Below are 57,242 nucleotides of genomic sequence, written 5' to 3' on the forward strand. Positions count from 1 at the left end.
GGGGCCGACGCTCGGAAGCGGGAGCGCGGCGAGACCGAACAGCCCGGCGAGAGCCAGGTTGCGGCCTACGAGGCCCCAGGCGATGGGTTTGGCGCGGCCCGCAGGGTTGCAGCCGCAATCCAGATCAATTCGCCCCCGCTTCAGGTTTATCGCCATGGCGGCTGCGTAGAGCAGCATGAGTGCGGCGCCCGCTGCAGGTCCTGCCGGCCGTGCGCCGGTCATGAGCGAGACGGCTGCTGCGGCTTCGGTTGCCGGTATGACAAAGGCGGCGACGGGAAAGATGGCTCCTGGAACCAGACGGTAGGCGGCCAGCGCCGACTGCCAGGCCGGCCAGGCGAGAAGCTTCTCCGCGGCGGCGACCAAAAGCATCAGAGCGAGAACGTAGCTCAAGGCCGACAGGAGAAGGGCGAAAATCTCGGCGGAACTATTCATTTCAGAAGCCCGGGACGAGCATCATGCCGGCCCTGCCCATTTCGGGCATTTGGCGGACGATCTTTCCCGTGTCCGGGTCCATGATCCACAACCAGCCGCCGTCGCCCGAGACGTAGAGAAGCGGATCGTCGTCCTGACTGACCGCAATGGCGCGGCCCGACGTTGGCAGGTCGAAGCGCCCCTTCAGGTCCTTCGTATGGGTATCGATCGCCCAGACTTCGATCCCGTGCTCCTTCTGCGTCCAGTGCGTGCCCGTATGCATCAGGACGAAGAGCATGCCGCTGTCCCGGTGAACGGCGAAAGGCCGGCGCCCGCCCGGCCGCCATGTCTCCTGCTCCACATCGGCTTCTGCGGCGGATAGTCCGGCAGCGCGCTGAATGCTCCACGGCTCCGCGAACTGAGGCTCGGCGCCGAGCATGACCGGGTTCACCTGGCCGGAATAGGTAATGAACAGCGCCTCGCCGGTTCGGCGATCGACCGGGCTCTCTTCGAAAACCGGGTCGTTCTCCGCATCGAAGAAGGGAGCGGATGTCACCATGCTGCCCGCGCCTGCGTCGTCGAGCATCACCGTGGCGAGCGCTCCGTCGGCGCATAGCGAGGCAAACCCGTCGTCTCCGAACGGGAAAATCAGCCCGCAGCCGGGAATTTCGACCGTGTTCAGGAAGCGCTTGCCGTCCAGATCGACGACTTGGACCGACGAGGCTGGCTCGAGGTTGAAGACATAGCCAAGGCTGCCATCAGCGCTCGTCGAGAAGAAGGGAATGCGCCCGGAGGCGATCAACCGTCCGGGCAGCTCGATCTCCTCGGTCAGTTCCAGGGTGCGCGCGTCGTAGACCGTGACCATGTCGAACCGCTCGCCGCGGTTCTCCTTCGCCCAGTAGCTTTCCGAGACATAATATTCCTCGTCGTCAGGCGAGAGCGCGAGCACTGGAGCCCGGCCGCCATGAATCGTACCGAGGACCTTTCCCTCATCCGTGTCGACGATGGTGAAACTGCCGCGATTTCCGGCGATATAAAGCCAGTGATCCGTACGGTCCGGAAGGGTAAGTGTACCGCTCGTCTCCGCTTCGAGAACAGGAGGCGGCGCATTCTGGAAGGCTGCGCTTGCAAGTCCGGCCGCCAGTACGGCCGTCAGGCGTGGAATTGATCGAGCCCCCAAAGCACTTCCCCCTGTCCGCCCAAGTCTGCCCGTGTCCGCCCATGTCCGCCCATGTCCGCTCTGCGTTCGCGCACCACGAATAGCCCGGAACCCTGTTACCGAACGATAGCCGGGGAGGGGGCGGCGACACTGGGGCGTTTGACGTAAACTGACGTCCGCGCACCGGCGCCTCGCGCTACGTCGTTCGCCCCATGGCCGGCTGCGGCCTGCCGCTCCAGCACGGGGAGGCTCAGGGAGCGAAGGGGGATCACATGTTTCTATCGCGCGCGGCCGGGCTGCTTCTCGGGGCCGGAATCGTCGGGGCGACCTTTGGCGCTGTTGCGCAGGTCGATGCCCTGCCGGACTGGCTGGAAAGCCGCTCTTCGGAGCTGACGGCGGAACAGCGCGAGTTCCTTGTTAAGCGCCTCGACGGTGGAGACAACAAGGGCCTTGTCCGGCGTTTGAGGACAAAGAATGCCGAGCAGATCGCTGCCTATGTCGAAGGCATGATGACGATCGCGGAAGAGTCGAAATTCGACCCCGAAACGGACATGGCGTCGATTCCGCTGAACACGGAGTCCGACCGGTTCAATTCGTGGAAGGTCCGCCGTCCCAAAGGAATGGATCCCTACCGCGAACCGGGGCCGATCAACCTCAGCTACTATGCAGGCGGGCGCGGCGGCATAAACACCTTCGCCGGGGCACCCGTCGCCGTCTATCCCGAAGACCTGGTGGCCGGCGAGATCGACGTCGCGATTGTCGGAGCGCCGCTCGACATGGGCTCCGGGATGCGCGGGGCGAAGCACGCTCCGTCACGCATGCGGGAGGTCTTCGGCATGGGCGGCGTCGACATGTACACGATGGTCGATCCCAGCGAAGTGCTGAACATCGTCGACTATGGCGACATCGCCATCGACAACATGTCGACCGAACTGAGCATGCATCATGTCAGGGAGCGGGTGGCGGAGATCGCGGAAACCGGGGCGATTCCGTTCATCGTCGGCGGCGATCACAGTCTGGAATATTCCGACATTGCCGGACTGGCCGACGTGCACGGCAAGAAGAGCTTCGGCGTCGTTCACTTCGATTCCCACTATGACGCGGGCAAGGGCGGGAAGCACTACATTACGCACGGCCAGCCGGTGTACCGCGCTGTGAAGGAGGGGCATGTCGATCCGCGCAACTATATCCAGGTCGGCCTTCGCGGGCCTTGGCCGGGAGCCGAAGGCTTCGAATGGATGCGCAACAACGGCATGCGCTACCACACCATGCCGGAGGTCGAGAAAAAGGGCTGGGAGACCGTAATGGAGGACGCGCTTCGCGAAGCGCGCGACAGCGGCAAGGCCATTTATATTTCCTTCGACGTCGATGTGCTCGACCCGGCTTTTGTCCCGGGAACCGGAACGCCCGTCCCCGGCGGCCTGACGATGCGGGAAGCCATTCCCATCGTTCGCCGCCTGTGCGCGGAAAACGAACTCGTCGGCTTCGAGATCGTCGAGGTCGCACCGCTTCTGGATCCCACCTACCGCACAGCGATGAATGCCAATTTCATCGTTCACGCCTGTCTGACGGGCGTGGCCATGCGAAAAGAGGGGATCACGCAGGTTGGCTTCCTCAGCGACCTGACGACCGAGCATATGCAGCCAGGCGCCGGGGAAGCCAGCGCAGACGAGGATCGCGAGGCTGTCGATCCCAGCTATGCCACCGACCGCAAGGGCGCGATCCTCGAACCCTGAGCCGACGCGGCAGCGTCACGTGGTCACGGGTCATTACGTCAAACGCCCCATGGGCCGGCGCGGGGCGAATTGCCCACAGCATAGTGTATGGGGACGGCGACGATCCAGGGGAACGAGCTACTTCCGGCGCAAGCGGTGTCGGCATGCAGGACTTTCGCGCATCAGCGAGTCGATGGTCACTCCCGCGTTCGTTTCGGGAAAGAGGGCGTCAGCGGTCTCTATCAGAGAGCACCCTGCCGCCTGTTGTTTCCTCGCACCGCAGACAGCGCCTGGCCGGAGGCCGTATCGATCACCACAAGCGGCGGTCTGACCGGCGGCGACCGCGTACGGTTCGATATCGACGTCGATGCCGGGGCGGCGGGCACCGTGACGACCCAGGCAGCCGAGAAGCTGTACCGCGTGCTTCCCGACGATGCCGATATCCGCATCGAAACCAATATCAGAATCGCGGCAGGCGGCCGCGCGGAATGGCTGGCGCAGGAAGCTATTGCCTTCGACCGGACAAGGTTCCGGCGACGGGTGACCGCGGACCTGGCCGGCGATGCACGGCTCCTTGCAGCGGAGTCCCTGGTGCTGGGACGCGGCGCGATGGGGGAGACTTTCACTCGCGGTCTGGTCCATGACGCATGGAGAATTCGCCGCGACGGGCGCCTCGTCTGGGCCGATGCTCTTCATCTGGAAGGGGCGGGACTGGCAGACCGGCAAGCACGGTTCCTGTGCGGCTCCGGACAAGCGCTGGCGACCCTTCTCTACGCGGGACCCGACGCCGACTCCCAGCTTTCGGTCGTGCGGGATACCCTCCCGGACGGCCGCGGCGGCGCCACGATCGTGAACGGGCTGCTGATCGCGCGGCTGCTGGACGAGAAGCCGGTACGGATGAAAGCGGACCTGATGCGCGCGGCGAGCGCCCTTCGCGCGGCGGCCTTCGACCGGCCTGCGCGGATGCCTGCAGTGTGGACATGCTGACATGCAACTGACCCCGCGCGAGAAGGACAAGCTGCTCGTGGCGATGGCGGCTAGCGTCGCACGGCGGCGGCTGGAACGCGGCGTGAAGCTGAACCATCCGGAAGCGGTTGCGCTGATCGCCGATCATGTCGTCGAGGGGGCGCGGGACGGGCGAAACGTGGCCGATCTGATGGAAAGCGGCGGCGCCGTCTTGACGCGCGACCAGGTCATGGACGGCATTCCCGAGATGATCGACGAGATCCAGGTGGAGGCGACGTTCCCGGACGGGACGAAACTGGTCACCGTACACAGGCCGATCCGTTGATTCCCGGCGAACTCTTTCCCGCTGATGGCGATATCGAGCTGAACAGAGGCCGCGAGGCCGTCCGCCTGACCGTAGCGAACAGCGGCGACCGGCCGGTACAGGTCGGCAGCCACTATCATTTCGCGGAAACGAACCCCGCCCTGAAGTTTGATCGCCAGGCCGCTCGCGGGATGCGGCTCGACATACCTGCGGGCACCGCCATTCGTTTCGAACCCGGGCAGGAGCGCGAGGTGGCGCTCGTTCCCTATGCGGGCGCCCGGCGGGTCATCGGCTTTCGCGGCGACGTGATGGGGGAGGTCTAGCAGATGCCTGTGAGACTCGACCGCGCCGCCTATGCGGACATGTACGGGCCGACCACGGGCGACCGGGTGCGGCTTGGTGATTCAAGTCTGGTCATCCGTGTCGAGGACGATCGTACGACTTATGGCGAAGAGGTGAAATTCGGCGGCGGAAAGGTGATCCGAGACGGGATGGGCCAGTCGCAGTTGTCGAATGCGGAGGGCGCCGCGGACACGGTGATCACGAATGCCCTGATCGTCGATCATTGGGGCATCGTAAAGGCCGATGTCGCGATTTCGAACGGCCGCATCTCCGGTATTGGCAAGGCCGGCAATCCGGATACGCAGCCGGGCGTCGATATCGTCATTGGCCCGGGCACGGAAATCATCGGCGGCGAAGGCAGCATTCTGACGGCCGGAGGCGTCGACGCCCATATCCATGCAATCTGTCCGCAGCAGGTCGAGGAGGCGCTGACGGCGGGCTTCACGACGCTTCTGGGTGGCGGCACCGGTCCGGCGCATGGCTCGCTTGCCACGACCTGCACGCCCGGTCCCTGGCATATCGGGCGCATGTTGCAGGCGGTGGAAAGCCTGCCCGTCAATTTCGGTCTCTACGGCAAGGGCAACGCCAGCAGCCCGGAGCCCCTGCGGGAAATGGCACGTGCCGGTGTGTGCGGAATGAAACTGCACGAGGACTGGGGCACAACCCCGTCGAGCATCCGCACCTGCCTCGATGTCTGCGACGAAATGGACATTCAGGCCACCATCCATACCGACACGCTGAACGAGAGCGGCTTTGTCGAGAGCACGATCGAGGCGATCGGCGGTCGGACCATTCACGCTTTTCATACGGAGGGTGCGGGCGGCGGCCACGCGCCCGACATCATTCGCGTCGCCGGGCTTCCCAATATCCTGCCGTCATCGACGAACCCGACCCGGCCCTACACCGTGAACACGCTGGAAGAGCATCTCGACATGCTCATGGTGTGCCATCACCTCGATCCGAAAATTCCAGAAGACGTGGCTTTTGCGGAAAGCCGCATCCGCAAGGAGACGATCGCGGCCGAGGACATCCTCCACGACCTCGGTGCCTTTTCCATGATGGCGTCGGATAGCCAGGCAATGGGCCGCGTCGGCGAGACGATCCTTCGCTGCTGGCAGACCGCGGACAAGATGAAGCGGCAGCGCGGCGCTCTCGCCGGCGACGATGCGGAGGCCGACAATGAGCGCGTGAAGCGGTACATCGCGAAGTACACGATCAACCCCGCGATCGCGCATGGCTTTTCTCAGCATGTAGGGTCCGTGGAAGTCGGTAAGCTTGCCGACTTGGTGCTGTGGAAGCCGGCCTTCTTCGCCGTGAAACCGTCGCTGATCCTTAAGGGGGGGAGCATCTCGGCAGCGCCGATGGGCGACCCGAATGCCAGTATCCCCACACCGCAACCGGTTCACTACCGTCCTATGTTCGGACAGTTCGGCCGGGCGGGCGTGGAAAGCGCGGTCCATTTCGTCTCGCAGGCCGGCGTCAAGGCGGATGTTTCGGACATGTTCCACCTTGAACGCGATCTTGTTGCGGTGCACAATGTTCGTTCGGGAGTGGGGAAATCATCGATGATACGCAATGATGCGATGCCGCACATTGAGGTTGATCCGGAAACCTACGAGGTCCGGGCAGACGGCGAACTGCTGACCTGCGAACCTGCCGAGGAGCTGCCCTTTGCGCAGCGCTACTTCCTGTTCTGACATGGCTTCGGACATGACGGGAGCACGTGCGATAGAGGTAAGGAAAGTGTCAAACTGGAGCGGTACGCCAGCAGACGTCGTCGAACTGGAGTTCGATGATCGGCACCGTCGGCGTATTCGCCTGCAAGGACGAGACGGGCTCAGCTTCCTGCTTGATCTGCCAAAAGCGGCCATACTGGAACATGGCGACGCGTTGCTTCTAAACGATGGTCGCCTGGTCGCGGTGGCTGCTGCGGCGGAACGAGTCATGGATGCGCGGGCGGGCTCGCCGCGTGAACTCGCGCGGCTGGCCTGGCATGTCGGCAACAGGCATTTGCCTGCAGAAATTCACGCCGACCGTATCCGGCTGCGCTACGATCACGTCATCGCCGCGATGCTGCGCGGCCTTGGTGCAGCCGTCGATGAGCTGGATGGACCCTTTGCGCCGGAGCCCGGTGCCTATGCCGGGCACGGCGGCTCCCATTCGCATGGCCACCACGGTCACGGAGAGGCGGCCCATGCGCACTGACGCTGCTCTTCACCGCCTGCTTGCGTGGACGTCTCCGGCTTATCCGGTCGGCGCCTTTACCTACAGTCACGGCCTCGAAACGGCTGTCGAAACTGGCGAAATAGCGTCTGCGGAGGACGCGGCGAGCTACATCAGGGCGGTCATCGAACATGGCAGCGGCTGGGTGGATGCGGTGCTGTTTGCCCATAGCTGGCGCAGTGTGGACGACGAGGACGCCGTCGATGAGCTCGCCGAACTGGCAGCGGCCTTTCGGGGGAGCAGGGAGACCGCTTTGGAATGCCATCAGCAGGGCCGCGCCTTTCTTGCGGTCACGCGGAAGGCTTGGCCGCATACGCTGCTGGACAGCTTCGCTGAGCGACATGCCGACCGTCCGATGGCTCAGCCCGTAATTATGGGGCTTGCCGCTGCAGTTCATGGCGTGCCCCTGGTGCCTGCACTTGCCGCATTTCTTCACGGCACGGCGGCAAACCTCGTGTCTGCGGCTGTCAGGCTGGTCCCGCTTGGCCAGACCGACGGGCAGATCGTTACGGCGGACCTCGCACCGGTCATAGACCGCATCTGCACCCGCGCTCAGGCGACGGATCTCGACGATCTGGGGACGGCGGCGCCGCGCGTCGAGCTGGCCTCCCTACACCACGAAACACTCTATACGAGGCTCTTTCGATCATGAATGACCTTGCCCCCGATCGGCATCCCCGGACTTCCGAAGCCGGACCGCTCCGCGTGGGGATCGGCGGTCCCGTTGGGTCCGGGAAGACGGCGCTGACGGACCGCCTTTGCAAGGCGATGCGAACGCGCTTCAATGTCGCTGCCATCACCAACGACATCTACACGCGCGAGGATGCCGAATTCCTGACGCGTTCGGGCGCTCTCGACCCCGCCCGGATCATGGGCGTCGAGACCGGGGGCTGCCCCCACACGGCGATCCGGGAAGATGCCAGCATCAACCTCGCCGCGGTCGAGGACATGGCGTCGCGCTTTCCCGGGCTGGAACTGGTTTTCATAGAAAGCGGCGGCGACAATCTCGCGGCGACGTTCAGTCCTGAACTCGCCGACCTGACGATCTATGTCATCGACGTGTCCGCAGGGGACAAGATCCCGCGAAAGGGAGGTCCGGGGATCACGCGGTCGGATCTCCTCATCATAAACAAGACGGACCTTGCACCCCTCGTGGGAGCCTCCCTCGACGTCATGGACCGCGACGCACGTAAGATGCGCGGAGAGAGGCCCTTCCTGTTCACCAATCTGAAGGCCGGGGAGGGCACGGAGGAGATCGTCGCCTTCATCGAACGTATGGGCGGCCTGGATACGGTGCCGGCACGGGAATGACGGTCCGCGCAGCGATCTTTCCGGAAAAACGGTCCTACAACAAATGGGCCGCGAGCGAGACGCTCGAGGACTATGCGCTGCGCTACACTGCGGATTCCGCGCGCCGTTGGAGCATTGCACGGGTCGCCAATACAGCGATCGGGGCCACCGCCTTCCTGGCTTGCGAAGCGCTGGGGGCCAGCATCACGCTGAGCTTCGGGTTTGCCAACAGCGTCACGGCTATCCTGGCCGCCAGCCTGATCATGTTCGTGATCGGCCTTCCCATCGCCTACTATGCGGCCCGCGAGGGTCTGGATATCGACTTGCTGACCCGCGGGGCGGGCTTCGGCTATCTCGGATCGACGATCACCTCGCTGATCTACGCCACCTTCACTTTCCTGTTGTTCGCCATAGAGGCCAGCATCATGTCGGTGGCGCTGGTCGCCCTGACGGCGATGCCGCTTTCGCTGGCCTATCTCCTAAGCGCCCTCGTGATTTTGCCCATTGCCTTCTACGGAATGAGGGCGATCACGCGCTTCCAGGCCTATTCGCAGCCGATCTGGATCGTGGTCCAGCTGCTGCCGATCATCTATCTGCTGACGCTGGACACTTCCGACCTCGATCAGTGGTTCGCGTTCGACCCGGGCGGGGAGGGGGAGATCTCCCTGGTCTATGTCGGCCTTGCCATGTCGACGCTGCTATCCCTCCTGCCGCAGATCGGAGAGCAAGCCGATTATCTGCGCTTCCTTCCGCAGCGGCGGCCGGGAAATGGCGTGCGCTGGTGGACGGCGCTGCTTCTGGCGGGCCCCGGCTGGACGCTGATCGGCGCGCTGAAGCTGCTCGTCGGTTCATGCCTCGCCGTACTCGCGCTGCAAATGGGCGTGATGGCGCCCGGCGCCGAGGACCCTACGGGGATGTTCCTCGCCTTCTTCGAGCGGATCGGCACCGACAGCAGGGCAGCGCTGCTCGTGACCGCTCTCTTCGTCATCGTCTGCCAGATGAAGATCAACGTCACCAATGCCTATGCAGGGTCCATTGCCTGGTCGAACTTCTTCTCCCGGCTGACACATAGCCACCCCGGGCGGGTCGTGTGGCTCGTGTTCAACGTGCTCCTGGCGCTTCTGCTGATGCTGATCGGCATTTTCGATGTGATCCACGGAGTGCTGGTGTTCTTCGCCAATCTCGCGGCCGGGTGGCTTGGCGCGCTCGCTGCGGACCTGATGGTGTCCAAGCCCCTCGGCCTGTCGCCGCGCCGCGTCGAATTCAAGCGGGCGCACCTTTACGACATAAATCCGGTGGGTATCGGCGCCATGACGCTGTCGATCGCGGTATCGAGCGCCGCCCTGGGCGGCATGTTCGGGGAAGTCGTCCGCGCCTTTGCACCGGCCATCGGACTAGCCACGGCATTCGTCGCCGCGCCGGCCATCGCTCTGATCACTCACGGCCGATATTATATCGCGCGCCAGTCCACGCTGTCCGAGGACGCGGAGAATGCCGTCTGCGTCATCTGCGAGAACAGGTTTCAGGCGGCGGACATGGCAGGCTGCCCCCTATATAGCGGTCCGATCTGCTCGCTCTGCTGCACGCTGGAAGCAAAGTGTCACGACGTCTGCAAGGACGGTAGCAGGCTGGACGAGCAGGTCGTCCGCCTGAGCGAACATGTGCTGCCAGGCTGGGCGTCGAAATATGTGCACACGAACATAGGCCATTTCGCCCTTCTGCATGGCTTCTTTTGCGCCGTCGTCGGGGCGGTTCTCTATGCGATTTATCTCTGGTGGACCCGCGAGGCCGCCGCGGCTGCGCCCTATCTCGGCGGTGCGCTGGCTGCGGTCTTCACCGTGTTCGTCCTGCTGTCGGGGGTAGCCGCCTGGCTGATCGTGCTCGCTCATGACAGCCGACGCTCTGCAGAGCGGGAAACGGGTCTCCACCTCGAAAGCCTGAGCGAGGAGATCGCCGCGCATGAGGCGACAGATGTCGAACTGCAAAGGGCGAAGGGCGCGGCGGAAGCGGCGAACGAAGCGAAGAGCCGTTACCTGACCAGCGTCAGCCATGAGATCCGCTCGCCGCTGAATTCAATCTACGGTTACGCCCAGCTGCTGGAGCGCGACCGAGAGTTGCCTCCTCAGGAGGCCGCCCAGGTCATTCGCCGCAGCTGCGAGCATCTGACCAACATGGTCGATGGCCTGCTGGACATTTCGCAGGTGGAAAGCGGAGTGCTCCGCCTTAGCCGCGACCTGGTAAACCTGCCCCTTCTTGCCGACGAAATCGCGGACATGTTCGCGCCTCAGGCCGAAGCGAAGGGGGTGACATTCCTTCGTGATATTCCTGCCGCGCTGCCAGATCAGGTGCATACCGACCGCAAGCGCCTCCGGCAGATTCTGATCAACCTGTGCTCGAATGCAGTGAAGTTCACCGAACGGGGAAGCGTTTCTCTGCGCGTGACTCACCGCAGCGAGATCGCGACGTTCGAGATATCGGACACGGGCCTCGGTATCGGCAGCGAGGATTTGAAACGCATTTTCGAACCGTTCGACCGCGGCGGCAATCCCGCGACGCTGGAGTTTCAGGGTATCGGGCTCGGTCTCGCGATCACGCAGGCTCTCGTCCAGATCATGGGCGGCGAAATGACGGTGCGCAGCGAGCCCGGCGCGGGGACGACATTCACCGTGAAGCTGATGCTCTCGAAAGCCGAAGGCGGCGAACCTGTTCGCAGCCGCAGCCGCGCCACAGGCTATTCAGGACCGCGAAAGCGGGTTCTGATCGCCGACGACAGCAGGGCGCAGCTGCGGGTTCTTGCCTCCCTGCTTCGGCCGCTGGGTTTCGAGGTTTCCACCTTCGATGCGCCGTTGGCAGCGCTCGAGGCCGCCCGGCGAGAGCCGCCCGACCTGGCACTGCTGGACATATCGATGCCCGGTCTCGATGGCTGGCAGCTTGCGTCGGGCCTTCGGGCGCAGCTCTCGGACCAGGTGAAGATCGTTATGGTCTCCGCAAACGCGCACGAACTGGGCAGTTTCGGCAGCAATCCTGCCGTGCACGACGCGTTCCTCGCAAAACCGGTGGATCTCGATCTGCTCCTCGATCTCATCGGAAGGCAACTCGGGGTGTCCTGGACCTATGCCTCCGGGATTCAGGCAGCGGCCACCGACGAGAAGGCGCTGGACCTGTCAGTTCCAAGCGCATGCGCCGGAGCCGAGGAAGACGAGTTGCCACCTCGGGCGGGCGCCTATCTGCAGGAAATCCTCGAGCTCAGCCGGATCGGTCATGTGCGGCGCGTAGAGGCCGCGATCGCGACCATGGAGGCGGCGTTACCGGAAAGCGCGAAAATGACCGCCCGCTTGCGCACCCACCTGGAGCAATTCGACTTCACCGGCCTGGCGAAAACCCTCGAAGCGGAGCTTTCAAATGCTTGATACCGCCCGGCGAAACCGCGTCCTCATCGTTGACGACAGCGCCGATGCACTCCGCTTCCTGACCGCCACAATCGAGCGCACGGGTGCCGAAGTCTTGCTGGCGAAAAGCGGCAATGCAGCATTGCAGGTTCTTGAGCGGATCCAGCCGGACCTCATTCTGATGGATGCTCTGATGCCCGGCCTCGACGGCTTCGAAACGACCGAAAGAATCAAGGCCAACCCGGTAAACGAGAATATTCCCGTAATCTTCATGACCGGACTTACCGATCCCAAGCACGCGGTGCGTGCACTGGGCGCGGGCGGGGTCGACTACGTCCGAAAGCCCATCGACGTGGAGGAGCTGCTCGCGCGGGTCGAGGTTCACCTTGGAAACGCCCGCAACGTGCAGAGGAATGCCCACGCCCTCAACGCGCTGGGCCGACTTCTCATCGCCGTCGATGCGGACGGAAACCTGAAATGGACCACGTCCCACGCCGATGAGCTGCTTGATGAACTCGGTCGTCAGGACAGGGAAAGCCTGCCGCAGCCCGTGTGGCAGGCGGTTACGAGACTTGTCGAAGGAGGAACGCCAAGCCCTCGCAAATCGATGCGCGTCGAATTGGCGGGAGGCGCCATTGAACTGCAATATGTGGATCGCGGACAGGACGGCGAGCTGCTGATCCGCCTGTCCGATCTGCGGGAAGATGCGGTTACGGCGCTGTTGCAGGGGCGGCATGCGCTCACTCACCGCGAAGCCGAAGTGCTCTTGTGGATCAGCTATGGAAAGCCGAACCGGGTGATTAGCGAAATTCTCGAGATCAGCCCGCGTACGGTGAACAAGCATCTGGAGCAGGTGTTCGCGAAACTGGGCGTAGAGACACGCTCCGCTGCCGCCGCCATCGCCGTGAAGACGATCTCCGAATAGGCTCCCTACGCGCTGACGGTCCGGGGCTGATAAACGAAAGGGGGGAGCGGCCATGGCCGCTCCCCCCTGTCGTCTCCAGCTCAGCCGAAGCGCTATTCCGCCCTACATGCTCCAGCGGGCTCCCAGGAAGAAGAAGCGACCAAGAGCACTCACAGGATAGGACCGCTCGGTGATGAACGGGTCTTCGTCGGTCAGATTGTTGATGCCGCCATAGATGGAGAACTGATCCTCGACGATGTCTACCGAAGCGGCGATGTCGTGCACGAAGAATTCGTCGACCAGTCCAGCCTCTCCGAACTGCGCCCGGTACGTGTCGATTTCCACGTCGCCAAGCGCCTGTTCGCCGAAATATTTCAGTGTGTAGGACAGCTTGAACGGACCGTAGCCGAGGCTCGCCGTGCCGCGGCCCGACCACTCAGGCCGCTGGATCTCGCCCAGCTCGTTGTCGATGGCCGTGTCGTCGGTGGGATCGAAGAAGAAGTCGAGCTTGTCGACCCAGGAGGCGGTTGCGCTCAGGCCGATGTCGAACTCGCCCACCATCAGGTTGTAGGAGGCTGAGGCGTCGATGCCCGCCGTCTCGATGCTGACGAAGTTGATCGACTGCAGCGTCAGCGACGTGAACCCGAGATATTGCGGCGAACTCGGATCCTGGTTGCGGGTGAAGGAGTCGCAGAAGTCGTTCGGGAATTCAGCGCTGTCGTAACAGTTGTCGACGACGTCCTGGGAATCGAGCGTCGAAATCGCGTCGTCGATCTTGATGTCGTAATAGTCGACCGTCAGAGCAAGGCCGGGTACGAAGCGGGGCTGCAAAACCGCGCCGACCGTGAACGTGTCGGCGGTCTCTTCGCGCAGATCCGGGTTGCCCGAAATCGTTCCCGCAAAACGCGCCGACAGCGGATCGACGAAGTCTGAAGGAATGCCGGCAGCGGCACAGTTCGCGATCCGGTTGTCGATATTCTCATAACCATCGGCCTGCAGGCGCGCGATTTCGGTGGCGTCGCAGGGGTCGAAAGGCCGGAAGAAGGCCGCCTGCGGCGGCGCATACAGTTCGGCAATGTTCGGGGCGCGGACCGCTCGCGAATATGTTCCGCGGAACCGCACGTCCTCCACCGGCGCCCAGAAGCCGTTCACGGCCCAAGTAAACACCCCGCCGACAGTCGTGTAATCCGAATAGCGCGCTGCGCCCTCGACGCGAAGCTCGTGGAAGAAGGGCTCGTCCTCGATGATCGTCGTGCCTAGCTCGCCGAACAGTTCGAACACGCTGTAGCCGCCGCCGGAGTTCTGCAGGAACTGGTCAGGCGGAGTCGCGAGCGACGTTTGCGAAAAGCCCAGGTCTCCGACGAAGTCGCCGGCATTGCCGTCCACGGTCGTCACCGGAAGAATGCCGCGAACAAGCGGGTCGAACTCGGAACGGCTTGCCTCGTCGCGGAATTCGAAGCCAAGCGCGAAGTCGAGCCCGTCATAGGGCAGCATCAGGAAATCGTCCGTATCGCCGACCACGATGCCGAAGATGTCGAGCTGTTCGGTCGTGTAATTGTTGCGGGTGGTGGTAGTGATGAAATCGACGGCCTCCTGGCTGATCGACTGCGGCCCGCCAAGGATGTTGGCCGGAACGCATTCACCCGAACCGGGAACGAAAGTCAGATAGCCGAACTCGCCCGTCGGAATTCCGAAGATGGTGCTTGGCGAGCGCACAGTGGGATCGATCTCACTGCGACACACCGGGTTTCCGTTGGCGTCCGTCGTTACATCGATCGCAGCAAAGAAGCGGTCGAGGAGAACGTTATTCCTGTTGATCGTCTCCAGCTCGTAGCGGCCGTAATTCGCCGACAGTTCGTAGGAGAACCCGTTTGGAAATTCACCCTCGATTCCACCGACGAAGCGGTAGGTTTCCGAGATATTCGTATCCTTGTTAGGCCCGAGATCGGTCGGGTCGCGCGTGATGTAGAGACCGTCATGCGTATCGGCGACGTCCTGAAGAACCGCCGGGATGAACGGATTGTCGGCCGAAACCCTCAACAGATCGTAGTAGCTGTTCTGTGTCGTGCCGAAATAGGTTTCCTGGCGAACATATTTCGCTTCGAAGAACAGCTCGGCCTGACGCGAGAACTCGTAGCGCGACAGCAGGTTGAAACTGATCCGGTCGATCTGCGGGGTCAGGAAGCCGTCATTGTCGAAAATCACGCCGTCGCCGCCGAAAGCGTTGAAGTTGCCGGCGATCAGACCATCGTTGATCGGTTGCGGCCCATCGTCCGTCAGGATGTAGCAGCCGCCGGCCAGTCCAAAGGCCTGCGAATAGTCGAACAGGCCATTGTAGCCCACGAAGGACTGCAGGCAGTCGCTTTGCCCGTTATTGTCGATGTCCGTCATCGGATCGAGGAAATCGCCCGGGATCACCAAGCCGCCATTCGAGGTGATGTTGAACTGATATTGCGGAGCAATGTAGCGGGTCGGTGCATTCGCCGCCTGATCGATCAGTGCCTGCTCCGCGGCGGTCAGGGATGGGCGCGACCCAAATGTCGCTTCATACTGGTCGAGAAAATCCGCAGCTGTCTGCGGAATGCGAAAGCCCGATGGATAGTAGCCATTATCGAGGCTGTAGAACTGGGCGAAGTTCGGGGTCTCGGCGCCGATGTCGCCGGCCTGGAACCGCAGGAACGGGTTGGAGCCGTCCGCGGCGATCATCCCGTCAGCATAGACGGTTTCGCCGAACTTCAGGCCTTCGTCGCGGTGGTAGTCGACGGCCAGCGTGATGTTGCCGCGCCCATCGTTGAAATTCTTACCGAACTTTCCGTAGACGTCCAGGCGCTGGCCATTCCCGTCGCCGTTAAGCCCGCCTTCAATGCCCAGCTCCAGTCCGTCATAGTCCTCGTCGAGGATGAAATTGACGACGCCGGTCACAGCGTCCGCACCATAGACCGCCGAGGCGCCGCCGGTCAGAACTTCGACATTTTCGATCAGCGAAGTGGGAATGCTGTTGATGTCGACAATCGCGGACTCCGCCACGCCCGCCACGTGCCGCCGTCCGTTGACGAGTGTCAGCGTCCGTTCCGGGCCTAGGCCGCGAAGGTTGAGAAACGCCTGACCTGCAGCACCTCCCGCACCGTTTTCGCCGGGGTCCAGACTGGACGCGGCCGACACGGAGGCAGACAGCGCCGGAACGCTCCGCAGCACTTCCGTAGCGTCGCTGGAACCGAGAAAGGCCTCCTCTTCAATCGTTACGATGGGCGAGGGCGAACCGAGATTTGCATCGCGCTGCAGGCGTGAACCCGTGATCACGATCGCCTCGTCGCTGGCGAGATCCGCGCCCGCGCTCGGTGCCGCCTCGATTTGAGCCTGAGCCGGGGCAGCGATTGCCGCGAGTCCGGAAAGCAGAGTGGCAGACAGAAATCCGCCGCGCAGACGTGCCAGTCGTTCGTTCGTCATAATTCCCCCTATGGTGTCCCGACCCTTCCCCAAGGGTGACGGACGCGCCCGCTTTTTACCGTCCCGCAAGCTGCGCCATGGAAGACGAGAGGGTGTAACGCTGCTGTAAGATGACACATGGGGCATTTGACGTAACGGGCGGTTTCGGAGCCGGAACTGTGCTCCCGAAGTCACGCGCCGGGCTGATCTGTTGCGCATCAGTCAAACGTCCCATGTCGAAGTCCGCGCAATTACGTCATTGATTAGTGATTAGGCGGGCATGTCTGGGGGCTCGCAGGGCAGCGTGGGGGGTATGCGTGAAGCCGCATCTTTATCTTATGGCCGCGATGTTCGCGGCAACAACGCCGTCCGGCGATTCTGACGACGGCAACCGCGTCACAAATCAAAGCGAACTTCCCGAAACCACTATCGAGACCTCCGAAGAGGGCGGCCCAAGTTGGAAAGACGGGCTGGAATATATTCCGTCGAAACCGGGTGAGGTCCCGCCGCATATCGATGCGGCCACTCCCGGAATGATGCCGGTCAGGCCGCTCGATATTCCCGAGGACGTGCTCGAGAAGCTGGCATTCCTTCCCGACGATACCGTCGAATTCCTGAAAAGCGGCAACGCCAAGGGCTATGGCCGCCCGCCCGACTTGTACGAACGTATCCGCGAGTTCGAAAGCGAGGCCGAGATCGCAGCCTATGTCGACGCGATCCTCTCCGTCACCCAGCAGATCGAGTTTCAGGAAGGTCGAGACCCCGCCGAAATCCCGTTCGATACGGCCGCTCCCCGTTTCAATGACTGGCATCTGCGGCGGCCTCGCGAACTGGACCCGCAGCGCGAACCGGGGCCGATTTCGCTGTCTCGTTACGCGGGCGGCTGGGGTAGCGGCGGCATTCCTACCTTTGCTGGCTCGCCCGTGGCGTTGACGCCAGAGGACCTGAAGGCGGGTGAGGTCGATGTCGCGATAATGGGGGCGCCGCTCGACATGGGCTCGGGCTGGCGCGACGCAAAGCATGGACCGCGGGCCATGCGGCTGGGCGGCGGTGTCGGCGGGACCGATGTGTTCACGATGATCTCGCCGGGCAGCCTGAAGGTCGTCGACTATGGCGATGCCGCGATCGACCAGAACAGCACCGAACGAAGCGTTCAGGAAGTGCGCCGGATGGTGAGGGAGATCGCCGAGACCGGTGCGATACCCATCATCATCGGCGGGGACCACAGCCTGGAGTATCCCAACGTTGCCGCGATGGCGGATGTCTACGGCAAGGGAAAGGTCGGGGTCGTCCACTTCGACGCTCATCTCGACACCGGCCGCGGACGGGTGCACCTCCTGGATCACGGTCAACCAATCTACCGCGTGATGAAGGAAGCCCATGTCCGGCCGGAGGACTATATCCAGGTCGGGCTGCGGGCGAATTATTCGAAGGACTATTACGAGTGGCAGCGCCTGATCGGCATGCGCTACCACACCATGGCGGAAGTCGAACGGCGCGGCTGGGATGCCGTCATGGACCGCGTCGTGAAGGAAGCCAGCGAGAACACCGAGTATCTCTATATCTCGTTCGATGTCGATGTGCTCGACCCCGCGTTCGAGCCGGGTACGGGAACGCCGGTTCCGGGCGGTCTCACCATGCGCGAGGCGGTGCCGATCATCCGGCGCCTATGTGCGGAATCGAACGTGGTGGGCTTCGACATCGTCGAACTCGCTCCGCAGCTGGATCCCACATATCGCAGCGCCATGAACGGAAACCGGCTGCTGTTCGCCTGCCTGACCGGCATTAAAATGCGAAAGGAGGGGATCACCGACCCTCACTATCTCAGCCCGCTCTCCTCCGAGCATGGGCAGGACGACTATTATGGAGACGAAGGTTGACCATGCGCCTGACTTGCCGTGCTGCGGTGGCTGCCTGCTTCGCCCTCGCATTCGTATCCGGACCCGCGCGGGCAGCCGAGCCCTCTCCGAAGCTCGCCGAAGTCCTCGGCACGCTCTCTCCGGACCAGCGGGCCTTCATCGAGGATGACCGGAACCTGCAACGTTTCGGCCTGACCGACGAACGTCTCTACATCCTGTTCCAGAACCGCGATGCGGAGGCCGTGTCCGCCGCGGTTGATGCCATGATGCGGACGCTTGCGTCGGCCCCGTATCAGCCGCTGGAAGAGCCGCAGCCGGATGGCCAGAGTCTGCTCGATCCTGTTGGCGACATGCCGGCGGTGCCGCTGAACACGCAGGCTCCGGGCTTCAACTATTCCAGCGTGCTGCGTCCACCGGTGCTCGACGATATTCAGCGTGAGCCGGGGCCTTTCAGCCTGAAGCGTTACATGTTCGAAACCGGGGGGATTCCTACGTTCGGCGGCGCGCCCGTGGCCATTCGCAAGGAGGATTTGGTCGCGGGCGAAGTCGATGTCGCCTTTGTCGGCGTACCCTTCGGGAACAGCAGCGGCTGGCGGGACTCGCGCAATGCGCCGGAACAGCTTCGCGCCATGCACGGCATTGCCGGTTTCGACATCGAGTCCGGGCTCGACCCGATGGTACAGTTGAGTGTCGCCGACTATGGCGACCTGTCGGTCGACCGCATGGCGACCGAGCTCAGCATCGATCATGTCCGTGATATGATCGCCGAAATGGCGAGCGTTGATGTGGTGCCGTTCATTGTCGGCGGTGACGGGGCGGTCATGTTTCCATCCGTTGCGGCCATGGCGGACCGGTACGGGGCGGATGAGCTGACGGTCGTGCAGTTCGACGCCCATTATGACGGTGAGACCGGGCTGCCGCATACGATCTCCGACGTGCAGGCGGTTTCGCGCCTTCTCGAGCAAGACCTCCTGAAGGGCGAAAACCTCGTTCAGATCGGCGTGCGAGGCACCGATATCGACGAATATTCGCTTGGCTGGGTCCGGTCGCGCGGCATCCGCTTCCACCCGATGCACGAGATCGAGGCGAAGGGCTGGGCGAGCGTCAGGAGTTCGGCTCTTGCCGAAGTGGCCTCCGGACCCGGCAACGTGTTCATCTCCTTCGACATGAGCGTCCTGGACCCCGCCTACGGCCAGGCGGCCGGGCGCCCCGTCTCCATGGGTCTGACCATGCGCGAAGTGGCTCCCATGATCAGGGAGCTGTGCGAGGTTCACAATGTCGTGGGTCTCGAACTGCTCGACGTCGCGCCGTACCTCGACATCAGCTACGCCTCGGAGCTCAACGCGAACCAGATCCTGCGCGCCTGCCTCGTGGGCCTTGCCGCGAGGGACAAGCGCGCGACCTCCTGAAGTGGCTGATTCCTACCGAGGTTCACAGGGCGAGGATTTCCGGTCCGGCAGTTGATCCGTGACGGCTTTTCCGTCATCGCCGGGACTTTGTTAGATGGTCCCGGGAACGGTTTTGGCAGCTAAATTCGACGTCGTCATCGTAGGCTCGGGACACGCCGGCGCACAGGCCGCGCTTGCCCTCCGCCAGAACAAGTTCGCAGGGACGATCGCCCTTGTCGGCGACGAACTCGATCCGCCCTACGAGCGGCCGCCGCTGTCGAAAGACTATCTGGCGGGGGAGAAGCCGTTTGAGCGCATCCTGTTGAGGAAGCCGGAGTTCTGGCAGGAGCGCGACATCGCGCTGTTCCCGGGGACGCGAATCGAGACCGTCGACCCAAACGCCCGCACCCTTACCGACGCGGACGGCAATATCATGGAGTATGGGGACCTGATATGGGCCACCGGCGGTCGTCCGCGCACGCTGCCCTGCGGGTCCGACATCGGCACCGCCGGTGTCCACGCGATCCGCACCAAGGCCGATGTGGACCAGCTGGTGGCCGAACTGCCGCAGGCGCGGAAGGTCGTCATTATCGGGGGTGGCTATATCGGCCTGGAGGCCGCGGCCGTACTCGTGAAGACCGGCAGAGAGGTGACACTGGTCGAGGCTGCGCCCCGTATCCTTGCCCGCGTTGCCGGTCCGGACCTGTCCCGCTTCTATGAGGCCCGCCATGCCCGCGAGGGTGTCACCCTCCTGGTCGATACCCGCACCTCCTGTCTCAAGAGCGTCGGCGGACGTGTGACGGGCGTCGAGCTGGAAAGCGGCTCCGAACTTCCTGCCGATCTGGTCATCGTCGGCATCGGCATCGTTCCCAATGTCGAGCCCCTGCTTGCCGCGGGGGCCGAGGGGGACAACGGCGTCCGGGTCGACGGACAGTGCCGAACGTCTCTGCCGCATATCTATGCGGTCGGGGACTGCGCCCTTCACGAAAACGCCTTCGCCGACGGCGACGCCATCCGACTGGAATCTGTTCAGAATGCGAACGATCAGGCCACTGTCGCGGCCAAGGTCATTTGCGGACAGGAAGCGGTGTACGAAGCACTGCCATGGTTCTGGTCGAACCAGTACGACCTGAAATTGCAGACCGCGGGCCTGTCGGCAGGCCATGACGACAGCGTGGTGCGGGGCGACCCGGCCGAAGGATCTTTTTCCGTCTGCTACCTGAAGGGCGGACGCCTGATCGCGGTCGACGCAGTGAACCGGCCCAAGGACTTCATCCAGTCGCAAAAGCTTATCAAGGAGCGGCGAGCGGTCGACAGGGACAGGCTTGCCGACGGTTCGGTCCTTCTCAAGGAACTGTAGCGCTCCACCAACTGCGTAGTTTCCCCCGCGCCGAAAATTGACGGCAGTCAATGTTCGCCGCCGCTGCGCCTGCGAAGGGCGAACCGGAGGTGCCTAGGCGGTGCCGGTTCGCTCTTGCACGCGGGGAAAACAGCGATGGATGTAGTACTGACGCGAGCCTTTGGATGGTTCGCGCTCTTCCTTCTCACGACGGTCGGCGTGGTGCTGGCCGAGGATACCGGTTTCGCCATCCATCTGGCGACCGTCGGGGCGGCGGCGCTGATCCTTGGCTGGCTGACGCTCAGCAATACCGATTTCGAGGCGGTGTCGGGTCGTATTCTTCGCGCCCCGGCCGATCCCGGACGCTATGACGACGACCCGATCCGCTGGGGCGTGATCGCAACCGTCTTCTGGGGGATTGCGGGCTTCCTCGCCGGCGTCTTCATTGCCCTGCAGCTGACTTTCCCGCAGCTCAATCTCGAACCCTATCTCAATTTCGGGCGGCTGCGCCCCCTCCACACATCGGCGGTCATTTTCGCTTTCGGCGGGAACGCGCTCATCGCCACCAGCTTCTATGTGGTCCAGCGGACATGCCGTGCCCGGCTGTTCGCGCCTGGCCTCGCCCGCTTCGTATTCTGGGGCTACCAGCTGTTCATCGTGCTGGCTGCCACCGGCTATCTGCTCGGGATTACCGCGGGCAAGGAATATGCCGAGCCCGAATGGTATGTCGACCTGTGGCTGACGATCGTCTGGGTTGCCTATGCGGTGGTCTTCATCGGGACCATCGTGAAGCGGTCCGAACCCCATATCTATGTGGCCAACTGGTTCTATCTGGCCTTCATCCTGACAATCGCGATGCTGCACATCGTCAACAATCTGACCATGCCCGTCAGCCTGCTGGGATCGAAGAGCTACAGCGCCTTTGCGGGTGTTCAGGATGCGCTGACCCAGTGGTGGTACGGTCATAACGCGGTCGGCTTCTTCCTCACCGCCGGCTTTCTGGCCATGATGTACTATTTCGTGCCGAAGCAGGCCGACCGGCCGATCTACAGCTACCGGCTGTCGATCATCCACTTCTGGTCGCTGATCTTCCTCTACATCTGGGCAGGCCCGCATCACCTGCACTACACCGCGCTTCCCGACTGGGCGCAGACGCTGGGCATGGTGTTCTCGGTGATGCTGTGGATGCCGAGCTGGGGCGGCATGATCAACGGCCTGATGACGCTGAACGGCGCCTGGGACAAAATCCGCACCGATCCGATCATTCGCATGATGGTGATGGCGCTGGCCTTCTACGGCATGTCGACCTTCGAAGGGCCGATGCTGTCCATTCGCAGCGTGAACAGCCTGTCGCACTATACCGACTGGACCATCGGCCATGTGCATTCGGGTGCCCTGGGCTGGAACGGCATGATCACCTTCGCCAGCATCTACTTCCTGGTTCCACGGCTGTGGCGCCGTGAGCGGCTTTATTCGCTGCGCATGGTGAACTGGCATTTCTGGCTCGCGACCGTGGGTATCGTTCTCTACGCGGCCGCCATGTGGGTCGCCGGCATCATGCAGGGCCTGATGTGGCGCGAATACGGCGCCGACGGATATCTCGTCTACGCCTTCTCCGAAGTCACCGAGGCGATGCTTCCGATGTACCTGATCCGTGCCGTTGGCGGCCTGCTCTACCTGGCCGGGGCATTCCTGATGGTCTGGAATGTCTGGATGACGATCGCCGGTCGGGTCCGCGACGAAAAACCAATGCATTCCGCACCCTATGACGAAGCTGCCGACCGTCCGCTGGTCGGCCAGCCCGCCGAGTAAGGAAGAGACACGTGTCGACCTTCACAGAGAAACACAAGAAACTCGAACGCAACGTTACGTTGCTGGCCGCGGCGGCCCTCGTGACCGTCGTCATCGGTGGCATCGTCGAAATCGCCCCGCTCTTCTACCTCGAAGAAACGGTCGAGGAAGTGGAGGGAGTTCGCCCCTACACTCCGCTGGAGCTCGCCGGACGCAATATCTACATCCGCGAGGGTTGCTACAACTGCCACAGCCAGATGGTGCGCCCGTTCCGCGATGAAGTGGACCGGTATGGCCATTATTCGCTGTCCGCCGAAAGTATGTACGACCACCCGTTCCAGTGGGGCTCCAAACGGACCGGTCCCGATCTGGCGCGGGTCGGGGGGCGCTACTCGGATGAATGGCATGTCCAGCACCTTATCGACCCCCGGTCGGTGGTGCCGGAATCGATCATGCCGAGCTATTCCTTCCTCGCCGAACGGCGTCTCGACATGGAAGATCCGGGGGCTCACCTCACGGCGCTGCGCCGCGTCGGCGTGCCCTACACCGACGAGCAGATCGAGCAGGCGGCAGAGCACCTTGCCCTTCAGGCCGATCCCGACGGCTTCGCACCCGACCTGCAGGAATTCTATCCCAAGTCGCAGGTGCGCGACTTCGACGGCGATCCGCGGCGTCTGACGGAGATGGATGCGCTGGTGGCGTATTTGCAGATGCTCGGCACGCTCGTGGACTTCGAAGCGGCGGCTCCCATGGAGGAACTGAGCGAATGACCTACGAGGCGTTCCGGCACTTTGCCGACAGCTACGGTCTTGCCGCGATGGTGATCCTGTACCTTCTGCTGTGCGGCTGGGTCTTCCTGCCACGAGCGAAGCCGGGAAACGAGCGAGCGCGCACCATGATTTTCGAAGACGATGTTCCGGGGGACCGGTAAGATGGCCGACACAAAGAAGCGTATCGACGAACCGACCGGCACAGAGACCGTCGGGCATGAGTGGGACGGCATCGAGGAGCTGAACACGCCCCTGCCGCGCTGGTGGCTGTGGACATTCTACGCAACCATCATCTGGGCACTCGTCTACACGGTTTTCTACCCTGCCTGGCCTGGAATCGCCGGATATACCAAGGGGCTGCTCGGTTGGTCGAGCGAAGAGGAGCTCGCCGAGGAAATGGCCGAGGAAGCGGAAAGGCGCGCGCCGATCCTGGAGGCCATCGCCGCGACCCCGATCGAACGACTGCCCGAAGACAGCGAGCTTCTCCGCTTCGCGCAGGTCGGCGGCGAGTCACTGTTCAAGAACTACTGCGTGCAGTGCCACGGAACGGGTGCCGCCGGCGGCAAGGGCTATCCCAACCTCAACGATGACGAATGGCTGTGGGGCGGGGACATGAAGGCCATCCAGTACACGCTGGAGCATGGCATCCGGAATCCCGACCATGACGAGACGCGTTTTTCCATGATGCCGGCCTTCGGGCGGGACGGTCTCCTCAGTGAGGAGGAAATCGCCGACGTTACCGCCCATGTGCGCGTGATTAGCGGGCAGGCGGATCCGTCCGAGGCGGCGGTTCGCGGTGCCGAAATCTTCGGGCAGCAGTGCGCGGTATGCCATGGGCCCGAAGGTGCCGGCGACCGCGAGCAGGGAGCGCCGAACCTGACCGATGCGATCTGGCTGTATGGCGGCGATACGGAAACGATCAGGCAGACGGTCCGGAATAGCCGCTACGGCGTCATGCCCCGCTTCGGCGCCCGGCTGAACCCCGTCGAGATAAAAATGCTGACGGCCTATGTGCACTCGCGCGGGGGCGGCGAGGACTTTGTGGAGGTCGCTGAGAATCCGGAGACGGAGGTCGATGAGCGCCCCTGACATCCTCGAGGATCCGCCGCTCCAGCTATACGAGAAGCGCAAGAGCGTTTTCCCGCAGAAGATCGACGGCACCTTCCGCCGCCTGAAATGGGCGATCATGGCGGTGACGCTGACGATCTACTACGTGACGCCGTGGATTCGCTGGGACCGGGGGCCGTACGCCCCCGACCAGGCCGTGCTTGTCGACCTGGCGAACCGGCGCTTCTTCATGTTCGGCATCGAGATCTGGCCGCATGAATTCTACTATGTGGTCGGCCTGCTGGTGATGGCGGGCATCGGTCTGTTCCTGGTAACGTCGGCTGTCGGTCGCGCCTGGTGCGGCTATGCCTGCCCGCAGACGGTGTGGACCGACCTGTTTCAGCATATCGAACGCTGGGTGGACGGCGACCGGAACGCACAGATCAGGTTGCAGAAGGCGCCCTGGGGCCCCGCGAAGATCGCGAGGCGGCTGTTCAAATGGTCGATCTGGCTGGTCATCGCGATGGCGACCGGCGGCGCGTGGATCTTCTACTTCGCCGATGCGCCGACCCTGGCGCGCGACTTCGTCACCGGCGAAGCTGCGCCGGTCGCGTACGGCACCGTGTTCGTTTTGACGATGACGACCTTTGTTCTCGGCGGCTTCATGCGCGAGCAGGTATGTATCTACATGTGCCCGTGGCCGCGCATCCAGTCGGCGATGCTCGACGAAAAATCGTTGATCGTCACATACAAGGATTGGCGCGGAGAACCTCGTGCAAAGGGGCTGAAGAAACAGCGCGGCCCGGACGAGCTATGGGGCGACTGTATCGATTGCCTGCAGTGCGTCAGCGTCTGTCCGACGGGGATCGATATTCGCGAAGGTCCGCAGATCGGCTGCATTACCTGCGCGCTGTGCATCGATGCGTGCGACCGGGTCATGGACAAGATCGACCGGCCGCGCGGTCTGATCGACTACACCACGCTCGAACAGCAGCAGCTGGAGGAGCAGGGTAAGGAAGCCCCGCCGGCGTGGCGGTACCTGGTACGGCCCCGTACGCTGATCTACCTGACGCTGTGGGCCGCCATCGGGCTCGCCATGCTGTTTGCGGTGGGTACACGGTCGCGCATCGATATCGGGGCACTGCAGGACCGGAACCCGCCCTATGTGCAGCTTGCCGACGGTGCGGTTCGCAACGGCTATACCGTCAAGCTTCGCAATATGCAGGCGCGGCCGCGAGAAATGCGGGTTTCGCTTGTGGGGCTGGAGGGAGGCGTTTTGTGGACGTCCGAAGGCTCGCGTGAGCTTGCCGACCGCGACGTTGTCACGACCGTTCCCGCAGACAGCGTTCAGGCCCTCAGAGTGTTCGTTGCCGCGCCGGGCGAGGGGGCGGAGCGCGAAGCGTTCGGCCTTGCGGTCGAGGCGCTCGACGACGAGGGCGGCGCGGACTCAGACGAAATCTATTTTGACCGACCGGAGACGAGGCGATGACCCGCGGAACGCTGACGGGAAAGCATATGGCCGCCATATTCATCGCCTTCTTCGGCACGATCATCGCGGTGAACCTGACCATGGCGATGTTCGCCAGCGGCACCTTCGGCGGAACCGTCGTCGACAACAGCTATGTCGCGAGCCAGAAATTCAACGGCTGGCTGGAACAGGCGCGGCAGGGCGAAACCCTTGGCTGGGACGTCTCTTACGACCGGCACGACGGGGAGCTTATGCTGTCCGTTCTGAGTGAGGGTGGAGACGCGATCGGAGGCCTGAATATCAGAGGGTCGAAGCGGCATCCGGTCGGGGTGGCGGATCCTCATCCGGTCGTCTTCACGGAAGTCGCACCCGGGCGGTATGCGGGGATGGTCGGCTCGGGCCGGTGGCAGGTACGCCTCGCCATGACGCGGGGCGACGCCGAAAGGCGAATCCAGATCGACCTGCCATGACGGAGGTCGCGCCGCTCGCCGCCAAGGCTCCCTGCCGGGAAACCAGACTTGTCGTTCCCGGCATCAGCTGTGCGGGCTGTATCGCCAAGATCGAGCGGGATCTCGTCAAGGAGCCGGCCATCGTGGCCGCGCGGGTGCGCTTCTCCGGCAAGACCGTTACCGTCACGCACGATCCTGCCCGCGATGCGGCTTGGCTGGTCGAGCGCCTGAAGGATCTCGGTTTCGACGCCCAGCCCCTTGCGGCGGCGGAGGCTGATAAGGGGCGCGATCCGGAGCTGACCGCGCTCGTGCGTGCGATGGCGGTGGCGGGCTTTGCGTCGATGAACGTGATGCTGCTCTCGGTCAGCATCTGGTCGGGCGCCGGCGATGCTACGCGGGGTCTGTTCCACTGGCTCTCCGCACTCATCGCGATTCCGGCCATCGCCTATGCGGGCAGGCCTTTTTTCGGGTCCGCTCTTGCTGCGCTGGCCGCGCGGCGAACCAATATGGACGTGCCGATCAGCGTGGGCCTCGTTCTGGTAACCGCCATGAGCCTCTATGAGACGGCCATTGGCGGGCCGCATGCCTGGTTCGACGGTGCATTGATGCTGCTTTTCTTCCTTCTGGCGGGACGCGTCATGGACCGGATGATGCGGCGGCGCGCGGAGGAGGGCGTCCGCTCGCTCCTGCGCCAGCGTGCGCCGGGCGCTCACGTCGTGGCCCCGGATGGCTCGACGGCATGGCGGGAAACCGCCGACCTCGCGCCCGGCATGGTGATGCTGGTGGCGGCCGGGGACCGCTTCGCCGCGGACGGAACGGTGGTCGAGGGATCGAGCGAAATAGACAGCTCTCTCCTTACGGGCGAAAGCGTTCCGGAACGAACCGGGCCCGGCGCGAAGGTCGCCGCCGGTACGCTGAACCTGACGGCGCCGGTTCGTGTAAGGATTTCCCGTGTCGGCAACTCCGACACCGTGGCGGAACTGACGGCTCTGATGGAGGCAGCCAGTCAGTCGGACTCGCGTTACGTGCGTCTCGCCGACCGGGCCGCGCGCATTTACACGCCTGCGGTGCATGCCCTCGCGGTGGCGGCGTTCGCGGGATGGATGATGGCCGGCGCTGGATGGCACCAGGCGCTGCTTGTCGCGATCGCCGTCCTGATCATCACCTGCCCCTGCGCCCTTGGGCTCGCGGTCCCCGCTGCCCAGGTAGTCGCGTGTGGACGTCTGATGAAACAGGGCATCCTGGTGAAGGATGGCAGTGCGCTCGAACGCATTGCCGACATCGACACCGTTTACTTCGACAAGACCGGCACCCTGACCCGGGGGGAGCCGGTGCCCTCTGGCCTGGAGATGCTCTCGGACGAAGACCGGTCGATCCTGCTGGCACTGGTTCAGACGAGCCGACATCCGCTGTCCCGCGCGACGGCGGCGCGTTTGACGGCCGAGGGAACAGCTCCCGCAGAGGTGGAAAATATCGGAGAAGAACCCGGCCTCGGCCTCAGCGGCACCTATGCGGGTCGACGGGTATCCTACGATCGGCCGCAGCAGCGTGTCGCCACGCTTGCAGCCTGTTATTCGCGGGATGGACAACCCGACCGGCTGATCGGTTTCAGGGACTCAGTCAGACCTGGGGCAGGGGAGGTGGTGCAGGACCTTCGCCGAAAAGGTTTCGAGACAAAAATGCTGTCCGGCGACCGGCAGGAAGTTGTCACCGCCGTAGCGGCGAGCGTCGGACTGGCCGCGGAGGCGCGGCTGACCCCGTCGGCAAAGATGCGCGCCATCGCCGAAGCGGAAAGCGCAGGACGGCGTGTGCTGATGGTCGGGGACGGTCTGAACGATGCGCCTGCTCTTGCGGTCGCGACCGCCTCGATGGCACCCGGCACCGCCAGCGACGCCAGCCAGCAGGCCGCCGACATCGTCTTCTTGGGCAGTGCCCTCTCGCCCGTAAGCGAAGTCATCGACGCGTCGCGCCGAACCATGACGATCGTAAGACAGAATGTGGGTCTCTCCATCGGGTACAACCTGCTGGCTGTGCCCCTCGCAATGGCGGGATTGGTAACCCCGCTGGTAGCCGCCATCGCCATGTCCGTTTCCTCCGTCGCGGTCGTGGCAAATTCGCTGCGGCTGGCGCGCGGCTAAGCGAGGAGGAGACGGTATGAACGGACTTCTGATCCTGATCCCCATCGCCCTTGGCCTGGGGCTGATCGGGCTTGCGGCCTTCTTCTGGGCATTGAGGCGCGGGCAGTTCGATGATCCGGAAGGGGCCGCCATGCGCATCCTGATCGACGACGAGGACGAGCCGGGCGCGAAATAAGACGTCCGCCAGATCTGCAGCCCGTATAAAAAAGCCGACGAGCACGAGGCTCGCCGGCATGGAAAGGAGCAGAGATTCGGGGGACTGTTAAAGTCGGATCCCGAACCCAACGCCGAACACGAACGGGTTCACGTCTACGTCGATCGTCTGCATTCCGGCAGCAGTCGTATCGAGCTCAACATCGGTGTTCATATCGATGTACTTGGCATCGAGATTCAGAAAGAACCGTTCGTTGAGGTCGATGTCCACGCCGGCTTGCAGGGCCCAGCCGAAACTGTCGGAGAGCGTTACCTTGGTCGGGCCTACTGCGTTCGTCAGAGGGTCCTGCGCCTCCTCGTCCCAGAAGAAAGTATAGTTCAAGCCGGCGCCGACATAGGGGCGAACCTTCGAATTCGGGGCGAAGTGATACTGCAGCGTCACCGTCGGCGGCAGAACCCAGGTTTCCACAAGGTCGCCGAGCCCGCCGGTCACACCGGTCACGCCATCCGCCTGATGCTTCGTCGTCGCAGCGATCAGTTCGATGCCGACATTGTCCGTGGCCATATAGGTCAGGTCGAATTCCGGCGCGACGGCGTCGGTCAGGCTGACGGTCTCGCCGGGGAAGGCCGGCAGGATGTCGCCGGAGTCTTCGGTCGGGGTTACGTAAATGCCGCGTACGCGCAGCAATACATCGCCGGCTTCGGCCGAGGCGGCCGTCGGCACCGCGCCGGCGGCGAGGGTGGCCAAGATGATGGGGAGGGAGAGCGCTTTCATCGCCAAGTCCTTCTGTCTGAACGTGATGGACGCATCATAGGACAGGTTGAGAACGCATCTTTGACCGCGGTCATCTTCTCTTTTGACCCGGGTCAAGGAAGCGCGGCCGGCCGTAAGCGAACAGAACGGCATGTGGACCTATCATCCCGATCTCCTTGCCCGGCCCGTTCCACGCTACACGTCATTTCCGACGGCTGCGGAATTTTCGGATACAGTCGGCCGAGCGGAGCAGGAGAACGCCATAGCCTCCCTGCCGCGAGGTGTGGACGTTTCACTCTACCTCCATATCCCGTTTTGCGAGCAGATATGCTGGTATTGCGGCTGCAACACGGCCCGCGCGAACAGGGCTGCCCGGGTCAGCGCGTACCTCTCCGCGCTGGAGCGCGAGATCGCTGCGGTAGGAGCTTTGCTTTACGAGAAGGACATCCGGGTGGGCCGGGTGTCGTTCGGTGGCGGCAGCCCCAATGCGGTCCGGCCTTATGAATTCCTCAGGCTGCTGCGTGAGGTTACGCTGGCCTTTGGTGCAACCGCGCCGCTCATCTCGGTAGAAATCGACCCCCGCAGCTTTTCCGAAGAATGGGCGGCCTTGTTCGCCGACGCCGGTATCGCGAATGCCAGCCTCGGCGTGCAGACCTTCTCGCCGAAACTGCAGGAGGCGATAGGCCGTATTCAGCCCCCGCACCTGATCGAACAATGCACCCACCATCTTCGGCGCGCCGGGGTCTCGTCGCTGAACTTCGACCTAATGTACGGATTGCCCGGGCAGACGCAGGACGATCTGGCGGACTCGCTGCGGCGCGCGGTCGAACTGACTCCCGACCGTATTGCCTTGTTCGGCTATGCGCATGTTCCCCAGTTGATGCCGCGTCAACGGCAGATCGACGCGGTGCAGCTTCCCGGACAGGAAGAGCGTTTCCAGATGGCCGCGTTCGGCTTCGACCTGCTGCGCGACGCGGGATACGTCCCGGTGGGCTTCGACCATTTTGCGCTCCCGGCCGATCCACTGGCCCGAGCAGCTTCGGAAGGCACGCTGCGCCGGAACTTCCAAGGCTTTACCGATGACCAGGCGGATGTCCTCATTGGCCTGGGGGCGTCGGCGATCAGTCAGTTTCCCGGACTGATCGTTCAGAACGAGAAGAACAGTGGGCGGTATCGCATGCGCCTGTCGGCCGGGCAACTGAGCGGAGCGCGCGGAGTTCGGCGTCACGAAGAAGACCAGTGGCGCGGCGCCGTGATCGAGGACATTCTTTGCCGGGGCGAGGCAGATCTGAGCGTTCTTCCCTATTCGCCGTCCGAGCGCGGCCGCCTCGTACCGTTTGCGGAAAAGAACCTCGTGATGGTGGAGAAGGACTATCTCGCCGTGCTTCCGGACGGATTGCCCTATGCCCGCACGGTCGCTGCGATCTTCGATCCTTACAGGAAGGCGGTTGCCCGGGAATTCTCGAATGCGGTTTAGGGCCGCAGAGCGGCTGGCCATTGCCTCTGCATCCTTGGCTCTGGCGGCAAGTCCGCTCGCTGCCGCCGTTCCCGCGCCGGAGGCGCTGACCCCGATCTGCAGTTCGACCGGCGGACTGGTCTATGTACAGCTTGATGGGGTGCCCGATGCGCCTCTGGGGGGACGCGACCAGTGTCCCAAGGCCTGCCACGGTTTTCTGTCGCGAAAGACAATTCCGCCGAAATCTTCGCGCTGCTGCTGAACGTCAGGCGAGTCTGGCACCGTTCGGAACCTCTTTATCGGGTTCGACGAGGACGATGTCTCCATTGTCATTGGGAAATCCCAGTACGAGCACTTCCGACATGAACGGGCCGATCTGGCGCGGCGGGAAGTTCACCACCGCCAATACCCGCCGGCCAGCGAGCTCCTCCAGGCTATAGTGGACGGTTATCTGGGCGGAGCTCTTTTTCACGCCGATGCCCGAACCGAAATCGATCTTGAGCCGGTATGCGGGCTTGCGGGCTTCTGGGAAGTCGGTCGCTTCGACGATGGTGCCGCAGCGGATGTCGACCGCCATGAATGCGGAGAAGTCGATAGAGTCGGAAGCGGGGGCAGCCGGGTCGGAAACGCTGTGCATAAGGCAGCGATAGGCTCTGATCCCGAGTCGGGGAATGGTTCAGTTTGGTATTGCAATTCATTCTTAGTTAGCGAAAGGAGGGCGTTCCGGCGGTAAGCCCGCCTCTTCACCACAGACTTTGACGAGCCGCGCCCGACCGATGGACATGATTGCCGGGAAACAACCCAGAACAACGCGAAAGCGTAAGCGGCGCCTCTCTCCGTTCTGGGTGCGCCAGCTTCATACTTGGCACTGGATGTCGAGTGCCGTCTGCCTTGTCGGAATGCTCCTTTTCGCGTTCACCGGCATAACGCTGAATCACGCTGCCGATATCGAGGCTGAGCCCAGCGTTGCGGAAATCGAGGCGATCGTGCCGGGGCCCGTGCTGGCGACCTTGGCGGGTGGAGACGAAGGCGATCCCATCCCCGAAGGTTTTGCCGATTGGGCGGACAAAGAACTTTCCGTCGATCTTCGGCGGCGGGAAGCGGAATGGAGTCCCGCCGAGCTATATGTACCGCTGCCGCGACCCGGCGGTGATGGATGGCTGGCCGTCGACCGGGAAACAGGGGACCTCATCTACGAGGATAGCGACCGGGGCTGGATTGCCTGGCTGAACGACCTGCACAAGGGCCGCGACACAGGCGCCGCCTGGAGCCTGTTCATCGACGGTTTCTCTATCGCCTGTATCATTTTCTCGGTCACGGGCTTCTTCCTGCTTCAGCTTCACGCGAAAAACCGGAAGTCAACTTGGCCGATCGTTGGCGGCGGCGTGTTGATCCCGCTGCTCCTCATCATTCTTTTCGTGCACAGCTAGGACCTTCCGCCATGAAAGCCTCCTACTTCCTTGCCGCATCCGGCCTCGTTGCAGCCCCGTCCATGGCTGCCGGCATCGACCTCTCGATTGAAATCCCGCGCCTTCAGGTGGCGGAATATCACAAGCCCTATGTGGCCGTCTGGATCGAGGATGACGGCCGCAAGGCCGTGGCCAATCTGGACGTCTGGTACGACACCGACATGCGCGGGGGCGAAGGCGAGAAATGGCTTTCGGACATGCGGCTCTGGTGGCGCCGCGCCGGCCGTTCCCTCGATATGCCGGTCGACGGTGTCAGCGGTCCGACTCAGGGACCAGGGACGCACGAGGTCAGCTATACGGAAGGGCGCCGGCCGCTCGGCGACCTCAAACCCGGTAAGTACACGCTTGTGGTCGAGGCCGCCCGCGAAGTCGGCGGGCGCGAAACCGTCTCGATTCCCTTCCAATGGCCTCCGCAGCGGGCGCAGACGCTGTCCGGCGAGGGCGACAGCGAACTGCGCGCGATCAAACTGACGCTGAAACCTTGAACCATCTGTCCCGGGAGATCGAACCATGACCTTCAAACGCAAGCTTCTAAGCCTCGCTGCGGCCCTTCCGGCGGCGGCACTTCTCACTGCTGCACCCGCCGATGCACATCGGCGCTGGCTGCTGCCGTCCGCAACGGTGCTGTCCGGAGATAGCGAACTTGTGACCGTCGATGCGGCGGCGTCGAACGGGCTGTTCCTGTTCGAGCATCGCCCCCTCGGCCTGGACAGCCTGACGATCGTCGGTCCGGACGGGCAGCCTGTGGAGCCGAAGGTTATCGGGTCCGGTGACTATCGCAGCGTGTTCGACCTCCCTCTGACGCAGCAGGGGACGTACCGGATTGCTCTCGCCAATGACGGAGTGATGGGCTTTTACATGCTGAACGGCGAACGCCAGCGCTGGCGCGGCAGCCGCGCCGAGATCGAGACGGCGATTCCTGCCGAGGCGACGGAGGTCCGCATCTCGGAGAATGCGGGTCGTACGGAAACTTTCGTCACGCTTGGGGCCCCGAGCGATGACGCGCTTCAGCCCACCCAGCGCGGTCTGGAGATGATTCCGGTGACTCATCCAAACGACCTTGTCACGGGTGAGCCCGCGCAGATGCGCTTTCTCCACAACGGTCAGCCGGCGGCGAATATGGAAGTCGAGTTCGTGAAGGGCGGTACGCGTTACCGCGACACTCCCGGCGTCCAGACGCTGACGACCGACGCCGACGGCATGGTCGAACTGCTCGTCGAGGAGCCCGGCTACTATTATGTCGAGGCGGGTACCCAGTCCGATGCAGCCGACGATCCGCAGATCGACTCGCGCCGCGCCAGCTATACCGCGGTGCTGGAGTTCCTGCCGCTCTGACCACTTCTGAGCTACCCATCGAGTTGCTAATTCCCGACCCGCCGGAGAGCGCCGACCTGCGCCCTCTGGCGGGCGACGTCCTGCGACTGACCGGCGAGACCATGGGTACCTATTGGCGTGCGTCGGTTGTCGCCGCGGGAGCCGATGCGGACCGGATAGGTCGGACGGTCGCAGGTGCGTGCGACGAAGTCATCCGTCAGATGAGCCAATGGGACCCAGCGTCGGAGCTAAGTCGGTTCAACCATGCTCCGGGCGGGGTCGAGATGTCGATCTCGCCGGGGTTCGCGCACGTACTCGACTGCGCCCTGACGATTCAGGACCGGTCCGGCGGAGCCTTCGACCCGCTACTCGGAGATGCTAGCGAAGCCTGGGGGTTCGGTGTTGCCGCGCCGCCCGAGACCATTGAAGAGCAGGCATGCGAAGGGCGGGAAACATCCTCTATGCCGTTCGATGCCGCGGCGCGGAAGCTGACTCAGCCGGGCGGCTCGCTGCTCGACCTGTCGGCCATTGCGAAGGGATTTGCCGTCGACCTCTGCCTCGCCAGGCTGGTGGCCGCGGGATGGGACAACGCGCTCGTCGAAATCGGCGGAGAACTGGCGGGCAGGGGGGTGAAGCCCAACGGCCTGCCCTGGTGGGTGGACATAGAGGGTCCGCCCGGCCTGCCCGTGCCGCCAGCTCGGATCGCCCTATGCGGATGGGCGGTCGCCACGTCGGGCGACTGGCACCGGCGGCGCGAGGCCGAGGGGCAAAGCTGGTCTCACACGCTGGACCCGGCGATGCGCCGGCCACTGGCACAGGCTAGCCGGGCCGCGACCGTGCTCCACCCGTCCTGCATGCAGGCCGACGGTCTTGCCACGGCGCTGATGGTTCTTGATCCCGGTCAAGCGCTTGCCTTTGCGGATCGGTACGGGCTTCCCGCTAGGATCGTCGACCGCCACGGACAGGTTCTGCGATCGGAACGCTGGGCGGCGATGGCTCGACCGGAAGAACAACTGGAAAGGAAGGCTTCGGCATGATGCTGAAGATCCCGAATGTCCTGTCGAAGGACGAGGTAACGGAGCTGCGGAAGCTCATAGATTCCGGCGAATGGGTCGACGGCAACGAGACGTCAGGCCATCAGTCGCGTCTCACCAAGCGCAATATGCAGCTGAAAGAAGGCAGCGAGGTCCAGCAGAAGGCCGGACAGGCGGTCGTCGCGGCGCTCGGTCGCACTCCTGCCTTCATCGCCGCCGCCCTGCCGCTGAAGGTGTTCCCACCGCTTTTCAACCGATATTCCGGCGGGGAGGAATTCGGCACTCATGTCGACAACGCCATCCGCCAGCTTCGGGGTAGCGACTTTCGTATCCGCAGCGATCTGTCGTGCACACTCTTCCTGGCAGAACCCGGCAGCTATGAAGGGGGCGAACTGGTCGTCGAGGACCTGTTCGGCGAGCAGACCGTAAAACTTCCGGTCGGGCATGCCGTGCTCTATCCGGCCTCCAGCCTTCACCGCGTCACCCCCGTTACCAGCGGCGCGCGCGTTGCGAGCTTCTTCTGGCTGCAGAGCATGGTGAGGAACAATGAACAGCGCGAGCATCTGTATCGGCTCGATACGGTCGTCCAGCGCCTGACCGAGGAGAAGGGCGGCAACGACCCTTCGGTGCGGGAACTGACCAACCTCTATCACAATCTGCTACGGCAATGGGCTGACGCATAACGCTTTTGAAAATTAATCGCAGAAACCGTTTGACATAGCTGCAAACGGTTCGCATTAGCGCCCCTGATCAGAACAACCGGGGGTAATCAATGTCCAGTTCCATTCGTCACGCCAAATTCCTCGCGCTCGGCTGCGTCGGCTTCGTTGCCACGGCCCCTGCGCTTGCTCAGGAGACCCCCGAGGAGGAAACCCAGCTTGAAGGCGTGGCGGTCACCTACGAGTCCGTCGACGACGACTACAGTGTCCCCGACATTCGCTCGCCCAAGTCGACGGCACCGCTGATCGACACGCCGCGGATCGTTACCGTCATCCCAGAGGAGGTGCTGAAGGACACCGCATCCTTCTCCTTGCAGGAAGCGTTGCGCACCGTTCCCGGCATCACGCTCGGTGCGGGCGAAGGCGGCGTTGCCAGTGCCGACATTCCGTTCATCCGCGGCGTGGACGCGACGGGCGACGTGTTCGTCGACGGTGTGCGCGACATCGGCTCGCAGACCCGCGAAGTCTTTGCGCTCGAAGCGATCGAGGTGGCGAAGGGGCCGAGTTCGGCCTTCGGTGGCCGCGGCACCGCCGCCGGTGCGATCAACCTGGTATCGAAGGTGGCCCGCGCGGGCGATTTCGCCGAGGTTCAGGCGACTGCCGGCACGGAGGACTTCTACCGCGTTACGGCCGATGTGAACCAGGAGCTTGGCGACAGCTTCGCGGTGCGGCTGGTCGGCATGTACCAGGATGCGATGATCCCCGGACGCGATGAAGTCTATGACGATCGCTGGGGCATCACGCCTTCGGTGAGCTTCGGCGTCGGCGAGGACGTCACGGCAACGCTCGACTACTACCACCTCGAGACGGATGCGATGCCAGACTATGGGCTGCCGCTGACCTCACGCAATCAGTTGCCGGGCGGAGTGCGCGAACCGGCGGATGTCGACCCGGACAATTTCTACGGCCTCCTTGCGCGCGACTTTCAGGAAACCCGGGTCGACGCCGTGACCTTCCAGATCGATGCGCAGGTATCGGACAATGTCGTCCTGTCGCACATCACCCGCTATTCCAATTCGCGGAACAACTACATCGTCACCAATCCCGACGACAGCGCGGGCAATGTCCAGAACGGCTATGTCTGGCGCAATACCAAGAGCCGCAACTCCCTGAACGAGGGGATTGCGAGCAACTCCAACCTCAGCGCCGTATTCGAAACTGGCGGAATTGAACATTCGCTTTCGACGGGCTTCGAATTCACGCTGTCGGACAGCACGAACCGCAACTACAGCGTCGAAACGGGCAGCTACCGCTTCAACGCCGACGATCCTGACTCCGGTTGTAACGCGCAGGGCCTTGCCGAAGGAAACTGTGCGCCGCTGGCAAATCCCGATCCGTCCGACCCATGGACTGGCAGCATTACGCGCAGTTCAAGCCCCTCCAGCGCCAGCGCAGAGGATTACAGCGTCTACCTGTTCGACACCGTCACCTTGACGGAAAGCCTCCTCCTGAATGGCGGGATTCGCTGGACCAAGTTCAATGCCGAGGGCTCCGGCTGCGGTCGTGGCGGCTGTTACAACGCGGAGAACGAGGCGGACTTCGTGACCTGGCAAGCGGGCGCGATCTTCAAGCCAACCGGCACGACAAGCCTGTACGCTTCCTATGGCAATTCCAAGACGCCCCCGGGGACGACGGTCGGCGAGGGATCGGACAATCTCGGCAGCAACAACCAGCTGAACGAGCCGCAGGAATATGAGAATTACGAGATCGGGGCGAAGGCGGAGCTGTTCGAAGGCGGCCTTCTCCTCTCGGGCGCATTGTTCCGGGTCGATCGTAACAATATCCTGCAAGTGGACTCTGATGCGGACGTCGTGACCGATATCTTCGATTCCGCCCGCCTTCAGGGCGTGGAGGTCAGCGTCTCCGGAACGGCAGGACCTGTCTCCCTCGTGGTCGGCTATACCTATGTCGACAGCGAACTGACCGATGGATCGGCCAATGATGGGAATCGTCTGCCGCAGACGCCGGAGCACAATCTTGCCGCGACGCTCGACTGGGAAGTGACGCCGCGGTTCAGCATCGGCGGCGGTGCCTATGGCGCCTCGGAAAAATTCGCTGACGGCGGCAATCTCGTACGGGCCGACGGTTATGTCCGGTTCGACGCCCACGCGGCCTATGAAGTCAGCGACTATCTCGGCATCCGGGTCAATGTTCAGAACATCTCGGACGAGCGCTACATTGTGAAACTGCGTAATCCGCACTTTGCCGTGCCGGCGCAGGGTCGGCAGGCTTTGGTTACGTTGACCGGACGTTTCTGATGGCCGAACTGTATTTGCGTTTGACTCGCAATTGCTAGGGGGCAGATAGAGCGAGCCATGACCGCGATGCCCGCCTCCGATCACTTTGCGCTTAGCCTGCGCCGATTGTCCGGCGCAGGCTACGAGCAGAGGGCCGAGAAACGGTTCGGAGACGACACGCGCCGGCCTGACTTTCGGGTTCTCGGCTTGATCGCGGGCTTCCACGTCGCCGCTCTGGTGGCTGCAGTCTCGACGGGTACCATCGAACTCGACCTCGCGCCGGTGCCATTGGAAACCTTCTCCGTTGCCGAACCGGTGAAGGCGGCGGCGCCTCCGGAACCGGAAATCGTCGAGATAGTCGTGGCGGAGCTTCCGCCACCCTCGCTCGTCGTGGCCCCGCCCCCGATCGTGCGGACGCCTCCGCGTCCGTCTCCCGTGCGCGCAGTAAGCGTGACCCTGCCGCCGGAACCCGTCGCGGTGGCGGTGCCCGTTCCGGCAGCTTCCGCGACGCCCGCACCCCCGGCCCCGCCGGCGCCGGTTACTCCCCCGGATTTCAGTGCGGCCCAGCTAAACAATCCCGCCCCCAAAACGCCGTACCTCTCGCGCAGGTATCGCGAGGAGGGCACCGTCATGCTGCGCGTTCTGGTAACCCCCGAGGGAACAGCCGACACCGTGGAGTTGAAGACAAGCTCGGGCTTTTCCCGATTGGACAAGGCAGCTTTGAAAACGGTCGCCAAGTGGAGGTTCGTGCCAGCCAGGCAGGCAGGCGAACCGGTGGCGGCTTGGGTACTGGTTCCGGTCAGCTTCGCCGCTGGCTGACCTAATCTCGCTTAGCTCGTTTCAGAGCCGCGCCTTTGGTCAGACCTCTCATCAACAGGTCGACGGTTTGCTGCCGATTTCGCGCATGAAGCTCGTTGTCGGGGTTCGGCAGACCGCCAAAGACCGCCGACATGGTGAAACGGTTCGAGTAGAGACCGTCCGACGCGCCGATCGTCAGGAAATAGAAAAGCTTCGGATCGACTTGGTGAAATTCACCGGCTGCGATTCCGGCGGCAATGATCTCGGCCTGCGCGCCGGCAATACGGGTCAGCATTTCCTTGGCGATGTGCCGTTGCCGCTCCGGTTCTGAATCGCGCATCATCGTCTGGATCAGGCGATTCAGGTAGGGAATACGGTAATAGGTATCGAGAATGCCGCGAAGGTGGATCCTCATCTTCGTCGAGGGCGAAGCGTCGAGCGCAAGCAGCCTGTCCAGGTCCTCTATGGCATTCGCCATGTCGCGTTCGATCAGGGCGAACAGCAGGCCTTCCTTGCTGCCGAAATGATATTTCACCATGGCATGATTGACGCCGGCCCCGGCGGCTATGTCGACCATGCGCACGTCGATCGTGTCTAGGTCGCGCATCAGGGCGCTGGCCGCGTCGAGCAGGGCGTCTTTCGACTGGCCGCGCGGACGTGCGTGGGCAGCGTCCTGACTCATTCTTGTCTCCCCAAGGCGTTTCGCCTTCCCGCTCTAGCCTCATTCGATCTCATTCGTCGAATATAGGCAGTAGCGACCGCACATAGAGGCGGAGATCCTATTCCTTCAGGAAATCGCGCCCCGGTTTAACTCACATGAGTGTTAGTTTCTCCGCCCAAGTCGGAACGCGTAGTAGACGCCGCAAAAGAACCTTGGGGAAAATCGATGAAATCAGCCTTTCTCGTAGCGGCGTCCAGCGCTGCTATCATCTCGACCGCAGCCGCCGCGCAGGGCGTACAGGACGAACAGGGAGCGTCGGCAGCGACTGAACAGACTGCCGCCGAGCGCGAACCTGTCGCTGCCAGCCGGGTCATCGTCGTGACGGCGACCCGGCGCGCGGAGTCCATCAACGATATCCCGGTGTCGGTCCAGGCCTTCGACGGCGAACAGCTCGACAACCTCCGCGTAACGGACACCGAAGACCTGACTGCGGTGGCGCCGAGTTTCACCGTCTCGCGCGGTTACCAGGGTGTGCCGATCTATACCCTTCGCGGAATCGGCTTCAACACGATCAACCTGTCGGCGACATCGACGGTCGGCACCTATGTCGACGAAGTCGCGCTGGCCTATCCGTTCATGAATACCGGCCCGGTTTACGACCTTGAGCGGGTCGAAGTCCTGAAGGGTCCGCAGGGGACTCTCTACGGCCGGAATACGACTGGTGGGCTGGTCAACTTCATTACGGCAAAGCCGACGACATATTTCGAAGCAGGTATTGAGGGTGAGCTGGGCAACTACTCCACCGTCAATTCAGAGGGCTATATTTCCGGTCCGCTCAGCGACTCCATACAGGCGCGCTTCGCCTTCCGAACCGAGGACAGCTTCGATGGTTGGCAGGAAAGCATCAGCCGCGATGAGACGCTTGGCGAAAATCATCGCTACGGCGCCCGTCTGACCATTGCTGCGCAGCCCGCCGACGGGATGGATCTGGAACTTGCGGCCTCCGGGTGGATCAACAATTCCGATACTCTCGCAGCGCAGGCCATCGGCTTCACGCCGAATACCGATCCGGTTACGGGCGCAAGCGGGGTATTCAACGCCCCCGGCCTGCCGGAATTTGTGGCGAACAACTTCCCGACGGAGGGTGACCAGGCGGACTGGGCACCCGATTCCCGCCGCCGCACCGATATCGGCACAGGGCTCGGGCTGGACGAGGACCTACAGGAGAATAACGAGTTCTACTCGCTTCGTGCGCTTGCGGAACTCGAACTCAGCGACCGCGTGAACCTGATCTCGCTAACCGGGTTCAACCATGTGGAGCGCGATGCCACCTTCGACTGGAGCGGCGCGCCGTACGAGGTTCTGATCCAGAATACAGTCGGCGAGATCGACAGTTTCTCGCAGGAGCTACGGGTCGAATATGATGTCGGTCCGGCGCAGATCCTGTTCGGCGGCTATTACGCGCACGACGACATCCTCGATACCAACCGGACGCTTCTTGGCGAGAATGCCAACCCGAATTTCATTCGCTTTCTGGGCCTGAACGGTCTTCCCGGAAGCGGCGGGCCGGCCCCGATCGACATCCCGTTCCTCAACCCCTTCGGCTATACGCCCACCGAAATCGGGCAGGCGTTCCGGACCTACCGCGACGAGGCCGAATTCCAGACCGAGGTCTTCAGCCTGTTCGCCAATGCTGATGTAGACCTGGCCGATACGCTGCGCCTGACGGCTGGCGTTCGCTACACCGACGACACTCAGGACTATGTCGGCTGCTCGCGCGACGTGAACGGCAACATGCTGCCCAACGTCAACGTCGTGAATCGCTTTCTCTTCCTGGGCATCTACGGTGAACTCGTCGATCCGATCAGCCAAGGCGAATGTAATACCTTCGATCCCGAGACGTTGACCTTCGGGCCGGTCGAATCGAGCCTTGAAGAAGACAATGTCGCCTGGCGCGGCGCACTTGCCTGGGACGCGACGAACGACGTTCTGGTGTTCGGCTCTGTCTCACGCGGTTTCAAATCCGGCAGCACGCCGGTGAACGCCGCCAGCATCGCGGAACAGAATTTTCCGGCGGTACAGGAGCAGCTCACAGCGTATGAGCTGGGTGTGAAGGCCGGCATGTTCGACAACGCCGCCCAGCTGAACGTGGCGGGTTTCTACTACGACTATAAGGACAAGCAGCTCAGCAGCTACTTTCCCGATCCCATCTACACCGCCTTGTCGCGGCTCGTGAACGTTCCGACTTCGAACGCCTGGGGTATCGACGGCGACGTGACCGTCTATGTCGGTGACGAGCTCACGATTTCGGCGGCGGCCACTTATCTCCAGACCGAGATCGAGGCCTATGACGGTATCAATGCCGCCGGACAGCCCGAAACCTACGACGGTTCTGAATTCCCTTACAGCCCCGAGTTCTCCGGATCGCTGACGGTCAACTACGATGCGCCGGTCTCCTCCTCGCTGGGAATGCGCATTACGGCGAACGGGCGATACCAGACCGAGGTCTTCACGACTCTCGAGAACGAGTATCCCTACACCATCGACGACTATGCCATCGTGAACGCCAGCGCGGCGCTCTACGGCCTCGACACGGGCTGGGAAGTCAGCGTCTGGGGACGAAACCTGACCGATACCTACTACTGGTCGGCAGTGGCTTCGAACGCGAACACCGTGGTTCGTTTCCCCGGTCGGACGCGCACATTCGGCTTGTCCGTCAGCTACGATTTCTGAGCCGTTTTCCTCCCAAGGGGCGGTTCAGCAACTGCCGGCGGCAACCCCGCCGGCCTTTTTTTGAAGGCCTCCCAGGTCAGAGCCTCGCTCGGACCTGGGAGTTATCCAACTTACCGGCCAGGCTGAGTTCTAGCGCCCCGGCATGCTATGTACTTCCACCGCGGGCTAGGCGGCGGACGCAAGAGTGGCGGCGAGATCGTCCGCGAGCAGTTCGGCGGCGATGCGGTCGAGAAGAAGCGCGCCGCGTTCGGTCAGCCGCAGGCGCGGCTCGGCCTCGACCAGGCTCAATTCGGAGAGGCGCGAGAGCGCCGCGGCGTCGATGGCGCCCGACAGCGGAACGCCGGTCCGGTCCAGAAACCCGTCCGGATCGATCCCCGTCTCCAGCCGCAAACCCATCATGAGGGCTTCGGCAGCGCGCTCCTGAGCGGGCAACGGCGTCTCGGTTTCCGGAGCGGGCCCGGAGGCGAGCCAGCGCTCCGGCAGCCGGGTGCGAACCGTCGCCGCGTGGGAGCGGCGACCATGCGCGCCCGGCCCGACACCCGCATAGTCGCCATACTGCCAATAGCTGAGATTGTGACGGCTCTCGGCGCCGAAACGCGCAAAGTTTGACGTCTCGTAAGGTGCAAGGCCCGCTGTGCGGCAGCGCGCGCGCGTCAACTCGAACATCTCGGCAGCCGGGTCCTCGGCCGGCAGGACAAGTTCGCCGCGCGCGTAGCGCGTCGCGAAGTGCGTGCCCGGTTCGATGGTGAGCTGGTAGAGCGAAAGATGCTCGGTTCCGAAAGCGAGCGCCCGCTCCAGCTCGCGCTCCCAGGCACCGGGCGTCTGTCCTTCGCGTGCGTAGATCAGGTCGAAGCTGACGCGGTCAAAGTTCCGCTGCGCGGCCTCAAGGGCCGCGAGGGCTTCGGCAAGGTCGTGCGTACGTCCAAGCCGCGTCAGGTCCGTATCGTCGAGCGCCTGGATGCCGAGTGACGTGCGATTGACGCCGGCGGCGCGGAAACCGGCGAACCGCTCCGCTTCCACAGTGGAAGGATTTGCTTCCAGCGTGATTTCGACTTCGTCAGCGCAGGGCCAGAGGCCCGTCGCCGCCTCGATGATCGCCGCTGCGCTTTCCGGCTGCATCAGCGACGGTGTTCCGCCGCCGAAAAAGATGCTCGTCAGCAGCTGCCCTGGGGTGCGTTCCTGTTCGTAGCGAAGTTCATCGAGGATCTTCGCGAGCCACGCCGCCTCCGGCAGCGCCGTGCGCACATGACTGTTGAAATCGCAATAGGGGCATTTGCGCGCGCAGAACGGCCAATGCACGTAAAGGGCGAGGGCGTCTGCGATATCGGCGTTCCGGTCTCGGCGTTCCTGTCTCAGCGATCCAGGCAGGCGCGAACGAGCTGGCCGAACGCCGCCGCCCGGTGGCTGAGTTCATGTTTCCGGTCGGGATCCATCTCCCCGAAGGTAATGTCGTCGCCCTCCCGCTGAAAGATAGGGTCGTATCCGAAGCCCCGGTTGCCGCGCGGAGGCCAGACGATCCGGCCGTGGACGTGGCCCTCGAACGTCTCAGTGTGGCCGTCGGGCCAGGCGAGGGACAGGGCACAGGTGAAGTGGGCGCTGTCCGGTCCGGCACTCTTGGTCATTTCCTCATGGACGCGCTTCATGGCGAGGTCGAAGTCCTTTTCCGGACCGCCCCAGCGCGCCGAATAGATGCCCGGTGCCCCGCCCAAAGCGTCGACCACCAACCCGCTGTCATCCGCAAGGGCCGGTTTCCCGCTTGCCGTCGTAGCGGCCACGGCTTTCAGCTCGGCATTGCCGCGGAAACTGTCCTCCGTCTCCTCCGGTTCGGGCAAGCCGAGATCGCCTGCCGAGACGGGCTCGACGCCGAACGGTCCCAGAAGCGCTGCGATTTCGCGGACCTTGCCCGGGTTGTGGCTTGCAATGACCAGCGGCCCGGGCTCGAGCTGGCGGCTGGTCATTTTCCCGAAGCCTGCTGCGCTGCCTGTTTCTGCGCGGAAAAGATTTCGTCGCATCCCATGCGGGCCAGGCGAAGCAGCCGCAGCAGCATTTCCTCGTCGAAAGGGTCCTGCTCGGCTGTGCCCTGAATTTCAACGATCCCGCCACCCGGGATCATGACGAAATTGGCGTCGGTTTCGGCGTTCGAATCCTCATCATAGTCGAGGTCGGAGACGGCCGTGCCCTGATAGACACCGCATGAAATTGCAGCGACCTGCGCGGTGATGGGGTCCTGCATGTCCGGATTGTCGGCCATCAGTCTGTCGACCGCCATGCGCAGCGCCACCCACGCACCCGAGATCGAGGCCGTGCGGGTGCCGCCATCCGCCTGGATCACGTCGCAGTCGAGCGTGATCTGGCGCTCACCGAGCTTTTCAAGGTCAACCACGGCGCGCAGCGAACGACCGATGAGCCGCTGGATTTCCTGCGTGCGACCGGATTGCTTTCCGCGCGCTGCTTCGCGGCTGCCGCGGGTGTGCGTCGAACCGGGCAGCATGCCATATTCACCGGTGACCCAGCCCTTGCCCTGTCCGCGGAGCCAGGGCGGCAGCCGCTCCTCGACGCTGGCGGTACACAGAACATGGGTATCACCGAACTTGATCAGCACCGACCCGGCCGCGTGCTTGGTGTAGTTGGGAACGATTTCGATGGCGCGCATCTGATCGGGCGCGCGTCCGGATGGGCGCATGGGCATTCCTTCTTTTTCGGCAAGCTGTCTTGGGCGGTGCGTCTAGTCGCTAGCCGGGCGACTGTCATCCCGGCGCGGACCCGGCCGCGTGTGGCGGGAACCGAGCCGGCAGCGCCCCCGGCTCGCCCGGGGCTGAGAGGTAGGGGGATGCGGGCCGGCGGCCGGGATGACAGAAGCAGGACGGCTACCTAAATCAGCCTAGCGAATGACTGACCTAACCGAACTTTCCGACCGCGCGCGCACGGTCTTTGCGCAGGTGGTCGAACAATATGTCACGACCGGCATGCCTGTCGGGTCGAAGACGCTGGCAGCACGGCCCGATGCGCTGCGCCTGTCGCCCGCATCCATCCGCAGCGTCCTGAAGGACCTCGAGTCCGCAGGTTTGCTGGCGGCCCCGCATACTTCTGCCGGACGCATGCCGACCGATGCCGGGCTGCGCCTGTTCGTGGACGGGATGATCGAGTGGAGGAAACCGGACGAAGCCGAGCGCGCGGCGATCGAACAGCAGACCCGCGCCGCCACGTCCGAAGGGTTGAGCAGCGCGCTGGAAAAGACCACTGGCGCGCTGGCGGACCTGGCCTCCTGTGCTGCGCTGGTAATGATGCCCCGCGGCGATGCGCGCCTGCGCCAGGTTGCCTTCACCCGTCTGTCGGACCGGCGCGCGCTTATGGTTCTGATCGGTGCGGACGGAAGCGTCGAAAACCGCATCGTGGAAAGCGAGGAAGCGCTGAGCGACGCGGCGCTGGCAGAAGCGACCAACTATGCGAATGAGCGCCTGTCGGGTCTGACGCTGAAAGAGGGCGTAGAGCGGCTGGAACAGGAAATTCGCAGCGGGCGCGCGGCACTACAGAAGGCTGCCTCCGGGCTCGTCGAAACCGGCCTGGCCGTCTGGTCGCGTGATGAGAGCAACCGCGCCGTCCTGATCGTGCGGGGCCAGGCGCACCTGCTGGACCCGTCCAATGCGGACGACCTGGACCGGGTCCGCCAGCTTCTTGAAGATATAGACGAGAAGGAACAACTTCTCAGCGTGCTTGACCTGGCCCGCGAGGCAAAGTCGATGCGCATCTTCATCGGAGCGGAGAATCCGCTCTACTCGCTGTCGGGGTCGAGCATGATCGCGGCGCCCTATGCCTCCGATGGAGGGAGCATATTGGGGGTCGTCGGGGTTATCGGGCCGACGCGATTGAACTATGCGCGCATCATACCAATGGTGGATTATACCGCTAAAACACTATCGAGGCTGATAGAATGACGACTGAAAACGCTCATAACGACGACAAGAACACCGAGCCCGAGCGGACCGAACCCGACTTTTCGAGTGCCGAAGCCGAACTGGCCGAGGCAGAAGCCGAAGCGGCGGCGGGCGAGACCCATGACGCCGAACAGGACCAGCGCCTGACCGACCTGGAGTCCGAAGTCGCGACGCTGAAGGACCGTCTGATGCGGGCCGTGGCGGAGACAGAAAATGTGCGCCGCCGCCTTGAGCGCGAAAAGGAAGACAGTTCGAGCTATGCCATCACCGGTTTCGCCCGGGATCTGCTCTCGGTAGCCGACAACCTGACACGTGCGCTCGACGCTGCCGAAAAGGACGAGGTGGTCAACAAGGGTCTGCTCACCGGCGTGGAGATGACGCAGAAGGAACTGATGAAGGCGTTCGAGAAGCACGGCATTTCACGCGTGGAGAGCGTCGGGCAGCCGCTCGATCCGCACACACATCAGGCCATGATGGAAGTGGAAGCCGACGAAGAACATGCCGCCGGGACCATCGTGCAGGAATTGCAGCCGGGGTACAAGATCAAGGACCGCCTGCTGCGGCCTGCCATGGTCAGCGTCGCGAAGTAGCGGCAGTGATCGGGCACCCCGGGGGCCGCGGTACGGCGGCCGGCCGCAGCTGCCTTTCCGACCGAAGGGACAGGGAAGCATGTCGAAATGGCGCGCCGCGCTGTTCCGACGCATGAACCGCAATGCGGGACGGGCGATGCAATTCTTCCGCATTCCCAGTGAGCGGGTCATCGAAAGCGGTTTGCAGGTGCAAATCTAGCCGCCTCGCCGCCCGGTCCGCGGCGAGGCGCGGGTTCTGGACGCGCTAGGTGCTTCTTCCTGCGACCGCGGCTTTGCATTGGCGGCGACGCTTTCTAAGCAGCGGTCGATGTGACTTTTCGGGGATGGAGGCTGAACATGGGTCTGGGACGCGTACTGGCGGCGGCGCTGCTTGCGGGTAATCTGGCGGCCCTGCCGCTGACGGGCGCCGCGGCGCAGGAGCCCGGCGTTGCGGCCACCGACGAGAGCGCCGCAACCGCGGCGGATACCGCGCTTCAGGCGCTGTACGAGGAATATTGGGACTGGCGCAGCGAGGAGTTCGGCCTGATCGAAGAGGCGAACGGATCGATGGCACTGGGGGCCGGCCTGCCCTCCGTAACCCCCGAGGCGCAGACGCGCCGCGCCGCCTACTACCAGGACCTGCTGGCGCGGCTTAGCGGGATCGACATGGCGGCGCTGTCCCCGGCGGAGCGGACGAACGCCATCGTCTTTCGTACAATCCTCGAAGAGCAGGTCGGCGACGCGCGTTACCGCGAATGGGAAATGCCGTTCGACAGCGACTCGTCCTTCTGGACCTATCTCAATCCGCGCGCTCCCTATGCGAGCGCCGAAGAGTATGAGCGCTACATCGCCCGTATGCGGCAGGTGCCGCGCTATTTCGCCGAACATATCGAGAATGCGCGCGCCGGTCTGGCGCGCGGCTTCTCGGTGCCGCGGGTGACGCTGGAAGGGCGCGACGCCTCGATCGAAAGCTATACCGGCGCCGAGGTGGAGCAGAATCCCTTCTGGGATGCCTTCGAAGCCATGCCGCAAAGCATCGCCGAAGCTGAGCGGGACCGCCTTCGCGCCGAAGGGCGGGCCGCGATCGAGGAGGCGGTCATTCCCGCCTACCGCGACCTCTTGTCCTTCATGCGCGAGGAGTACCTGCCCGCGACCCGCACGAGCCTCGGCGCGCGCGAGTTTCCCGACGGCGAGGCCTATTACCGCCAGCAGCTGAAGCAATATACGACGCTCGACCTGGGACCGGAGGAGATTCACGAGATCGGCCTGCGCGAGGTCGCGCGCATCGAGCGCGAGATGCAGGCGGTGATGGACGAGGTCGGGTTCGAGGGCACGCTGCCCGAATTCACCGCCGCGCTCCGCAGCGATCCGCAGTTCATCGCCGAGGACGGCGACGAGTTGATGGGCGTCTCGGCCTATGTGGCAAAGCGCGTCGACGGCGTGCTGGACGACTATTTCGGCTTTCTGCCGCGACACCGCTTCACCATCCGGCCGGTACCCGAGGCCATCGCGCCCTTCTACACCGCGGGGCGCGGGGGGCTGGAAAGCTGCCTGATGAACACGCACGACCTGCCCTCGCGCCCGCTCTACAATATTCCGGCGCTGACGCTGCATGAGTGCGTGCCCGGCCATTCCTTCCAGGCGAGCGTGGCGCTGGAACGCGAAGGCGCTCCGCGCTTCCGCCGTCAGACCTATTTTTCCGGCTTCGGCGAAGGCTGGGGCCTCTACACCGAATATCTGGGCGAGGAGATGGGCATCTACCGGACGCCCTATGAGCGGTTCGGCAAGCTGTCCTACGAGATGTGGCGCGCGGTGCGCCTCGTTATCGACACGGGCATTCATCATTATGGCTGGGACCGCCAGCGCGCCGTGGACTATCTGGCGGACCGCACGGCCCTGTCGGAGCATGAAGTCGGCACCGAAGTGGATCGCTATATCAGCTGGCCGGGCCAGGCGACGGCCTACAAGCTGGGCGAGATGACGATCCGCCGCCTGCGCCGCGAGGCCGAAGCCGAGCTGGGCGAAGAGTTCGACATTCGCAAATTCCACGACGTGATCCTCGCGCTCGGCTCGGTGCCGCTTCCCGCGCTCGAGACGCGGATCGAGGACTTCATTGCCTCGGGCGGCGAAGGGCTGCCGAACGTGACCTACGAGTAGGTCTGGCGCGGGAAGAGGGAGCACGCGTCAATGCCGAAGCTGCCGCCAGACGATGGCGACCTGTCCGCAGGACTGGACGAGCGCGGCTGGTCCCTCCTTCCCGCCCTGATGGACCGCGGCGAGTGCGAGGATTTGCGCGCGCTATACGGCGACGAAACCAGGTTTCGCAGCCATGTCGTCATGGCGCAGCATGGTTATGGCCGGGGTGAGTACCGCTATTTCTCCTATCCGTTGCCGCCGCTGGTCGAGCGGTTGCGGCGGCGACTTTACGACCTGCTGCTGCCGACGGCGAATCGCTGGAGACGTGCGCTGGGGCAGGAGGAGTTCCCCGGGACCGCGGACGAGTTCTGGCGGGCCTGCGCGGCGGCGGGGCAGGCCAGGGCGACGCCGCTTCTCCTGAAATACGGAACCGGCGACTATAACCGGCTGCACCAGGACCTTTACGGAGAGATCGTCTTTCCCATCCAGCTTGCCTTCCTGCTGTCGGAACCGGAGGAAGATTTCACAGGCGGCGAGTTCGTCCTGACCGAGCAGAAGCCGCGCATGCAGTCCCGGCCCTATGTGGTCCCGCTGCGACGGGGCGACGCCGTCGCCTTTGCCGTCAACGACCGTCCGGGCCGGGGACCGGGTGGCTATCACCGGCTGAAGATGCGTCATGGCGTCGGCGAAGTGCGATCCGGGGAGCGGTACACGCTGGGGGTCATCCTGCACGACGCCGCCTGATCGGACGGCGGGCGCTTGCCAGGAAAGTTTCTCTAGTGCGGGGCATAGGACCTTCCACTGGTCCCACCTTCCTCCTTCGCTAGGTTGGCGGGGCGCTGAAAGCCATTCAGGAGATTTCCCATGCCCGACGAAACAGCAGACCCACAGAACAACCAGCCGCCGGGTTACGAACCGCCGAAGATCTGGACTTGGGACCAGGAGTCGGGCGGTCGCTTTGCCAGCATCAACAGGCCGGTATCAGGGGCGACCCATGAGAAGGAGCTGCCGGTCGGCAAGCATCCGATCCAGCTCTATTCGCTGGGAACGCCGAACGGCGTGAAAGCGACGGTCATGCTGGAAGAGCTGCTGGCCGCGGGCCATTCGGGCGCGGAATATGACGCGTGGCTGATCAATATCGGCGAAGGCGACCAGTTCGGGTCCGGCTTCGTGTCGGTCAATCCGAACTCGAAAATTCCGGCGATGATGGATCATTCGACCGCGCCGGCGACGCGTGTGTTCGAAAGCGGCTCGATCCTTCTCTACCTAGCTGAGAAATTCGGCGCTTTCCTCCCCACCGAACATGCGGCGCGCACCGAGGCGCTAAACTGGCTGTTCTGGCTGCAGGGCTCGGCCCCGTTCCTCGGCGGCGGCTTCGGCCATTTCTACGCCTATGCACCCATCAAGATCGAATATGCCATCAACCGTTACGCGATGGAGGTGAAGCGCCAGCTGGACGTTCTCGACAAGCGTCTGGCGGAGAACCGGTTCCTGGCCGGAGACGAGTACAGCATCGCCGACATCGCCACATGGCCCTGGTACGGCGCGATCATGAACAACGCCGCCTATGACGCCGGGACCTTCTTGCAGGTCGACGACTATTCGCATGTGCGCCGCTGGACCGATGAGATCGGTGCCCGCGAGCCGGTGAAGCGGGGGCGCATGGTCAACAGCACGTTCGGCAAACCGGAAAACCAGCTTCGCGAACGGCATGACGCAAGCGACTTCGAGACCAAGACCGAAGATAAGAAAGGGGAAGGATGATGGTAATCGTACTCGGATATCTGGACGTGGACCCGGCAGCCGTGGAGGGACTGCTGCCCGTCCTGCAAAAGCAGATGGAAGCAACGCGGGCCGAAGATGGCTGTGTACGCTACAGTCTGGCCATCGAAAATGCGGACACGGGACGCATTTCGATTTCGGAATGCTGGCGCGACGAGGATGCCCTGAAGGCACATATGAATGCCCCGCACATGGCCGAAATGAACAAGGCCATGGCCGGAAAGGTGCGGGGCGCCGACGTGAAGGCCTATGACGGCACGAACGAGCGCAAACTCGGCTGACAGCGGAACCTCGGGGTCGGTCCCCGCTTTCTTGGTCCACGGGGACCCCAGAATTCGGAGACCGACCCATGAAAAAGAAGCTTCTCGCCGCCGCCGCGCCGCTTGCCGCCCTGACGATGACTGCGGCCTGTGCCGACAATTATGCCGTCGAGGGAGCCGCCGCCGGCGCTGCCGCCGGCGTCCTTGCCGATGAAACCGGCGTCGTCGACACCGATACAGGAACCGCCGCCGCCGTCGGCGCTGCCGTAGGCGCGGCTGCCGGCTATTTCATCGACAAGGACGATGATTGCGACGGCTATGACGAGGACGGCGATCTGGACAATGACTGCCGCGGATTGCCCGGCTATCCCGACTGATCCTTCACCGGATCGATGACGTGACGAGGGCCGGCTGGAAAGCCGGCCCTTTTCGCATGTAGAGATCGCCCCCTTTTCATCCGAAGGAATTCCGCTACAGTTTGCGGCAGGGCAGGGGACTCGCTTTCTTTCGGAAAGGGGGTCCAAGGTGGGGCTCAGACAGATTTCGGGATGGGTCGCTTTCATTGCGGCCGGATCGCTGTCGACGGTGACGTCGGCAGCCTGCTGGGAGGCGCGCGAAATCGCCTCAGCAGAAGTGCGCTACTATCAGTCGATGCTGATGGTCGGAACGCTGAAATGTCGTACCGGCGACCGTTATATCGAAGAGGACTATAACCGCTTCGTAGATCAGGCACGCGAGGTGCTGGACGATCACAACCGCACGATCCGCGACCGGTTCCTGCGCGACTACGGCCTTTATGACGGCGAGGACATGTACGACCGGTTCACCACCCGGCTGGCGAATGACTTTGCCGCCGGTGCCGACCGGCAGGGGTTCTGCCGCGAGCTCGCCGCCCTGCTGCGCATCAGCGCATCCAGTCACCCGCAGGATGTCGCCGTTCTGGCCCAGGCCGTCGTCGACGACCTGCCGCTACGCGACCCCTTATGCCGAGACGAGGGACGGCACGCATATCGCGAGGCTTCGGCCTGTTTCGAACCCGCGCCGCCGCGTGCGGCCCCACCGCAACCGGCCGCCCCCGCTCCGGTGTCGGCCGACAAGCCGGAAACCGATACGATGTCCGGTCCCGCCGCACCGCTCGACCGCGAGGCGGCCATGGACCGGGCCCTGAAGGCGCTGACAGCCGCGGCCGAAGCGCTACGCGCCGTCCCGCCCGCGCCGCCAGCCAGCGAGGCGCCGGTACGATCCGAGGATGGCGACCCTCCGGCGCGCGAGCCCGCACGTGAGATTGTCATGATCGACGGCATTCCGACCGACCAGAGGCCGATCGTCGGGGCCGCCAACTAGGCATGCCCCGCCGGGAAGGGCAGGACGGCCCGATAGGCGGCGAGGTCCGGCTTTTCGGCGAGGCGGCGCCCCTCGCTGAGGAGGTAGGCATGCCGCACCAGCTCTGCCTGCTGCTCGATGCCGTAGGCGGCAAAGGGTCTGCCGGGTTCGAAGTCGTAGCGGTAGCGGCAGAAGGGATGCCGTTTCAGCGGCAGGAACACGCCGCGCTGGTGTTGCCAGACATGGGTCAGTTCGTGGACGATCAGCCCACGGAGCCATAGCGCCTCACCGGAATAATCCCGTCGCCACAGGCCGCCGTTCGGGTGGAACCAGATATTCCCGTCCGGTGCCATGACGGCCCGGGCGGGATGAAGGAACCAGTATTTCCCCAGGCGGAAACGCATCGAGGAGAGGTCGAGTGCATCGCCGAAAACCCGCGCGGCGAGCTGGCGCTCGCCTGCGGTGGGCGGCCTCTCCTCGACGATCCTGCCTATTGTTCGGCGTCCCCGTCCGTGTTGGCGGTCGCGGCACCGGTCTCCTGCTCCATACCGGTCATGTCTTCCGCCGGTTCCATGGCCATGCCGCCGGCCAAGCCATCGATCCGCGCTTCAACGCTTTGCTGGCCGGCCATGTCGAAGACGAGCGTGACCGGGACGCTGTCCATCGTTTCCATGATGTCGGGAACGTCGAAGACCATGCCATGATATCCGCCCCGTTCGAAGGTCACGGTTCCGCGCGGCTCTATGGGGATCTCGTCAAGCTGCTCCATGCGCATCGTGCCGCCCTCTCCGGCGACCGTGTTGTGCATTTCCACGCGCGCGCTGTCGATCAGGATGTCGGTCAGGCGGTCCGGTTCGGACCCGCCCATGATCGTGCCGTACAGTACGGCAGGGCGGCCCTCGACCACCGGCAGCAGCAGTTCGAAACCGCTGGCGGTGACATCGCTTTCGATGTCGAGCGGCCCATCGGCCTGCGCTGCATCTAGCGTGGCGGGCGTTTCATCCTGCACGAGGTCCGTATCCTCTACAGGCTCGCCCGAACAAGCGGGGAGCAGGGCTAGCAGCGACGCTGCGGCGATCGCATTGAATCTCATCGGTAAGGCTCCTTCATCTGCTGGCAGCTATCCGGAAAGTCGGGCGGTCCCGCCCTTGTATGGAAAAATACGTCTTCTTACATCGCGTTTCGTCCGGGCGGGGTTCCGCGGCTTCTGAAAGAGCGGAGCGCGCCCGCCGTCATTGTTTTGCTTGAGAGAAGAACAGAGGAAACACATGGCAAAAGTCATTGGTATCGACCTGGGAACCACCAACAGCTGCGTGGCCGTCATGGAAGGCAGCGACCCGAAGGTCATCGAGAATTCAGAGGGCGCGCGCACGACGCCGTCCATGGTCGCGTTCACCAAGGATAACGAGCGCCTCGTCGGCCAGCCGGCCAAGCGCCAGGCGGTGACGAACCCCGACAATACGCTGTTTGCGATCAAGCGCCTGATCGGGCGCCGCTTCGAGGATCCGACCACCAAGAAGGACAAGGACCTCGTTCCCTACAATATCGTGTCCGGCCCGAATGGCGACGCCTGGGTCGAAGCGGGCGGCGAGAAGTACAGCCCGTCGCAGATTTCCGCCTTCATCCTGCAGAAGATGAAGGAAACCGCCGAGAGCTATCTGGGCGAAGACGTGACGCAGGCCGTCATCACTGTCCCGGCCTATTTCAACGACGCCCAGCGCCAGGCGACGAAGGATGCGGGCAAGATCGCCGGCCTGGAAGTGCTGCGCATCATCAACGAGCCCACCGCAGCCGCGCTGGCCTATGGTCTCGACAAGGACGCGAACAAGACCATCGCCGTCTATGACCTTGGCGGCGGCACGTTCGACGTCTCCATCTTGGAACTGGGCGACGGCGTCTTCGAAGTGAAGTCGACGAACGGCGACACCTTCCTGGGCGGCGAGGATTTCGACGCCCGTATCGTCGAGCACCTGGCCGAGGGTTTCAAGAAGGACGAGGGTATCGACCTGACCAAGGACCGCCTGGCCCTCCAGCGCCTGAAGGAGGCCGCGGAAAAGGCGAAGATCGAGCTGAGCTCGGCCCAGTCCACCGAAGTGAACCTGCCCTTCATCACTGCCGACCAGAACGGTCCGAAGCACCTGGTGAAGACGCTGAGCCGCTCCGACCTCGAAAAGCTGGTAGGCGACCTCGTCGACCGCACGATGGAGCCTTGTAAGGCCGCGCTGAAGGATGCCGGCATCGACAAGGGCGAAGTGGATGAGATCATCCTCGTCGGCGGCATGACCCGCATGCCGCTGGTGCGCGAGAAGGTGAAGAGCTTCTTCGGCAAGGACCCGTCGACGGGCGTCAATCCCGACGAGGTCGTCGCGATGGGTGCGGCTATTCAGGCCGGCGTGCTGCAGGGCGATGTGAAGGACGTGCTTCTTCTCGACGTGACGCCGCTGTCGCTCGGCATCGAGACGCTGGGCGGGGTCATGACGAAGATGATCGACCGCAACACGACGATCCCGACCAAGAAGAGCCAGGTCTACTCGACCGCGGAAGACAACCAGAATGCGGTGACGATCCGCGTCTTCCAGGGCGAACGCGAAATGGCGCAGGACAACAAGCTGCTCGGCCAGTTCGACCTGGTGGGCATCCCGCCCGCCCCGCGTGGTGTGCCGCAGATCGAGGTCACCTTCGACATCGACGCGAACGGCATCGTCAACGTCAGCGCGAAGGACAAGGGAACCGGCAAGGAACAGCAGATCCGCATCCAGTCGTCGGGCGGCCTGAGCGAAGCCGACATCGAAGGCATGGTGAAGGACGCCGAGAAGTTCGCCGAGGAGGACAAGAAGCGCCGCGCCCGCGCCGAAGCGAAGAACCAGGCGGACAGCCTCGTCCATTCGACCGAGAAGCAGCTCGAGGAGCATGGCGACAAGGTCGATGCGTCGGTGAAGTCCGACATCGAGGCGAAGCTGGCCGACCTGAAGTCCGAGCTGGAGAAGGACGATCCCGACGCCGACGCGCTGAAGGCGAAGTCCGAGGCGCTGGCGCAGGTCGCCATGCAGCTTGGCCAGGCCATCTATGAGGCCGAGCAGGCCGCTGGCGGTGCCGAAGCCGGGGCCGACGCCGGCACTGCCGAGACCGGCACCGCGGACAGCGACGACGATGTGGTCGACGCCGAGTTCTCCGAGGTCAACGACGACGACGGTAACAAGGCGGCGTAGGATGAGAGACGGGCGGAGGCGGACGGTTGTCCGGTTCCGCCCCTCCTTTCGCCTGCGTGCCCGCGCACATGACGTGCCGATTATGACGCGTCGATGCCGCGCAGCCGACATTCTGGGGGAAACTGAGGCGTAACCTATGGTCGAGGCCGACTATTACGAGATCCTGGGGGTCAGCCGCGATGCAGACGGCGGCGCCCTGAAATCCGCCTATCGCAAGCTGGCGATGAAATATCATCCGGACCGCAATCCGGGCGATGCCGAGGCCGAGCAGCGCTTCAAGGCCTGCGCCGAGGCCTATGATGTCCTGAAGGACCCGCAGAAGCGCGCGGCCTATGACCGCTACGGCAAGTCCGCCTTCGAGCAGGGAGGCGGCGGCGCACGCGGAGGCGGACAGGGCTTCGGCGACTTTTCCGATATTTTCGACAATATCTTTTCCGAATTCATGGGCGGTGCGGGCGGCGGCGGGCGCCGGCAGCAGCGCAGCCGGGCGGTGCGCGGCGGCGACCTGCGCTTCGACCTCGAACTCTCGCTCGAAGAAGCGTTCAGCGGCTGCGAGAAGACCATCGAGATCGACGTGGCGGCCAAGTGCGAGTCCTGCGACGGAACCGGCGCCGAACCCGGCGCGACGGTCGAGGCCTGCCCGACCTGCCAGGGCATGGGCCAGGTTCGCGTGCAGCAGGGCATGTTCCTGATCGAGCGTGCCTGCCCGCAATGCCATGGCGCGGGACGCGTGACGTCCGCCGTCTGCCATGACTGCCTGGGCGCGGGGCGCGTCGACAGGGAAAAGCAGCTCCGCGTGAAGATACCGGCGGGCGTCGACCATGGCACGCGAATCCGCATGTCCGGAGAAGGCGAGGCGGGCGCGCGCGGCGGACCGCCGGGCGACCTGTATATTTTCGTCCACCTTCTGCCGCACGAGATCTTCGAGCGCGACGGGACGAACCTGCGCGTGACCGTTCCGGTCTGCATCACCGAAGCGGCGCTGGGCGGCGAAATCGACGTGCCGAGCATCGAGGGCGAGATGATCTCGATGAAGATTTCTGCCGGCACGCAGTCCGGCGCGGAATTCCGCAGACGCGGACGCGGCATGCCGGGCCTCAGCAGTTCCGGCCGCGGCGACCTGATCGTCGAGGTGGACGTCGAGACACCGACGCGCCTCTCGAAGCGGCAGAAGGAGCTGCTGGAAGAGTTCCGCGGGCTGGAGGCCGAGCGCCCGTCGAGCCCGCGCTCTGCCGGCTTCTTCTCGAAGATCAGAAACAAGTGGGACGAACTGGCCGGTTAGAACCCGCGCGCCCCGCCTGCTAGCCACGCGGCGAATCTGGGGAGAGTCGACCAATGAAGCTGTTTGGCGCCACGCTTAGCCCGTTCGTCCGCAAGACGGCGGCGTTCCTGAACGAGAAGGGGCTGAACTGGGACCATGCCCCCATTGGCCTCGGGTCGCAGGACGAGGAATTCCTGGAATGCTCGCCCTTCGGCAAGATACCGGGGTTTCGCGACGGCGAGGTCAAACTGTCCGATTCCACCGCTATCTGCGTCTATCTGGATGCCGCCTATCCCGAGCCGCGCCTGATCCCCGAACGCGCCGAAGACCGCGCGAGGGCGATCTGGTGGGACGAGATTGCCGATACCGTGCTGGTGGCCGGCGTGGGCAAGATGTTCTTCAACTTGGTCGTCGCCCCGCGCTTCCTGAAACAGAAGGGCGATGAGGGAGTCGCCGAGGAAGGCCGCGGCGAGGTCATGAAATTCATGGAATTCTTCGAGGCGCGCGCCCCTGAACCCGGAAGCTTTCTGGTCGGCGGCGCTCTCACCCTCGCCGACATTTCGATGGCCAGTCCCTTCGTGAATGTCGAACATGTCGGGGTCGCCATCCCGGACAGTCTGTCCCGGACGAGGGCGTGGGTCGCAGCGATGCACGAGCGGGAGAGCTTCGCCGCGATGGTTGCGGCAGAGCGCAAGATCATGGCCGGCGAATTCGGAGTGAAGGGCTGATCCTGTTATATTCGGGGACAGCCAGCCGGCATCCTGGCCGCTAGAGTTCCCCGCGAATATTGGGGAGGCACTTCGATGGCCGACAATCCGTTTCCGGGCTTTTCTACCGACGGTATCGACAACAGGCTGGTGAATCCGGATGTCATGGCGCAGCCCGATGACATCCATGACGTGTACCGCCGTCTGCGCGCGGAAGACCCCGTGCACTGGGCCGAGCCCACCGGCTTTCGCCCTTTCTGGGCGATTACCAAGCATGACGACATCAAGGCGATCGGGAAGGCGAACGAGACCTTCACCAATTCGCAGCGTACCTATCTCGCGCCCGCCGAGAAT

Annotated in this window: 54 protein-coding genes (2 of these 54 cut by a window edge); 43 read left to right on the forward strand and 11 right to left on the reverse strand. The window is 63.7% G+C overall.

Translation table 11 applies throughout. The annotated features are described in order from the left end of the window. On the reverse strand, positions 1-432 hold the 5' portion of the coding sequence (locus KCN53_RS13410; RefSeq protein ID WP_088713703.1) for a MauE/DoxX family redox-associated membrane protein. Its footprint begins 111 nt before the window's first position; only the first 432 of its 543 coding nucleotides appear in the window; its start codon is at positions 430-432; the stop codon falls past the left edge of the window. Between the two features lies 1 nt (position 433). Then, positions 434-1,591, reverse strand: a complete 1,158-nt coding sequence (locus KCN53_RS13415; protein WP_172406330.1) for an amine dehydrogenase large subunit — start codon at positions 1,589-1,591, stop codon at positions 434-436. Positions 1,592-1,842: 251 nt separating this feature from the next. Between KCN53_RS13415 and KCN53_RS13420 the strand changes: the two genes are divergently transcribed. The 10 genes from KCN53_RS13420 (at position 1,843) to KCN53_RS13465 (ending at position 12,724) form a co-directional block, all read left to right on the forward strand. After that, complete coding sequence (locus KCN53_RS13420) at positions 1,843-3,306, forward strand: agmatinase family protein (protein WP_088713701.1); 1,464 nt, start codon at positions 1,843-1,845, stop codon at positions 3,304-3,306. Positions 3,307-3,549: 243 nt separating this feature from the next. Further along, a complete protein-coding gene (locus KCN53_RS13425; RefSeq protein WP_224199719.1) occupies positions 3,550-4,272 on the forward strand; it encodes an urease accessory protein UreD in 723 nt (240 codons plus the stop codon). Between the two features lies 1 nt (position 4,273). Then, complete coding sequence (locus KCN53_RS13430; protein ID WP_088713699.1) at positions 4,274-4,576, forward strand: urease subunit gamma; 303 nt, start codon at positions 4,274-4,276, stop codon at positions 4,574-4,576. Further along, a complete protein-coding gene (locus KCN53_RS13435; protein WP_088713698.1) occupies positions 4,573-4,878 on the forward strand; it encodes an urease subunit beta in 306 nt (101 codons plus the stop codon). The genes KCN53_RS13430 and KCN53_RS13435 overlap by 4 nt, the downstream gene beginning before the upstream one ends. A gap of 3 nt (positions 4,879-4,881) precedes the next feature. Continuing rightward, entirely contained in the window at positions 4,882-6,594 is a 1,713-nt protein-coding gene (gene ureC, locus KCN53_RS13440; protein ID WP_088713697.1) for an urease subunit alpha, read from the forward strand. Positions 6,595-6,640: 46 nt separating this feature from the next. Further along, a complete protein-coding gene (ureE, locus tag KCN53_RS13445) occupies positions 6,641-7,102 on the forward strand; it encodes an urease accessory protein UreE (RefSeq protein ID WP_224199721.1) in 462 nt (153 codons plus the stop codon). Next, positions 7,092-7,772 (forward strand): urease accessory protein UreF, encoded by a 681-nt coding sequence (locus tag KCN53_RS13450; RefSeq protein ID WP_088713696.1) that lies wholly within the window; start codon positions 7,092-7,094, stop codon positions 7,770-7,772. The genes ureE and KCN53_RS13450 overlap by 11 nt, the downstream gene beginning before the upstream one ends. Continuing rightward, positions 7,769-8,431 carry an urease accessory protein UreG gene (gene ureG / locus KCN53_RS13455; RefSeq protein WP_088713695.1) on the forward strand — a complete coding sequence of 221 codons (663 nt, stop codon included), beginning with the start codon at positions 7,769-7,771 and terminating at the stop codon, positions 8,429-8,431. Before KCN53_RS13450 ends, ureG begins: the two co-directional genes overlap by 4 nt. After that, a complete protein-coding gene (locus KCN53_RS13460) occupies positions 8,428-11,820 on the forward strand; it encodes a hybrid sensor histidine kinase/response regulator (RefSeq protein ID WP_088713694.1) in 3,393 nt (1,130 codons plus the stop codon). The genes ureG and KCN53_RS13460 overlap by 4 nt, the downstream gene beginning before the upstream one ends. Then, the gene (locus KCN53_RS13465) at positions 11,813-12,724 is read left to right on the forward strand and encodes a response regulator transcription factor (RefSeq protein ID WP_088713693.1); all 912 of its coding nucleotides are present in this window, start codon (positions 11,813-11,815) and stop codon (positions 12,722-12,724) included. Before KCN53_RS13460 ends, KCN53_RS13465 begins: the two co-directional genes overlap by 8 nt. A 102-nt stretch (positions 12,725-12,826) precedes the next feature. On the opposite strand, the gene KCN53_RS13470 is transcribed toward KCN53_RS13465, so the two are convergent. Further along, positions 12,827-16,150, reverse strand: coding sequence for a TonB-dependent receptor domain-containing protein (locus KCN53_RS13470; RefSeq protein WP_172406329.1), 3,324 nt, complete (start codon positions 16,148-16,150; stop codon positions 12,827-12,829). A 296-nt stretch (positions 16,151-16,446) separates the two neighbouring features. Here KCN53_RS13470 and KCN53_RS13475 point away from each other — a divergent pair, with 296 nt between their 5' ends. The 11 genes from KCN53_RS13475 to ccoS all read left to right on the forward strand — a co-directional run bounded on the left by KCN53_RS13475 (position 16,447) and on the right by ccoS (position 28,553). After that, on the forward strand, positions 16,447-18,009 hold the full coding sequence (locus KCN53_RS13475; protein WP_224199723.1) for an agmatinase family protein: 1,563 nt from the start codon (positions 16,447-16,449) through the stop codon (positions 18,007-18,009). A 2-nt stretch (positions 18,010-18,011) separates the two neighbouring features. Next, positions 18,012-19,397: an agmatinase family protein gene (locus KCN53_RS13480; protein ID WP_088713691.1), complete on the forward strand. Its 1,386-nt coding sequence runs from the start codon at positions 18,012-18,014 to the stop codon at positions 19,395-19,397. 112 nt (positions 19,398-19,509) lie between these two features. Then, positions 19,510-20,736, forward strand: a complete 1,227-nt coding sequence (locus KCN53_RS13485; RefSeq protein WP_397333646.1) for an NAD(P)/FAD-dependent oxidoreductase — start codon at positions 19,510-19,512, stop codon at positions 20,734-20,736. Between the two features lie 135 nt (positions 20,737-20,871). Further along, on the forward strand, positions 20,872-22,527 hold the full coding sequence (ccoN, locus tag KCN53_RS13490) for a cytochrome-c oxidase, cbb3-type subunit I (protein WP_088713689.1): 1,656 nt from the start codon (positions 20,872-20,874) through the stop codon (positions 22,525-22,527). An 11-nt stretch (positions 22,528-22,538) separates the two neighbouring features. Next, positions 22,539-23,276: a cytochrome-c oxidase, cbb3-type subunit II gene (gene ccoO, locus KCN53_RS13495; protein ID WP_088713688.1), complete on the forward strand. Its 738-nt coding sequence runs from the start codon at positions 22,539-22,541 to the stop codon at positions 23,274-23,276. Then, on the forward strand, positions 23,273-23,437 hold the full coding sequence (locus tag KCN53_RS13500; RefSeq protein WP_088713687.1) for a cbb3-type cytochrome c oxidase subunit 3: 165 nt from the start codon (positions 23,273-23,275) through the stop codon (positions 23,435-23,437). The genes ccoO and KCN53_RS13500 overlap by 4 nt, the downstream gene beginning before the upstream one ends. Position 23,438: 1 nt before the next feature. Next, on the forward strand, positions 23,439-24,365 hold the full coding sequence (gene ccoP, locus KCN53_RS13505; RefSeq protein WP_088713686.1) for a cytochrome-c oxidase, cbb3-type subunit III: 927 nt from the start codon (positions 23,439-23,441) through the stop codon (positions 24,363-24,365). Continuing rightward, positions 24,352-25,812 (forward strand): cytochrome c oxidase accessory protein CcoG, encoded by a 1,461-nt coding sequence (gene ccoG / locus KCN53_RS13510; RefSeq protein WP_088713685.1) that lies wholly within the window; start codon positions 24,352-24,354, stop codon positions 25,810-25,812. The genes ccoP and ccoG overlap by 14 nt, the downstream gene beginning before the upstream one ends. Beyond that, the gene (locus KCN53_RS13515; protein WP_224199725.1) at positions 25,809-26,261 is read left to right on the forward strand and encodes a FixH family protein; all 453 of its coding nucleotides are present in this window, start codon (positions 25,809-25,811) and stop codon (positions 26,259-26,261) included. Before ccoG ends, KCN53_RS13515 begins: the two co-directional genes overlap by 4 nt. Then, a complete protein-coding gene (locus tag KCN53_RS13520; protein WP_088713684.1) occupies positions 26,258-28,378 on the forward strand; it encodes a heavy metal translocating P-type ATPase in 2,121 nt (706 codons plus the stop codon). Before KCN53_RS13515 ends, KCN53_RS13520 begins: the two co-directional genes overlap by 4 nt. Positions 28,379-28,394: 16 nt before the next feature. Further along, positions 28,395-28,553 carry a cbb3-type cytochrome oxidase assembly protein CcoS gene (gene ccoS, locus KCN53_RS13525; RefSeq protein ID WP_088713683.1) on the forward strand — a complete coding sequence of 53 codons (159 nt, stop codon included), beginning with the start codon at positions 28,395-28,397 and terminating at the stop codon, positions 28,551-28,553. An 87-nt stretch (positions 28,554-28,640) separates the two neighbouring features. Here ccoS and KCN53_RS13530 read toward each other — a convergent pair whose 3' ends face one another. Continuing rightward, positions 28,641-29,306 carry an OmpW/AlkL family protein gene (locus KCN53_RS13530; protein ID WP_088713763.1) on the reverse strand — a complete coding sequence of 222 codons (666 nt, stop codon included), beginning with the start codon at positions 29,304-29,306 and terminating at the stop codon, positions 28,641-28,643. Positions 29,307-29,436: 130 nt separating this feature from the next. Between KCN53_RS13530 and hemN the strand changes: the two genes are divergently transcribed. Next, positions 29,437-30,762 (forward strand): oxygen-independent coproporphyrinogen III oxidase, encoded by a 1,326-nt coding sequence (hemN, locus tag KCN53_RS13535; RefSeq protein WP_088713682.1) that lies wholly within the window; start codon positions 29,437-29,439, stop codon positions 30,760-30,762. 244 nt (positions 30,763-31,006) lie between these two features. Here hemN and KCN53_RS13540 read toward each other — a convergent pair whose 3' ends face one another. Then, complete coding sequence (locus tag KCN53_RS13540; protein ID WP_088713681.1) at positions 31,007-31,378, reverse strand: tRNA-binding protein; 372 nt, start codon at positions 31,376-31,378, stop codon at positions 31,007-31,009. 145 nt (positions 31,379-31,523) lie between these two features. On the opposite strand from KCN53_RS13540, the gene KCN53_RS13545 reads away from it, so the two are divergent. From KCN53_RS13545 to KCN53_RS13575, 7 genes are all read left to right on the forward strand, one after another. Beyond that, positions 31,524-32,171 carry a PepSY-associated TM helix domain-containing protein gene (locus tag KCN53_RS13545; RefSeq protein WP_088713762.1) on the forward strand — a complete coding sequence of 216 codons (648 nt, stop codon included), beginning with the start codon at positions 31,524-31,526 and terminating at the stop codon, positions 32,169-32,171. An 11-nt stretch (positions 32,172-32,182) separates the two neighbouring features. Then, positions 32,183-32,695, forward strand: coding sequence for a DUF2271 domain-containing protein (locus tag KCN53_RS13550; protein ID WP_088713680.1), 513 nt, complete (start codon positions 32,183-32,185; stop codon positions 32,693-32,695). Positions 32,696-32,720: 25 nt separating this feature from the next. Continuing rightward, positions 32,721-33,545 (forward strand): DUF4198 domain-containing protein, encoded by an 825-nt coding sequence (locus KCN53_RS13555; protein WP_088713679.1) that lies wholly within the window; start codon positions 32,721-32,723, stop codon positions 33,543-33,545. Between the two features lie 23 nt (positions 33,546-33,568). Then, on the forward strand, positions 33,569-34,561 hold the full coding sequence (locus KCN53_RS13560) for an FAD:protein FMN transferase (RefSeq protein ID WP_088713678.1): 993 nt from the start codon (positions 33,569-33,571) through the stop codon (positions 34,559-34,561). Continuing rightward, the gene (locus tag KCN53_RS13565; RefSeq protein ID WP_088713677.1) at positions 34,558-35,241 is read left to right on the forward strand and encodes a Fe2+-dependent dioxygenase; all 684 of its coding nucleotides are present in this window, start codon (positions 34,558-34,560) and stop codon (positions 35,239-35,241) included. Before KCN53_RS13560 ends, KCN53_RS13565 begins: the two co-directional genes overlap by 4 nt. Positions 35,242-35,330: 89 nt before the next feature. Beyond that, entirely contained in the window at positions 35,331-37,535 is a 2,205-nt protein-coding gene (locus tag KCN53_RS13570) for a TonB-dependent receptor (RefSeq protein ID WP_088713676.1), read from the forward strand. A 57-nt stretch (positions 37,536-37,592) separates the two neighbouring features. Next, a complete protein-coding gene (locus KCN53_RS13575; RefSeq protein ID WP_224199727.1) occupies positions 37,593-38,333 on the forward strand; it encodes an energy transducer TonB in 741 nt (246 codons plus the stop codon). 1 nt (position 38,334) lies between these two features. Here the strand turns inward: KCN53_RS13575 and KCN53_RS13580 are convergent, their stop codons facing one another. Further along, positions 38,335-38,994: a TetR family transcriptional regulator gene (locus tag KCN53_RS13580; RefSeq protein WP_088713675.1), complete on the reverse strand. Its 660-nt coding sequence runs from the start codon at positions 38,992-38,994 to the stop codon at positions 38,335-38,337. Positions 38,995-39,198: 204 nt separating this feature from the next. On the opposite strand from KCN53_RS13580, the gene KCN53_RS13585 reads away from it, so the two are divergent. Next, positions 39,199-41,706 carry a TonB-dependent receptor gene (locus tag KCN53_RS13585; RefSeq protein ID WP_088713674.1) on the forward strand — a complete coding sequence of 836 codons (2,508 nt, stop codon included), beginning with the start codon at positions 39,199-39,201 and terminating at the stop codon, positions 41,704-41,706. A gap of 165 nt (positions 41,707-41,871) precedes the next feature. Here KCN53_RS13585 and hemW read toward each other — a convergent pair whose 3' ends face one another. Genes hemW through rph form a run of 3 tightly spaced genes read right to left on the reverse strand, consistent with a single transcriptional unit; the run spans position 41,872 to position 44,389 of the window. Then, complete coding sequence (gene hemW / locus KCN53_RS13590) at positions 41,872-43,005, reverse strand: radical SAM family heme chaperone HemW (RefSeq protein WP_243444659.1); 1,134 nt, start codon at positions 43,003-43,005, stop codon at positions 41,872-41,874. Between the two features lie 53 nt (positions 43,006-43,058). Next, positions 43,059-43,664: an RdgB/HAM1 family non-canonical purine NTP pyrophosphatase gene (gene rdgB / locus KCN53_RS13595; protein WP_088713672.1), complete on the reverse strand. Its 606-nt coding sequence runs from the start codon at positions 43,662-43,664 to the stop codon at positions 43,059-43,061. Then, the gene (rph, locus tag KCN53_RS13600) at positions 43,661-44,389 is read right to left on the reverse strand and encodes a ribonuclease PH (protein WP_088713760.1); all 729 of its coding nucleotides are present in this window, start codon (positions 44,387-44,389) and stop codon (positions 43,661-43,663) included. Before rph ends, rdgB begins: the two co-directional genes overlap by 4 nt. Before the next feature lie 205 nt (positions 44,390-44,594). Here rph and hrcA point away from each other — a divergent pair, with 205 nt between their 5' ends. From hrcA to KCN53_RS13640, 9 genes are all read left to right on the forward strand, one after another. After that, a complete protein-coding gene (hrcA, locus tag KCN53_RS13605; protein ID WP_088713671.1) occupies positions 44,595-45,641 on the forward strand; it encodes a heat-inducible transcriptional repressor HrcA in 1,047 nt (348 codons plus the stop codon). Continuing rightward, the gene (grpE, locus tag KCN53_RS13610) at positions 45,638-46,231 is read left to right on the forward strand and encodes a nucleotide exchange factor GrpE (RefSeq protein ID WP_088713670.1); all 594 of its coding nucleotides are present in this window, start codon (positions 45,638-45,640) and stop codon (positions 46,229-46,231) included. The genes hrcA and grpE overlap by 4 nt, the downstream gene beginning before the upstream one ends. Positions 46,232-46,310: 79 nt before the next feature. Then, complete coding sequence (locus KCN53_RS16265; RefSeq protein WP_397333649.1) at positions 46,311-46,430, forward strand: KUP/HAK/KT family potassium transporter; 120 nt, start codon at positions 46,311-46,313, stop codon at positions 46,428-46,430. Positions 46,431-46,567: 137 nt separating this feature from the next. Further along, on the forward strand, positions 46,568-48,367 hold the full coding sequence (locus tag KCN53_RS13615) for a DUF885 domain-containing protein (protein WP_088713669.1): 1,800 nt from the start codon (positions 46,568-46,570) through the stop codon (positions 48,365-48,367). 30 nt (positions 48,368-48,397) lie between these two features. Further along, positions 48,398-49,090 (forward strand): 2OG-Fe(II) oxygenase, encoded by a 693-nt coding sequence (locus KCN53_RS13620; protein ID WP_088713668.1) that lies wholly within the window; start codon positions 48,398-48,400, stop codon positions 49,088-49,090. 120 nt (positions 49,091-49,210) lie between these two features. After that, positions 49,211-50,110 (forward strand): glutathione-dependent disulfide-bond oxidoreductase, encoded by a 900-nt coding sequence (gene yghU, locus KCN53_RS13625; RefSeq protein WP_088713667.1) that lies wholly within the window; start codon positions 49,211-49,213, stop codon positions 50,108-50,110. Continuing rightward, on the forward strand, positions 50,107-50,409 hold the full coding sequence (locus KCN53_RS13630) for a putative quinol monooxygenase (RefSeq protein ID WP_088713666.1): 303 nt from the start codon (positions 50,107-50,109) through the stop codon (positions 50,407-50,409). Before yghU ends, KCN53_RS13630 begins: the two co-directional genes overlap by 4 nt. 68 nt (positions 50,410-50,477) lie before the next feature. Continuing rightward, positions 50,478-50,765 (forward strand): glycine zipper domain-containing protein, encoded by a 288-nt coding sequence (locus KCN53_RS13635; protein ID WP_088713665.1) that lies wholly within the window; start codon positions 50,478-50,480, stop codon positions 50,763-50,765. A 148-nt stretch (positions 50,766-50,913) separates the two neighbouring features. Further along, positions 50,914-51,732: a hypothetical protein gene (locus KCN53_RS13640; RefSeq protein WP_088713664.1), complete on the forward strand. Its 819-nt coding sequence runs from the start codon at positions 50,914-50,916 to the stop codon at positions 51,730-51,732. Here KCN53_RS13640 and KCN53_RS13645 read toward each other — a convergent pair. Both KCN53_RS13645 and KCN53_RS13650 read right to left on the reverse strand, forming a co-directional pair. Next, a complete protein-coding gene (locus tag KCN53_RS13645; RefSeq protein WP_224199729.1) occupies positions 51,729-52,115 on the reverse strand; it encodes a vgr related protein in 387 nt (128 codons plus the stop codon). The genes KCN53_RS13640 and KCN53_RS13645 overlap by 4 nt on opposite strands. Before the next feature lie 86 nt (positions 52,116-52,201). Next, on the reverse strand, positions 52,202-52,804 hold the full coding sequence (locus KCN53_RS13650) for a copper chaperone PCu(A)C (RefSeq protein WP_088713662.1): 603 nt from the start codon (positions 52,802-52,804) through the stop codon (positions 52,202-52,204). 175 nt (positions 52,805-52,979) lie between these two features. Here KCN53_RS13650 and dnaK point away from each other — a divergent pair, with 175 nt between their 5' ends. From dnaK to KCN53_RS13670, 4 genes are all read left to right on the forward strand, one after another. Further along, positions 52,980-54,920, forward strand: coding sequence for a molecular chaperone DnaK (gene dnaK / locus KCN53_RS13655; RefSeq protein ID WP_088713661.1), 1,941 nt, complete (start codon positions 52,980-52,982; stop codon positions 54,918-54,920). Between the two features lie 136 nt (positions 54,921-55,056). Beyond that, positions 55,057-56,202 (forward strand): molecular chaperone DnaJ, encoded by a 1,146-nt coding sequence (dnaJ, locus tag KCN53_RS13660; RefSeq protein WP_088713660.1) that lies wholly within the window; start codon positions 55,057-55,059, stop codon positions 56,200-56,202. A gap of 53 nt (positions 56,203-56,255) precedes the next feature. After that, the gene (locus KCN53_RS13665; RefSeq protein WP_088713659.1) at positions 56,256-56,909 is read left to right on the forward strand and encodes a glutathione S-transferase family protein; all 654 of its coding nucleotides are present in this window, start codon (positions 56,256-56,258) and stop codon (positions 56,907-56,909) included. 75 nt (positions 56,910-56,984) lie between these two features. Then, positions 56,985-57,242, forward strand: the 5' portion of a protein-coding gene (locus KCN53_RS13670) for a cytochrome P450 (protein WP_088713658.1). 1,056 nt of this gene lie beyond the right edge of the window; the window shows 258 of its 1,314 coding nt (coding positions 1-258); its start codon is at positions 56,985-56,987; the stop codon falls past the right edge of the window.

The sequence above is a fragment of the Pacificimonas aurantium genome, from assembly GCF_020092905.1.
Lineage (GTDB): Bacteria > Pseudomonadota > Alphaproteobacteria > Sphingomonadales > Sphingomonadaceae > Pacificimonas > Pacificimonas aurantium.

Bases quoted from the DNA above. Each gene is read 5' to 3' on its own strand.
- KCN53_RS13420 (WP_088713701.1), top strand. From the start codon at position 1,843: ATGTTTCTATCGCGCGCGGCCGGGCTGCTTCTCGGGGCCGGAATCGTC.
- KCN53_RS13430 (WP_088713699.1), top strand. From the start codon at position 4,274: ATGCAACTGACCCCGCGCGAGAAGGACAAGCTGCTCGTGGCGATGGCG.
- ureC (WP_088713697.1), top strand. From the start codon at position 4,882: ATGCCTGTGAGACTCGACCGCGCCGCCTATGCGGACATGTACGGGCCG.
- KCN53_RS13450 (WP_088713696.1), top strand. From the start codon at position 7,092: ATGCGCACTGACGCTGCTCTTCACCGCCTGCTTGCGTGGACGTCTCCG.
- ureG (WP_088713695.1), top strand. From the start codon at position 7,769: ATGAATGACCTTGCCCCCGATCGGCATCCCCGGACTTCCGAAGCCGGA.
- KCN53_RS13460 (WP_088713694.1), top strand. From the start codon at position 8,428: ATGACGGTCCGCGCAGCGATCTTTCCGGAAAAACGGTCCTACAACAAA.
- KCN53_RS13465 (WP_088713693.1), top strand. From the start codon at position 11,813: ATGCTTGATACCGCCCGGCGAAACCGCGTCCTCATCGTTGACGACAGC.
- KCN53_RS13470 (WP_172406329.1), bottom strand. From the start codon at position 16,150: ATGACGAACGAACGACTGGCACGTCTGCGCGGCGGATTTCTGTCTGCC.
- KCN53_RS13480 (WP_088713691.1), top strand. From the start codon at position 18,012: ATGCGCCTGACTTGCCGTGCTGCGGTGGCTGCCTGCTTCGCCCTCGCA.
- ccoN (WP_088713689.1), top strand. From the start codon at position 20,872: ATGGATGTAGTACTGACGCGAGCCTTTGGATGGTTCGCGCTCTTCCTT.
- KCN53_RS13500 (WP_088713687.1), top strand. From the start codon at position 23,273: ATGACCTACGAGGCGTTCCGGCACTTTGCCGACAGCTACGGTCTTGCC.
- ccoP (WP_088713686.1), top strand. From the start codon at position 23,439: ATGGCCGACACAAAGAAGCGTATCGACGAACCGACCGGCACAGAGACC.
- ccoG (WP_088713685.1), top strand. From the start codon at position 24,352: ATGAGCGCCCCTGACATCCTCGAGGATCCGCCGCTCCAGCTATACGAG.
- KCN53_RS13515 (WP_224199725.1), top strand. From the start codon at position 25,809: ATGACCCGCGGAACGCTGACGGGAAAGCATATGGCCGCCATATTCATC.
- KCN53_RS13520 (WP_088713684.1), top strand. From the start codon at position 26,258: ATGACGGAGGTCGCGCCGCTCGCCGCCAAGGCTCCCTGCCGGGAAACC.
- ccoS (WP_088713683.1), top strand. From the start codon at position 28,395: ATGAACGGACTTCTGATCCTGATCCCCATCGCCCTTGGCCTGGGGCTG.
- KCN53_RS13530 (WP_088713763.1), bottom strand. From the start codon at position 29,306: ATGAAAGCGCTCTCCCTCCCCATCATCTTGGCCACCCTCGCCGCCGGC.
- hemN (WP_088713682.1), top strand. From the start codon at position 29,437: ATGTGGACCTATCATCCCGATCTCCTTGCCCGGCCCGTTCCACGCTAC.
- KCN53_RS13540 (WP_088713681.1), bottom strand. From the start codon at position 31,378: ATGCACAGCGTTTCCGACCCGGCTGCCCCCGCTTCCGACTCTATCGAC.
- KCN53_RS13545 (WP_088713762.1), top strand. From the start codon at position 31,524: ATGATTGCCGGGAAACAACCCAGAACAACGCGAAAGCGTAAGCGGCGC.
- KCN53_RS13550 (WP_088713680.1), top strand. From the start codon at position 32,183: ATGAAAGCCTCCTACTTCCTTGCCGCATCCGGCCTCGTTGCAGCCCCG.
- KCN53_RS13555 (WP_088713679.1), top strand. From the start codon at position 32,721: ATGACCTTCAAACGCAAGCTTCTAAGCCTCGCTGCGGCCCTTCCGGCG.
- KCN53_RS13565 (WP_088713677.1), top strand. From the start codon at position 34,558: ATGATGCTGAAGATCCCGAATGTCCTGTCGAAGGACGAGGTAACGGAG.
- KCN53_RS13570 (WP_088713676.1), top strand. From the start codon at position 35,331: ATGTCCAGTTCCATTCGTCACGCCAAATTCCTCGCGCTCGGCTGCGTC.
- KCN53_RS13575 (WP_224199727.1), top strand. From the start codon at position 37,593: ATGACCGCGATGCCCGCCTCCGATCACTTTGCGCTTAGCCTGCGCCGA.
- KCN53_RS13580 (WP_088713675.1), bottom strand. From the start codon at position 38,994: ATGAGTCAGGACGCTGCCCACGCACGTCCGCGCGGCCAGTCGAAAGAC.
- KCN53_RS13585 (WP_088713674.1), top strand. From the start codon at position 39,199: ATGAAATCAGCCTTTCTCGTAGCGGCGTCCAGCGCTGCTATCATCTCG.
- rdgB (WP_088713672.1), bottom strand. From the start codon at position 43,664: ATGACCAGCCGCCAGCTCGAGCCCGGGCCGCTGGTCATTGCAAGCCAC.
- rph (WP_088713760.1), bottom strand. From the start codon at position 44,389: ATGCGCCCATCCGGACGCGCGCCCGATCAGATGCGCGCCATCGAAATC.
- hrcA (WP_088713671.1), top strand. From the start codon at position 44,595: ATGACTGACCTAACCGAACTTTCCGACCGCGCGCGCACGGTCTTTGCG.
- grpE (WP_088713670.1), top strand. From the start codon at position 45,638: ATGACGACTGAAAACGCTCATAACGACGACAAGAACACCGAGCCCGAG.
- KCN53_RS16265 (WP_397333649.1), top strand. From the start codon at position 46,311: ATGTCGAAATGGCGCGCCGCGCTGTTCCGACGCATGAACCGCAATGCG.
- KCN53_RS13615 (WP_088713669.1), top strand. From the start codon at position 46,568: ATGGGTCTGGGACGCGTACTGGCGGCGGCGCTGCTTGCGGGTAATCTG.
- KCN53_RS13620 (WP_088713668.1), top strand. From the start codon at position 48,398: ATGCCGAAGCTGCCGCCAGACGATGGCGACCTGTCCGCAGGACTGGAC.
- yghU (WP_088713667.1), top strand. From the start codon at position 49,211: ATGCCCGACGAAACAGCAGACCCACAGAACAACCAGCCGCCGGGTTAC.
- KCN53_RS13630 (WP_088713666.1), top strand. From the start codon at position 50,107: ATGATGGTAATCGTACTCGGATATCTGGACGTGGACCCGGCAGCCGTG.
- KCN53_RS13635 (WP_088713665.1), top strand. From the start codon at position 50,478: ATGAAAAAGAAGCTTCTCGCCGCCGCCGCGCCGCTTGCCGCCCTGACG.
- KCN53_RS13645 (WP_224199729.1), bottom strand. From the start codon at position 52,115: ATGCGTTTCCGCCTGGGGAAATACTGGTTCCTTCATCCCGCCCGGGCC.
- KCN53_RS13650 (WP_088713662.1), bottom strand. From the start codon at position 52,804: ATGAGATTCAATGCGATCGCCGCAGCGTCGCTGCTAGCCCTGCTCCCC.
- dnaK (WP_088713661.1), top strand. From the start codon at position 52,980: ATGGCAAAAGTCATTGGTATCGACCTGGGAACCACCAACAGCTGCGTG.
- dnaJ (WP_088713660.1), top strand. From the start codon at position 55,057: ATGGTCGAGGCCGACTATTACGAGATCCTGGGGGTCAGCCGCGATGCA.
- KCN53_RS13665 (WP_088713659.1), top strand. From the start codon at position 56,256: ATGAAGCTGTTTGGCGCCACGCTTAGCCCGTTCGTCCGCAAGACGGCG.